The organism is Streptomyces sp. NPDC057010, assembly GCF_042673805.1.
Lineage (GTDB): Bacteria > Actinomycetota > Actinomycetes > Streptomycetales > Streptomycetaceae > Streptomyces.
Genome location: NZ_JBHUSC010000023.1, coordinates 1 through 53,945, shown reverse-complemented (window position 1 = coordinate 53,945; position 53,945 = coordinate 1). Strand labels below are relative to the sequence as shown.

The 53,945-nt window shown below is 71.8% G+C and carries 59 protein-coding genes (1 of these 59 running past the window's edge); 36 read left to right on the top strand and 23 right to left on the bottom strand.

Going from position 1 to position 53,945, the window contains the following annotated elements:
* Positions 1 to 402 carry the 3' portion of a polysaccharide deacetylase family protein gene (locus tag ACFTXQ_RS20355; RefSeq protein WP_382642618.1) on the top strand. The gene continues 258 nt to the left of window position 1, outside the view, so 402 of the gene's 660 nt are visible here — the last part of the coding sequence; the start codon falls outside the window, past its left edge; the stop codon is at positions 400 to 402.
* Positions 403 to 417: 15 nt separating this feature from the next.
* Here ACFTXQ_RS20355 and ACFTXQ_RS20350 read toward each other — a convergent pair whose 3' ends face one another.
* Positions 418 to 1,182 (bottom strand): SDR family NAD(P)-dependent oxidoreductase, encoded by a 765-nt coding sequence (locus ACFTXQ_RS20350; RefSeq protein WP_382642616.1) that lies wholly within the window; start codon positions 1,180 to 1,182, stop codon positions 418 to 420.
* 165 nt (positions 1,183 to 1,347) lie between these two features.
* Between ACFTXQ_RS20350 and ACFTXQ_RS20345 the strand changes: the two genes are divergently transcribed.
* On the top strand, positions 1,348 to 1,845 hold the full coding sequence (locus ACFTXQ_RS20345; RefSeq protein WP_382642614.1) for a hypothetical protein: 498 nt from the start codon (positions 1,348 to 1,350) through the stop codon (positions 1,843 to 1,845).
* Positions 1,846 to 2,274: 429 nt separating this feature from the next.
* Here the strand turns inward: ACFTXQ_RS20345 and ACFTXQ_RS20340 are convergent, their stop codons facing one another.
* Both ACFTXQ_RS20340 and ACFTXQ_RS20335 read right to left on the bottom strand, forming a co-directional pair.
* Complete coding sequence (locus ACFTXQ_RS20340; protein WP_382642613.1) at positions 2,275 to 3,009, bottom strand: Mut7-C RNAse domain-containing protein; 735 nt, start codon at positions 3,007 to 3,009, stop codon at positions 2,275 to 2,277.
* A 41-nt stretch (positions 3,010 to 3,050) separates the two neighbouring features.
* The gene (locus ACFTXQ_RS20335) at positions 3,051 to 3,467 is read right to left on the bottom strand and encodes a winged helix-turn-helix transcriptional regulator (RefSeq protein WP_382642611.1); all 417 of its coding nucleotides are present in this window, start codon (positions 3,465 to 3,467) and stop codon (positions 3,051 to 3,053) included.
* 149 nt (positions 3,468 to 3,616) lie between these two features.
* Between ACFTXQ_RS20335 and ACFTXQ_RS20330 the strand changes: the two genes are divergently transcribed.
* The gene (locus ACFTXQ_RS20330; protein WP_382642700.1) at positions 3,617 to 4,513 is read left to right on the top strand and encodes an NADP-dependent oxidoreductase; all 897 of its coding nucleotides are present in this window, start codon (positions 3,617 to 3,619) and stop codon (positions 4,511 to 4,513) included.
* A gap of 504 nt (positions 4,514 to 5,017) precedes the next feature.
* Here ACFTXQ_RS20330 and ACFTXQ_RS20325 read toward each other — a convergent pair.
* From ACFTXQ_RS20325 to ACFTXQ_RS20315, 3 genes are all read right to left on the bottom strand, one after another.
* A complete protein-coding gene (locus ACFTXQ_RS20325; RefSeq protein ID WP_382642609.1) occupies positions 5,018 to 6,445 on the bottom strand; it encodes a chloride channel protein in 1,428 nt (475 codons plus the stop codon).
* The gene (locus ACFTXQ_RS20320) at positions 6,442 to 6,984 is read right to left on the bottom strand and encodes a potassium channel family protein (RefSeq protein ID WP_382642607.1); all 543 of its coding nucleotides are present in this window, start codon (positions 6,982 to 6,984) and stop codon (positions 6,442 to 6,444) included. The genes ACFTXQ_RS20325 and ACFTXQ_RS20320 overlap by 4 nt, the downstream gene beginning before the upstream one ends.
* Positions 6,985 to 7,095: 111 nt before the next feature.
* Positions 7,096 to 7,533: a hypothetical protein gene (locus tag ACFTXQ_RS20315; protein ID WP_382642698.1), complete on the bottom strand. Its 438-nt coding sequence runs from the start codon at positions 7,531 to 7,533 to the stop codon at positions 7,096 to 7,098.
* A 316-nt stretch (positions 7,534 to 7,849) separates the two neighbouring features.
* Here ACFTXQ_RS20315 and hemL point away from each other — a divergent pair, with 316 nt between their 5' ends.
* From hemL to ACFTXQ_RS20275, 8 genes are all read left to right on the top strand, one after another.
* Positions 7,850 to 9,172 carry a glutamate-1-semialdehyde 2,1-aminomutase gene (gene hemL / locus ACFTXQ_RS20310; RefSeq protein WP_382642605.1) on the top strand — a complete coding sequence of 441 codons (1,323 nt, stop codon included), beginning with the start codon at positions 7,850 to 7,852 and terminating at the stop codon, positions 9,170 to 9,172.
* Positions 9,169 to 9,858 carry a histidine phosphatase family protein gene (locus ACFTXQ_RS20305; RefSeq protein WP_382642603.1) on the top strand — a complete coding sequence of 230 codons (690 nt, stop codon included), beginning with the start codon at positions 9,169 to 9,171 and terminating at the stop codon, positions 9,856 to 9,858. Before hemL ends, ACFTXQ_RS20305 begins: the two co-directional genes overlap by 4 nt.
* Positions 9,859 to 10,000: 142 nt before the next feature.
* Complete coding sequence (locus ACFTXQ_RS20300; RefSeq protein WP_382642602.1) at positions 10,001 to 11,227, top strand: hypothetical protein; 1,227 nt, start codon at positions 10,001 to 10,003, stop codon at positions 11,225 to 11,227.
* A 66-nt stretch (positions 11,228 to 11,293) separates the two neighbouring features.
* Entirely contained in the window at positions 11,294 to 11,938 is a 645-nt protein-coding gene (locus ACFTXQ_RS20295) for a TlpA family protein disulfide reductase (protein ID WP_382642600.1), read from the top strand.
* Between the two features lie 4 nt (positions 11,939 to 11,942).
* Entirely contained in the window at positions 11,943 to 12,728 is a 786-nt protein-coding gene (locus ACFTXQ_RS20290) for a cytochrome c biogenesis CcdA family protein (protein WP_382642598.1), read from the top strand.
* Between the two features lie 13 nt (positions 12,729 to 12,741).
* Complete coding sequence (locus ACFTXQ_RS20285) at positions 12,742 to 14,466, top strand: cytochrome c biogenesis protein ResB (protein WP_382642596.1); 1,725 nt, start codon at positions 12,742 to 12,744, stop codon at positions 14,464 to 14,466.
* A complete protein-coding gene (ccsB, locus tag ACFTXQ_RS20280) occupies positions 14,463 to 15,545 on the top strand; it encodes a c-type cytochrome biogenesis protein CcsB (RefSeq protein WP_382642594.1) in 1,083 nt (360 codons plus the stop codon). The genes ACFTXQ_RS20285 and ccsB overlap by 4 nt, the downstream gene beginning before the upstream one ends.
* A 25-nt stretch (positions 15,546 to 15,570) precedes the next feature.
* Positions 15,571 to 16,083: an SRPBCC domain-containing protein gene (locus tag ACFTXQ_RS20275; protein WP_382642593.1), complete on the top strand. Its 513-nt coding sequence runs from the start codon at positions 15,571 to 15,573 to the stop codon at positions 16,081 to 16,083.
* Here ACFTXQ_RS20275 and ACFTXQ_RS20270 read toward each other — a convergent pair.
* A complete protein-coding gene (locus ACFTXQ_RS20270) occupies positions 16,059 to 16,583 on the bottom strand; it encodes a hypothetical protein (RefSeq protein WP_382642591.1) in 525 nt (174 codons plus the stop codon). The two genes, ACFTXQ_RS20275 and ACFTXQ_RS20270, sit on opposite strands and share 25 nt — an antisense overlap.
* Before the next feature lie 73 nt (positions 16,584 to 16,656).
* Positions 16,657 to 16,968 (bottom strand): PLD nuclease N-terminal domain-containing protein, encoded by a 312-nt coding sequence (locus ACFTXQ_RS20265; RefSeq protein WP_382642589.1) that lies wholly within the window; start codon positions 16,966 to 16,968, stop codon positions 16,657 to 16,659.
* 90 nt (positions 16,969 to 17,058) lie between these two features.
* Here ACFTXQ_RS20265 and ACFTXQ_RS20260 point away from each other — a divergent pair, with 90 nt between their 5' ends.
* Genes ACFTXQ_RS20260 through ACFTXQ_RS20245 form a run of 4 tightly spaced genes read left to right on the top strand, consistent with a single transcriptional unit; the run spans position 17,059 to position 20,484 of the window.
* Positions 17,059 to 18,516: a menaquinone biosynthesis decarboxylase gene (locus ACFTXQ_RS20260; protein WP_382642587.1), complete on the top strand. Its 1,458-nt coding sequence runs from the start codon at positions 17,059 to 17,061 to the stop codon at positions 18,514 to 18,516.
* Positions 18,513 to 18,983, top strand: a complete 471-nt coding sequence (locus tag ACFTXQ_RS20255; RefSeq protein WP_382642585.1) for a hypothetical protein — start codon at positions 18,513 to 18,515, stop codon at positions 18,981 to 18,983. Before ACFTXQ_RS20260 ends, ACFTXQ_RS20255 begins: the two co-directional genes overlap by 4 nt.
* Positions 18,980 to 19,903, top strand: coding sequence for a menaquinone biosynthesis prenyltransferase MqnP (mqnP, locus tag ACFTXQ_RS20250; protein ID WP_382642583.1), 924 nt, complete (start codon positions 18,980 to 18,982; stop codon positions 19,901 to 19,903). Before ACFTXQ_RS20255 ends, mqnP begins: the two co-directional genes overlap by 4 nt.
* 14 nt (positions 19,904 to 19,917) lie before the next feature.
* Positions 19,918 to 20,484 (top strand): Uma2 family endonuclease, encoded by a 567-nt coding sequence (locus ACFTXQ_RS20245; protein WP_382642581.1) that lies wholly within the window; start codon positions 19,918 to 19,920, stop codon positions 20,482 to 20,484.
* A 1-nt stretch (position 20,485) separates the two neighbouring features.
* Here ACFTXQ_RS20245 and ACFTXQ_RS20240 read toward each other — a convergent pair whose 3' ends face one another.
* Complete coding sequence (locus ACFTXQ_RS20240; RefSeq protein ID WP_382642579.1) at positions 20,486 to 21,079, bottom strand: rhomboid family intramembrane serine protease; 594 nt, start codon at positions 21,077 to 21,079, stop codon at positions 20,486 to 20,488.
* 86 nt (positions 21,080 to 21,165) lie between these two features.
* Between ACFTXQ_RS20240 and ACFTXQ_RS20235 the strand changes: the two genes are divergently transcribed.
* A complete protein-coding gene (locus ACFTXQ_RS20235) occupies positions 21,166 to 21,837 on the top strand; it encodes a UbiX family flavin prenyltransferase (protein WP_382642577.1) in 672 nt (223 codons plus the stop codon).
* Positions 21,838 to 21,839: 2 nt separating this feature from the next.
* Here the strand turns inward: ACFTXQ_RS20235 and ACFTXQ_RS20230 are convergent, their stop codons facing one another.
* On the bottom strand, positions 21,840 to 21,968 hold the full coding sequence (locus tag ACFTXQ_RS20230) for a hypothetical protein (protein ID WP_382642703.1): 129 nt from the start codon (positions 21,966 to 21,968) through the stop codon (positions 21,840 to 21,842).
* Positions 21,969 to 22,089: 121 nt separating this feature from the next.
* Between ACFTXQ_RS20230 and ACFTXQ_RS20225 the strand changes: the two genes are divergently transcribed.
* The 5 genes from ACFTXQ_RS20225 to ACFTXQ_RS20205 all read left to right on the top strand — a co-directional run bounded on the left by ACFTXQ_RS20225 (position 22,090) and on the right by ACFTXQ_RS20205 (position 26,510).
* Complete coding sequence (locus ACFTXQ_RS20225; RefSeq protein WP_382642575.1) at positions 22,090 to 22,545, top strand: Lrp/AsnC family transcriptional regulator; 456 nt, start codon at positions 22,090 to 22,092, stop codon at positions 22,543 to 22,545.
* 60 nt (positions 22,546 to 22,605) lie between these two features.
* A complete protein-coding gene (mqnE, locus tag ACFTXQ_RS20220; protein WP_382642574.1) occupies positions 22,606 to 23,769 on the top strand; it encodes an aminofutalosine synthase MqnE in 1,164 nt (387 codons plus the stop codon).
* A gap of 96 nt (positions 23,770 to 23,865) precedes the next feature.
* Positions 23,866 to 24,390, top strand: coding sequence for a GNAT family N-acetyltransferase (locus tag ACFTXQ_RS20215; protein WP_382642572.1), 525 nt, complete (start codon positions 23,866 to 23,868; stop codon positions 24,388 to 24,390).
* Between the two features lie 146 nt (positions 24,391 to 24,536).
* Positions 24,537 to 24,809 (top strand): DUF4229 domain-containing protein, encoded by a 273-nt coding sequence (locus tag ACFTXQ_RS20210; protein ID WP_382642696.1) that lies wholly within the window; start codon positions 24,537 to 24,539, stop codon positions 24,807 to 24,809.
* A gap of 381 nt (positions 24,810 to 25,190) precedes the next feature.
* Positions 25,191 to 26,510 carry a dicarboxylate/amino acid:cation symporter gene (locus tag ACFTXQ_RS20205; RefSeq protein WP_382642570.1) on the top strand — a complete coding sequence of 440 codons (1,320 nt, stop codon included), beginning with the start codon at positions 25,191 to 25,193 and terminating at the stop codon, positions 26,508 to 26,510.
* Between the two features lie 66 nt (positions 26,511 to 26,576).
* On the opposite strand, the gene ACFTXQ_RS20200 is transcribed toward ACFTXQ_RS20205, so the two are convergent.
* From ACFTXQ_RS20200 to ACFTXQ_RS20185, 4 genes are read right to left on the bottom strand one after another with little or no spacing between them, the layout of a single operon-like run.
* Complete coding sequence (locus tag ACFTXQ_RS20200) at positions 26,577 to 26,897, bottom strand: hypothetical protein (protein ID WP_382642566.1); 321 nt, start codon at positions 26,895 to 26,897, stop codon at positions 26,577 to 26,579.
* Complete coding sequence (locus tag ACFTXQ_RS20195) at positions 26,894 to 27,214, bottom strand: hypothetical protein (protein ID WP_382642564.1); 321 nt, start codon at positions 27,212 to 27,214, stop codon at positions 26,894 to 26,896. Before ACFTXQ_RS20195 ends, ACFTXQ_RS20200 begins: the two co-directional genes overlap by 4 nt.
* Entirely contained in the window at positions 27,211 to 28,611 is a 1,401-nt protein-coding gene (locus ACFTXQ_RS20190) for a hypothetical protein (protein ID WP_382642563.1), read from the bottom strand. The genes ACFTXQ_RS20195 and ACFTXQ_RS20190 overlap by 4 nt, the downstream gene beginning before the upstream one ends.
* Positions 28,608 to 29,036: a hypothetical protein gene (locus tag ACFTXQ_RS20185; RefSeq protein WP_382642562.1), complete on the bottom strand. Its 429-nt coding sequence runs from the start codon at positions 29,034 to 29,036 to the stop codon at positions 28,608 to 28,610. Before ACFTXQ_RS20185 ends, ACFTXQ_RS20190 begins: the two co-directional genes overlap by 4 nt.
* A gap of 225 nt (positions 29,037 to 29,261) precedes the next feature.
* On the opposite strand from ACFTXQ_RS20185, the gene ACFTXQ_RS20180 reads away from it, so the two are divergent.
* The 5 genes from ACFTXQ_RS20180 to ACFTXQ_RS20160 all read left to right on the top strand — a co-directional run bounded on the left by ACFTXQ_RS20180 (position 29,262) and on the right by ACFTXQ_RS20160 (position 32,926).
* On the top strand, positions 29,262 to 29,768 hold the full coding sequence (locus ACFTXQ_RS20180) for a hypothetical protein (protein WP_382642560.1): 507 nt from the start codon (positions 29,262 to 29,264) through the stop codon (positions 29,766 to 29,768).
* A 34-nt stretch (positions 29,769 to 29,802) separates the two neighbouring features.
* On the top strand, positions 29,803 to 30,513 hold the full coding sequence (locus tag ACFTXQ_RS20175) for an ABC transporter ATP-binding protein (protein ID WP_382642558.1): 711 nt from the start codon (positions 29,803 to 29,805) through the stop codon (positions 30,511 to 30,513).
* On the top strand, positions 30,510 to 31,463 hold the full coding sequence (locus ACFTXQ_RS20170; RefSeq protein ID WP_382642556.1) for a hypothetical protein: 954 nt from the start codon (positions 30,510 to 30,512) through the stop codon (positions 31,461 to 31,463). Before ACFTXQ_RS20175 ends, ACFTXQ_RS20170 begins: the two co-directional genes overlap by 4 nt.
* Positions 31,464 to 31,546: 83 nt before the next feature.
* Positions 31,547 to 32,356, top strand: coding sequence for a hypothetical protein (locus tag ACFTXQ_RS20165; RefSeq protein WP_382642554.1), 810 nt, complete (start codon positions 31,547 to 31,549; stop codon positions 32,354 to 32,356).
* 111 nt (positions 32,357 to 32,467) lie between these two features.
* The gene (locus ACFTXQ_RS20160; RefSeq protein WP_382642552.1) at positions 32,468 to 32,926 is read left to right on the top strand and encodes a hypothetical protein; all 459 of its coding nucleotides are present in this window, start codon (positions 32,468 to 32,470) and stop codon (positions 32,924 to 32,926) included.
* A 3-nt stretch (positions 32,927 to 32,929) separates the two neighbouring features.
* On the opposite strand, the gene ACFTXQ_RS20155 is transcribed toward ACFTXQ_RS20160, so the two are convergent.
* The gene (locus ACFTXQ_RS20155) at positions 32,930 to 33,502 is read right to left on the bottom strand and encodes a TetR/AcrR family transcriptional regulator (protein ID WP_382642550.1); all 573 of its coding nucleotides are present in this window, start codon (positions 33,500 to 33,502) and stop codon (positions 32,930 to 32,932) included.
* Between the two features lie 127 nt (positions 33,503 to 33,629).
* Here ACFTXQ_RS20155 and ACFTXQ_RS20150 point away from each other — a divergent pair, with 127 nt between their 5' ends.
* On the top strand, positions 33,630 to 34,070 hold the full coding sequence (locus ACFTXQ_RS20150) for a nuclear transport factor 2 family protein (protein WP_382642548.1): 441 nt from the start codon (positions 33,630 to 33,632) through the stop codon (positions 34,068 to 34,070).
* Between the two features lie 6 nt (positions 34,071 to 34,076).
* Here ACFTXQ_RS20150 and ACFTXQ_RS20145 read toward each other — a convergent pair whose 3' ends face one another.
* On the bottom strand, positions 34,077 to 34,538 hold the full coding sequence (locus ACFTXQ_RS20145) for a hypothetical protein (protein ID WP_382642546.1): 462 nt from the start codon (positions 34,536 to 34,538) through the stop codon (positions 34,077 to 34,079).
* Positions 34,531 to 36,060 (bottom strand): hypothetical protein, encoded by a 1,530-nt coding sequence (locus ACFTXQ_RS20140; protein WP_382642544.1) that lies wholly within the window; start codon positions 36,058 to 36,060, stop codon positions 34,531 to 34,533. The genes ACFTXQ_RS20145 and ACFTXQ_RS20140 overlap by 8 nt, the downstream gene beginning before the upstream one ends.
* A 212-nt stretch (positions 36,061 to 36,272) precedes the next feature.
* Here ACFTXQ_RS20140 and ACFTXQ_RS20135 point away from each other — a divergent pair, with 212 nt between their 5' ends.
* A complete protein-coding gene (locus ACFTXQ_RS20135; protein ID WP_382642542.1) occupies positions 36,273 to 38,171 on the top strand; it encodes an AMP-dependent synthetase/ligase in 1,899 nt (632 codons plus the stop codon).
* Between the two features lie 441 nt (positions 38,172 to 38,612).
* Complete coding sequence (locus ACFTXQ_RS20130; protein WP_382642541.1) at positions 38,613 to 39,989, top strand: alpha/beta hydrolase; 1,377 nt, start codon at positions 38,613 to 38,615, stop codon at positions 39,987 to 39,989.
* A gap of 16 nt (positions 39,990 to 40,005) precedes the next feature.
* Here the strand turns inward: ACFTXQ_RS20130 and ACFTXQ_RS20125 are convergent, their stop codons facing one another.
* Both ACFTXQ_RS20125 and ACFTXQ_RS20120 read right to left on the bottom strand, forming a co-directional pair.
* On the bottom strand, positions 40,006 to 41,145 hold the full coding sequence (locus ACFTXQ_RS20125) for a lipase family protein (RefSeq protein ID WP_382642539.1): 1,140 nt from the start codon (positions 41,143 to 41,145) through the stop codon (positions 40,006 to 40,008).
* A 244-nt stretch (positions 41,146 to 41,389) separates the two neighbouring features.
* A complete protein-coding gene (locus ACFTXQ_RS20120; protein ID WP_382642537.1) occupies positions 41,390 to 42,400 on the bottom strand; it encodes an AraC family transcriptional regulator in 1,011 nt (336 codons plus the stop codon).
* 141 nt (positions 42,401 to 42,541) lie between these two features.
* Between ACFTXQ_RS20120 and ACFTXQ_RS20115 the strand changes: the two genes are divergently transcribed.
* Positions 42,542 to 44,284 (top strand): AMP-dependent synthetase/ligase, encoded by a 1,743-nt coding sequence (locus tag ACFTXQ_RS20115; protein WP_382642535.1) that lies wholly within the window; start codon positions 42,542 to 42,544, stop codon positions 44,282 to 44,284.
* Here ACFTXQ_RS20115 and ACFTXQ_RS20110 read toward each other — a convergent pair.
* Positions 44,274 to 44,510 carry a DUF397 domain-containing protein gene (locus ACFTXQ_RS20110; RefSeq protein ID WP_382642533.1) on the bottom strand — a complete coding sequence of 79 codons (237 nt, stop codon included), beginning with the start codon at positions 44,508 to 44,510 and terminating at the stop codon, positions 44,274 to 44,276. The genes ACFTXQ_RS20115 and ACFTXQ_RS20110 overlap by 11 nt on opposite strands.
* A complete protein-coding gene (locus ACFTXQ_RS20105; protein ID WP_382642531.1) occupies positions 44,507 to 45,379 on the bottom strand; it encodes a Scr1 family TA system antitoxin-like transcriptional regulator in 873 nt (290 codons plus the stop codon). The genes ACFTXQ_RS20110 and ACFTXQ_RS20105 overlap by 4 nt, the downstream gene beginning before the upstream one ends.
* 118 nt (positions 45,380 to 45,497) lie before the next feature.
* Here ACFTXQ_RS20105 and ACFTXQ_RS20100 point away from each other — a divergent pair, with 118 nt between their 5' ends.
* The 5 genes from ACFTXQ_RS20100 to ACFTXQ_RS20080 all read left to right on the top strand — a co-directional run bounded on the left by ACFTXQ_RS20100 (position 45,498) and on the right by ACFTXQ_RS20080 (position 49,472).
* Complete coding sequence (locus tag ACFTXQ_RS20100) at positions 45,498 to 45,965, top strand: ATP-binding protein (protein ID WP_382642529.1); 468 nt, start codon at positions 45,498 to 45,500, stop codon at positions 45,963 to 45,965.
* 92 nt (positions 45,966 to 46,057) lie between these two features.
* Entirely contained in the window at positions 46,058 to 46,717 is a 660-nt protein-coding gene (locus ACFTXQ_RS20095; RefSeq protein WP_382642527.1) for a hypothetical protein, read from the top strand.
* Positions 46,718 to 46,865: 148 nt separating this feature from the next.
* Positions 46,866 to 47,525 (top strand): hypothetical protein, encoded by a 660-nt coding sequence (locus ACFTXQ_RS20090; protein ID WP_382642525.1) that lies wholly within the window; start codon positions 46,866 to 46,868, stop codon positions 47,523 to 47,525.
* Positions 47,526 to 47,762: 237 nt separating this feature from the next.
* Positions 47,763 to 48,419, top strand: a complete 657-nt coding sequence (locus tag ACFTXQ_RS20085; RefSeq protein ID WP_382642523.1) for a hypothetical protein — start codon at positions 47,763 to 47,765, stop codon at positions 48,417 to 48,419.
* 75 nt (positions 48,420 to 48,494) lie between these two features.
* The gene (locus ACFTXQ_RS20080) at positions 48,495 to 49,472 is read left to right on the top strand and encodes a transaldolase family protein (protein WP_382642521.1); all 978 of its coding nucleotides are present in this window, start codon (positions 48,495 to 48,497) and stop codon (positions 49,470 to 49,472) included.
* 16 nt (positions 49,473 to 49,488) lie between these two features.
* Here ACFTXQ_RS20080 and ACFTXQ_RS20075 read toward each other — a convergent pair whose 3' ends face one another.
* Positions 49,489 to 50,577 (bottom strand): Kelch repeat-containing protein, encoded by a 1,089-nt coding sequence (locus ACFTXQ_RS20075; protein WP_382642519.1) that lies wholly within the window; start codon positions 50,575 to 50,577, stop codon positions 49,489 to 49,491.
* A complete protein-coding gene (locus ACFTXQ_RS20070) occupies positions 50,574 to 51,854 on the bottom strand; it encodes a Kelch repeat-containing protein (RefSeq protein ID WP_382642517.1) in 1,281 nt (426 codons plus the stop codon). Before ACFTXQ_RS20070 ends, ACFTXQ_RS20075 begins: the two co-directional genes overlap by 4 nt.
* 341 nt (positions 51,855 to 52,195) lie before the next feature.
* Here ACFTXQ_RS20070 and ACFTXQ_RS20065 point away from each other — a divergent pair, with 341 nt between their 5' ends.
* Positions 52,196 to 53,884, top strand: coding sequence for a lytic transglycosylase domain-containing protein (locus ACFTXQ_RS20065; RefSeq protein ID WP_382642515.1), 1,689 nt, complete (start codon positions 52,196 to 52,198; stop codon positions 53,882 to 53,884).
* Positions 53,885 to 53,945 lie beyond the last annotated feature (61 nt).

Below are 53,945 nucleotides of genomic sequence, written 5' to 3'. Positions count from 1 at the left end.
GGGCGGGCCACCGTGGAGAACCACACGGTGAACCACCCGGACCTGACCACGCTCGACGCCGCCGGCAAGGACGCCGAGGTGTGCGGCGCCGGGGAGCAGCTCCAGGCCACCTTCGGGCGGGCGCCGAAGCTGCTGCGGCCGCCCTACGGGGCCGTGAACGACGACGTGCGGCTCGCGGCCAAGGCGTGCGGGGTGAAGGCCCTGGTGACGTGGACGTACGACTTCACCACCTGGAGCGCGACCCCGCCGACGCCGGAGCTGAAGGCCGGGGACATCGTGCTGCTGCACTTCACGCCAACGCTGGCCGCGGACCTGGAGCGGGCGCTGGGCGCGGCGAAGGCGGCCGGGCTCAAGCCGGCCGCCCTGATGCCGCACCTGAAGACGGCAGGGCTGGTGCCGTAGGGGTCACGGCCGGGGTTACGGCTCGCGGTGGACCTTCGTGTTCGAGGCCTGGGCGCGGGGGCGGACCACCAGCAGGTCGATGTTGACGTGGCTGGGGCGGGTCACGGCCCAGGTGATGGTGTCGGCGACGTCGTCGGCCGAGAGGGGTTCGGCGACGCCCGCGTAGACCTTCTCGGCCTTCTCGGCGTCGCCGCGGAAGCGGGTCTTCGCGAACTCCTCGGTCTTGACCATGCCGGGGGCGATCTCGATGACGCGGACCGGCTGGCCGACGATCTCCAGGCGGAGGGTCTCGGCGAGGACGCGGGCGCCGTTCTTGGCGGCGACGTAGCCGGCGCCGCCCTCGTAGGTGGAGTGGCCGGCGGTGGAGGACAGGACCACGACCGTGCCGTCGCCGGAGGCGGTGATCGCCGGGAGGAGGGCCTGGGTCAGGTTGAGGGTGCCGATGACGTTGACCTCGTACATCGTGCGCCAGTCGGCGGGGTCACCGGTGGCGACGGGCTCGGCTCCGATGGCGCCGCCCGCGTTGTTGACCAGGACGTCGCAGCGGCCGAGCGAGGCCGCGAAGGCGTCGACGGCGGCGCGGTCGGTGACGTCGAGGGCGTGGGACGTGGCGGAGTGGCCCGCCTCGGAGAGCTCGGCGGCGAGGGCCTCGATGCGGTCCTTGCGGCGCGCGGTGAGCACGACGTGGAAGCCGGCTGCGGCGAGCTGCCGCGCGGTGGCCGCGCCGATGCCGCTGCTCGCGCCGGTGATGACGGCGGTCCGGGTGGCGGCCGTGCTCATGTGCTGACTCCTCGGTCGTTCGTACGGGCGATTCCCCGCCAGCATAGGCGCGGCTCGGCGGACGCGTGGGGTCGGCGAATGGGGGATCGGCGCGCCCTCATTCGTGTGATGGTCCGACCGGGCGGGGGTGCTGCTGGTTACCGTCCGCGCGTGGAGGTGGTGGCGATGCGCCGTGTTGCCGTACGGAGTGTGGTGCTGGCCGGGCTGCTGGTGCTCACCGGGGCGTTGCCCGCGGGAGCCGTGGGGGCCGTGGGGCCCCGTGACGGGGAGGGTCCGGTGGTGGAGGCCGACGTGGCCTACCACGGGCGGGTGTCCCTGAGCGGGGCGCGGCTGCGGATCTGGCTGGTCCCGGAGAACGAGGGGCCGACGGCGCTGCCGAACGCGACGGTGCGGGTGCGGTTGTCGGCGGACCTCGCCGACCGGCAGGAGCTGTCGGAGGGCTGCGCGCGGGCGGGGCAGCGGGAGGTGGTGTGCGAGACGGGGGCGCTGCCGTTGCACGGGCGGGGCCGGCACATCGGGCTGCTGCTGGGGCTGCGGGAGGCGGGGCCGGAGGTGGTGGTGCGGGTGGACACGTGGTGGAACGGGGGAGCGATGGATCGGAACCGGGCGAACAACGAGCACGTGGTGCTGGCGCTGGACACGGGCGACACGTACGCCTTCTAGCCGGCCGGCCCCCCGCCTCCGGGGCTCCGCCCCCGCTCCCCCGCGCCTCAATCGCCGGCGAGGCTGGATGTGCCGCGTGCGGCGCCGTTCCGGGGGCTCCGCCCCCGCGCCCCCGTGCCTCAATCGCCGGCGGGCTGGGGTGGTGTCCCCGGGCGGGGCCTTGTTCGCTGGGGCGGTCCGTGGGGTCCCTCCGGGACGTCTCCTCGGCTCGCGCACCAAGGCGTGCTGCGTGACATCAGCGTGGTTGCGCGCTCGTCCTGCGGGGACGCCCCTGCGCGCCCCCACTCCCCCCACAGGCCAAAACCCCGGCCCGGGTACGGGAGAGTTGATTTCACCCCCCCAGCCCCGCCGGCGATTGAGGCGAGCGGGGTCCGGGGCGGAGCCCCGGCAGTGGCGCCGCACCCGAGACCGCCCGGCCCGCCGGCGCGGTTACGTGGCGGCGGGGCCGAATTCGACTACGGCCTCGTCCACGATGCGCTCCAGGCGGGCATGGTGGGCGCCGCGCCAGTACACCCGCTCGCAGTCGGCGCACTGCGCGAAGACGTCGTAGGAGCGGTGCGTGCCCCCCTCCAGGCGGTCCCCGACGCTGTCCTTGTCGGCCTCGTGCAGCGGCCCGTTGCAGGCCGTGCACCGCGTCCACGGCGCGAGGTCCGGCGCGAACCGGCCGAGGACGTCGCGGAGTTGCTCGTCGGGGTTGTCGCTGTAGACGTACGCGCCGGCGAACAGCTCGCGGCGCCGCAGCAGTCCGCGGTCGCGGGAGAGCAGGACGCGCTGCTCGGCGGCGGAGCGGGTGGCGAGGGCCGGGTCGCCGATGTCCTCGTTCTCGTACGCGGCGTCGACGCCGAGCAGCCGCAGCCGGCGGGCGAGGGTGCCGAGGTGGACGTCGAGAAGGAAGCGGAGCGGCGCGCCGGCGACGCGTTGGGGCCGCTCCACGCCGAACACCTCCACGCACTGCCCGTCTTGGGGCACGTACGAGACCGGCACCTCGCGCCCGTCGACGAGGAGGCGTCCGACCTCGGTGAGCGGGACCCCCGCCGATTCGACGACGTGGCCGAGGCTGGAGGCGCCGTCGGTCGCGGTCGGTACGCGTTCGGCGCGCCGGCTGGGGGCGGCGAACAGGCGCAGTTCGGGGGCGAGGGTGAGCTGAATGCCGGGTCCGTTCACCCTGTCAGCATGCCACTGCCGGAGGGCCGGGCGCGGCTCAATTACGAGGTCGCGGCTGCCTCGTCGTAGGTCTCGCGGTGGGTGCTGACCTCGTCGAAGTGGTTCTCGGCCCACCGCTTCACGGAGGAGAGCAGGCAGCCGAGGCTGCTGCCGAGGTCGGTGAGCCGGTAGTCGACGCGGACCGGGACGGTGGGGGTGACCGTGCGGGAGACGAGGCCGTCACGTTCGAGGGAGCGGAGGGTCTGGGTCAGCATCTTCTGGCTGACGCCGGGGATCTTGCGGCCGAGGTCGCTGTAGCGCATGGAGCGGTCCTCGGCTTCGCCGAGCGCGCTGACGATGAGGCTGACCCACTTGTCGCTGATCCGCGAGAGGAGCTGGCTGGTGGGGCACTCGGCGAGGAAGGCGTCGTAGGCGAAACGGGCCTCTTCGCGGGCGGCTGCGGCGGTACGGGTGGCCATGGGTGCCCTACTTCCGGGTCGGGTACGCACCTTGAAGTGCGTACTTACGAAAAGAGAGTACCTCTCCCTAAGTTAGTGCTCACCGCGAACGAGCGAACGAAATCGACTGAGTTACTGAACGGGAGACGGCGATGAGCGAGCAGACGACGATGCTGGCGGCAGTGGTGAACGAGTTCGGCGGCCCCGAGCTGGTCGAGGTGGCCGAGGTGCCCGTGCCGCGGGCCGGGGCCGGCCAGGTCCGGATCCGGGTCCGCGCGGCCGGGGTCAACCCGGTCGACGGTGCGGTCCGCGCCGGGGTCTTCGGCGGCGCCGGGCAGCGGCTCGGGCTCGGCTGGGACGTGGCCGGGGAGATCGACGAGATCGGCGCCGACGTGACCGGGTGGAGCCGGGGCGACCGGGTCGTGGGGCTGCACTACGGGACGGTGAAGCCGCTGGGCACGCACGCGGAGTACGCCGTCCTCGACGCCTCCGCGGTGGCGGCCGCGCCGGCCGGCGTGGACACGGTCGCCGCGGCGGCGCTCCCGCTGAGCGGGCTGACCGCCGCCCGGGCGCTGGACCTGCTGGGGCTCGCCCCCGGGGCGTCGGTCCTGATCACGGGGGCCGCGGGAGTGGTCGGCGGCCTCGCGGTGGAGCTGGCGGCGCGGGCCGGGCTGGTGGTGACCGCCCTGGCGGGCGCGGAGGACGAGGAGCTCGTACGGTCGCTGGGCGCGGCCGCCTTCGTTCCGCGCGGGGAGGCTCCGGCCGAGCCGGTGGACGGGGTCCTGGACGCGGCCGTGCTGGGGGAGGACGCGCTGGCCTTCGTCCGCGACGGCGGGGTCTACGTCGGCCTCATCCCCCACCACGCGCCGGCGGCGGAGCGGGGGATCCGGGTGGAGGAGCAGGAGGTCGCGGCGGACGGGGAGCTGCTGGGGCGGCTGGTGGCGCTGGTCGACGAGGGGGCGCTCACGCTCCGGGTTTCGGAGACCTTCGCCCTGGCGGACGCCGGAAAGGCCCACGAACGGCTGGCGGCGGCGGGCGTCCGGGGCCGCATCGTCCTGACGGCGTGACACCCCCCTACCGGGGACTCGGCCGGCCTTGCGCGGGGGCTTGCCCGGAGCGGGCCCCTGCCGGGCCTCGGACGGCCCCGCGAGGCTTGGCCGGAGCGGGGGCCCTGCCGGGACTCGGCCGGTCTTGTGCGGGGGCTTGGCCGGAGCGGGTCCCCTGCCGGGCCTCGGACGGCCCCGCGAGGCTTGGCCGGAGCGGGTCCCCTCCCGGGAGTCGGACGGCCCCGCGAGGCTTCGCCGGAGCGGGGGCCCTGCCGGGACTCGGCCGGTCTTGCGCGGGGGCTTGGCCGGAGCGGGTCCCCTGCCGGGACTCGGCCGAGCTGGCGGGGCTTTGCCGGAGCGGGCCCCCTGCCGGGGCTCGGCCGGGGCCGCGGGGCTTTGGCGGAGCGGGCCCCCTGACGGACGGGGCTTCGGGGGCAGATCCAGCCTCGCCGGCGTTTGCGGCGCGGGGTGCGGGGCGGAGCCCCGGTCCTTGACCCGCACCCGGCCCGGCCACGGCGGGCACGATCAGCCCCTCCGGCGTTTGAGGAGCGGGGCTCGGTCCGCGGCGGCCGGCCTCCCGCGGAGCAGGGGCAGCAGTTCTCCGGTGATGAACGCGACCACCGCCGCCAGGATCACCACCGGGGTCATGGCGGTGTCCCCGACGAGGAGCACCACCAGGACGACGCAGCTCACCGGCAGCCGCAGCAGCGTCGTGGACGCGGCCGCCATGCCCGCGGCGACCGCCGGCGCGAAGCCGAGTCCGGGCAGCGGCGCGATGAGGGCGCCCACCGCGGCCCCGAGGAAGAGCGCGGGGAAGACCGGGCCACCGCGCAGGCTCCCCAGGCACAGGGCGTACGCGATCCCCTTGAGCAGCAGCAGGCCGATCAGCGCGCCGACGCCCCAGGCGTGCGGGTGCGCGACGAGCTCCGGCAGCAGGGCCTGCCCGGAGGAGGCGACCTCGGTGGGGGAGTGGTCGGTGAGCAGCGCGTAGAGCGAGGCGCACAGGCCCGCCGCCAGGGCGCACAGGAGGGTGCGCACGACCACGTCCCGCGGCCCGCGCGCCGCGGGCGACACGTAGGCGGCGGTGCGCCGGCCCACGGCGATCACCCCGTGCACCGCGGCCGCGACGAGCACGGCGATGAGCAGCGTCCAGGCGATGTCCCCGGCGTGGAGCGGCGGTACCGGGCCGGGCAGTTTCATGGACAGCCCGCCGGTCTTGAGCCCGGTCCAGCTGCCGAATCCGGTGAACACGAGGGCGCCCAGGCCGCTGGAGAGCAGCGCGGGCAGCATGACGGCGAACAGCCGGGGCCCGCCGAGCCCCACGACCTCGATCAGCAGCACGGCGGCGATCAGCGGGCTGCCGAAGATGGCCGCCATGCCCGCAGCCGATCCGGCGACGGTCACCAGTGCGGTGGCCTGCGGGGTGGTCGGGCCGCGGGTGAGGTCGCGCAGGAGCAGCGCCAGCCCGCCGCCCATCGCGATCAGCGGCCCCTCGGGGCCCAGGACGGCGCCGAACGGCAGGCTCGCGGTCGCCGCGATCAGCACACCGGGGAGCGCGGCGGTGGTGGCTCCGCCGGGCTGGAGTCCGTCGGCCGGGACGTGCCCGCCGGCTCCGGGCAGCCGGGCGACGACGAGGCCGACGACGGCCCCCGCGATCGCGAGCAGGGGCAGCGGCCACCACCAGGGCGGGGTGTCCCGGCCGAGGAGGGCGTGGGGCAGGTCGTCCCAGAGGGCGCGTTCCAGCGCGTGCAGGCCGGCGAGGAACCAGAACGCGGCGAGCGAGACGGGGATGCCGATCAGCGCGCACAGGAGGAGGACCCGCATGTAGCCGGGGGACAGGAGGATCTCCCGCAGCACCTGCGGCTCCCCCTGGACGGGGGGCGGCGGTGGCGGCTGGGGCTCCGGCCGGGGCTCCGGCTGCGGGGCCGGCTGCGGTGGGGGTTGGCCGGTCATCGGGGCTCCTCCCGGGTCGGCGCCTGCTTGCGGCGCAGGCCGATCCGTACGGCTTCCACCAGGACCTTGACGATCAGGCCCACGGCGATCAGGTCCGCGACCATCTGCACGGTGGTCAGCGCGCGGGCCGCCGCCGAGACGGGCGCGATGTCCCCGAACCCCACGGTCGCGAAGACGGCGACGGTGAAGTAGAGGGCGTCCGTGCGGTCCAGGATCTCGGTGAAGGCCCGCGGGTGCTCGCGGGAGAGCACGAAGTACGCGGCGGAGAACAGCAGCAGGAACAGCGGTACGGCGGTGGCCAGCGCCTCCATGGCCCGCAGCCGCGGATAGGCCGCACGGGTGATCCGCGAGAACTGCCAGGCGATCAGCGGAGCGCCCAGGAGCAGCGCGCCGAGCAGTACCCCGATGGCGGCCGCGGCGGTCCACTGATCCAGCGGCGCCAGGAAGTACAGCGTGGCCGGCACGGCAGTGCACGCGGTCGCCCGCAGCAGGTGCCAGGCCAGCAGGAGCCCTGGCCTCCGGGGGATCGGGGGGCTCATGGGCCCATCGTCACGACGGGTCGCGAGGGCCCGCAACGGGAGCCCGCCGGCGACCCCGCCCGCGAGCCCGCTGGCCCCCGGCCCGCGAGCCCCGCCGCGCGGGCGCCCCGTTTACGGCCAGACCAGGCAGTAGGCCTGATGCCCGTTCTCGTGGAGGCGGTGGGAGAAGTCCTGCCATTCGTGGAGCAGCTGGTAGACGTTGAACGCGTCGCTCGGGCCGCCGCGGTCCGGGACGGTGGACCAGATGAAGGCGGCCGCGCCCACCGACTCCTCGCCGATGCCGCGCAGCGGGTCGACCACCGTCATCGGCAGCTTGACCACCGCGTAGTCGGGGTGGAGGACGACCAGCTCCAGCGGCGGCACCTTGTGGAGGGGTATGCCCTCGATGCCGGTGAGGACCATCGCGGCCATCGTCTCCGGCTTGATCTTGGTGAAGAGGCCGCCCATGCCGAGCTCGTCGCCGCCGAGCTCCTCGGGCCGCATGGTCACCGGGACCCGGGCCGCCGTCGCGCCGTCGGGGGCGCCGAAGTACTTGTACGTCACTCCCATGCCCCGGCCCTGGCCCTGACCCGCGGGCAGCTCGTCGGACGGCAGCGTCGGCCCCGGGACGGCGTCGGCCGCCTCCGTGGAGCGGCGTCGGTGCTTGCCCCGGCGGCGGGCCTCGCGGGCTTCGCGGGCGCGCTGCGGATCGAGGCCGTCCGTACCCTCGCCCGGTCCACCACCGCGTTGCATATCTCCACCCGACTGGTCTTGCTTGCCCCGGCCCCGCGGCCCCCGCCACGCAGCCTGATCATCATGGCAGTGACCTCCCCCGCGGCGGCGCGGTGAAACGCCCGTCCGCAAGTCTGTCGCGGCCTCTGAGACCATGGCTGCTGTGAGCTACCCGTACCCGTATGAAGCCCCAGTTTCGCAGACGCTCTTCGAGCGCGCGTCCCTCGTGACCCCCGGCGGCGTGAACTCTCCCGTCCGCGCCTTCCGTGCCGTGGGCGGTACGCCCCGGTTCATGGTGTCCGGCACCGGTCCGTACCTGACGGACGCCGACGGCCGTGAGTACGTCGACCTCGTGTGCTCGTGGGGTCCGATGATCCTCGGCCACTCCCACCCCGAGGTGATCGAGGCCGTCCAGGCCGCCGTCGCCCGCGGCACGTCCTTCGGCACGCCCGGCGAGGGCGAGGTCGCGCTCGCCGAGGAGATCGTCGCGCGCATCGAGCCCGTCGAGCAGGTGAGGCTCGTCTCCTCCGGTACGGAGGCCACGATGTCGGCGATCCGGCTGGCGCGCGGGTTCACCGGACGGGCCAAGGTCGTGAAGTTCGCCGGCTGCTACCACGGCCACGTGGACGCGCTGCTGGCCGCCGCCGGTTCCGGGCTCGCGACCTTCGCGCTGCCCGACACCCCCGGCGTCACGGGCGCGCAGGCCGGCGACACGATCGTCCTGCCCTACAACGACCTCGACGCGGTCCGGGCGGCCTTCGCCGCGCACCCCGGCGAGATCGCCTGCGTGATCACCGAGGCCGCGCCCGGCAACATGGGCGTCGTCACCCCGCTCGACGGTTTCAACCAGGGGCTGGCCGACCTCTGCCGCGAGAACGGCGCGCTGTACATCTCCGACGAGGTCATGACGGGCTTCCGTACGAGCCGCGCCGGCTGGTACGGCGTGGACGGCGTCAAGCCCGACCTGATGACCTTCGGCAAGGTCATGGGCGGCGGCTTCCCGGCGGCGGCCTTCGGCGGCCGCGCCGACGTGATGGGCCACCTCGCCCCGGCCGGCCCGGTCTACCAGGCCGGCACGCTCTCCGGTAACCCGATCGCCACCGCCGCCGGTCTCGCGCAGCTGCGGCTGCTGGACGGGGCCGCGTACGAGAAGGTGAACGCGGTCTCGAAGGAGATCCAGGGGCTGGTGACGGCGGCGCTGAGCAAGGAGGGCGTGGCGCACCGGCTGCAGACCGCCTCCAACATGTTCTCCGTCTTCTTCACCGAGGACGAGGTCCGCAACTACGACGACGCCAAGAAGCAGGAGGGCTTCCGCTTCAACGGCTTCTTCCACTCGATGCTGGCGCAGGGCGTCTACCTGCCGCCGTCGGCCTTCGAGTCCTGGTTCGTGTCCACCGCCCACGACGAGCAGGCGATCGAGCGGATCGCGGCCGCCCTGCCGGCCGCCGCCCGGGCCGCCGCGGAGGCCACCGCATGAGTGACGCAGACCGTCCCGACATCACCGTCGTGCACCTGGTGCGCCACGGCGAGGTGCACAACCCGGACGGGGTCCTGTACGGGCGCCGCTCCGGCTACCACCTCTCCGAGCTGGGCCGGCAGATGGCCGACCGGGTCGCCGAGCACCTGAAGGGCCGGGACGTCACCTACGTGGTGGCCTCCCCGCTGGAGCGGGCGCAGGAGACGGCGGAGCCGATCGCCAAGACGCATGGCCTGGACCTGGCGACGGACGCGCGGCTGCTGGAGGCGGAGAACGTCTTCGAGGGCAAGACCTTCGGCGTCGGCGACGGCGCGCTGCGCAAGCCCGGCAACTGGAAGCACCTGACGAACCCGTTCAAGCCCTCGTGGGGCGAGCCGTACGTCGACCAGGTGGTCCGGATGATGAGCGCGATCGAGTCGGCGCGCGACTCGGCCCGCGGCCACGAGGCGGTGGCGGTCAGCCACCAGCTGCCGATCTGGATCGTGCGCAGCTTCGCGGAGAAGCGCCGGCTGTGGCACGACCCGCGCCGCCGGCAGTGCACGCTCGCCTCGCTGACGTCCTTCACGTACCAGGGCGACAAGCTGGTCTCGGTGGGCTACAGCGAGCCGGCCCGGGACCTGGTCCCGGCGCACCTGCTGGCCGGGGCGAAGCCGGTGAAGGGCAAGTCCAAGGCCTTCGGGGCCTAGGTCTGTTACGAACCGTTACAGCTTTACCTAAATAAATATAAGTTGCGCCGGGAATCACCGTTCCAGTGCCGCAAGTTCTGGCGAATTGTCCGTTTATATGGGCAATGGCATCAGCTGTGCGAGTGACGACGGGGACGGTGACATGCGCGACTTCAGCCGAAGGGGAGTGCTGGGACTGGGACTTGGGGCTGCCGCCGCGATGGGTATCGCCGGCTGCGGCTCACCGGACGGGTCCGATCCCGGCGCCCCCGGGCCGATCAAGAACCCCAAACCCGGCGAGAAGCCGGCGGCCAAGGCCATCGGCGACGGCTCCACCGCCGACACCGGCCCGCAGCCCAACCAGCCGGACCGGCCGGTGCCCCTCCAGCCGGGCGAGACCCCGCCGCAGTTCGTCGTCTTCAGCTGGGACGGGGCGGGGGAGATCGGGAACGGCCTCTTCCCGCGCTTCCTCAAGCTCGCCAAGGACCACGGCGCCGGCATGACCTTCTTCCTCTCCGGCCTCTACCTGCTGCCCGAGTCGAAGAAGGGCCTCTACCAGCCGCCGAACAACCCCGCCGGGGCCTCGGACATCGGCTACCTCAAGGACGAGAACGTCCGCTCCACCCTCAAGTACGTCCGCGAGGCCTGGCTCGACGGCCACGAGATAGGCACGCACTTCAACGGCCACTTCTGCGGGGGCTCCGGCTCCGTCGCCCGGTGGACCCCGGAAGACTGGCAGAGCGAGATCGACCAGGCCGTGTCCTTCGTCACCAACTGGCGCACGAACACCGGCTTCACCGACCTCGAACCCCTGCCCTTCGACTACCGCAAGGAGTTGACCGGCGCCCGCACCCCCTGCCTCCTCGGCCAGGACAACCTGCTGCCCACCGCGCAGAGGCTGGGCTGGCGCTACGACTCCAGCTCGCCCGGCGGCCTGCAGGTGTGGCCGGTGAAGAAGGCGGGGGTCTGGGACCTGCCGCTGCAGTCCCTGCCCTTCCCCGGGCACTCCTTCGAGGTGCTGTCCATGGACTACAACATCCTCGCCAACCAGTCCAAGAACACCACCAGGGGCGTCCCGGCCAACTACCCGGGCTGGCGCACCCAGGCCACCGCCACCTACCTCGGCGGCTTCCGGCGGGCCTACGAGACCAACCGCGCGCCGCTCTTCATCGGCAACCACTTCGAGGAGTGGAACGGCGGCATCTACATGGACGCCGTCGAGGAAGCCCTCAAGGGCATGGCGGACAAAAGGGATGTACGGCTCGTATCCTTCCGTCAGTTCACCGACTGGCTGGACGTCCAGGACCCCAAGGTGCTCGCCAGGCTCCGCGAGCTCGGCCCCGGCCAGGCGCCCGCGGGCGGCTGGGCGGCCTACACGACCAGCGCCTGACCAGCGCATTGACAGCCCCGCGGGGGGTGCGGTAGATCCACAAATTGCTCATGCGAAACTTTTCACATGAGCCTTAGCCGCGCGCTTTGTCGTAGAAGAAGCCACCGCTCGATCAGCGGCCGCGCCATCCTGCTGACCGCGGTGACCCTCGCGGGCGTCATGACCCTGACGTCCTGCGATGGTTCGGACGGCGGCAGCAAGTCCACCCGCAGCTCCGGCGGCGGCTACGTCACGGGCGAGGGCGGCATCTCCACCGTCGCCACGGCGGAGCGCACCGAGGCCCCCAAGCTCGACGGTCCGACCGTCGACGGCAAGACCCTCGACACGACCGCCCTCAAGGGCAAGGTCGTCGTCCTCAACGTGTGGGGCTCCTGGTGCCCGCCGTGCCGAGCCGAGGCCCCGTACTTCGCGAAGGTCTCCAAGGAGCTGGAGGGCGCCGGCGCGGAGGTGGCCTTCGTCGGCATCAACGTCCGCGACAACAGCGCGCAGAACGCGGTGTCCTTCGAGGAGAACTTCGGGATCACCTACCCGAGCCTCTACGACCCCGACGGCAAGCTGATGCTCCGCTTCCCCAAGGGCACCCTCAACCCGTCGTCGATCCCCTCCACGATCGTCCTCGACAAGGAGGGCAGGATCGCCGCCCGCACCCTGGCCGCGGTCAACGAGCAGCAGCTGCGCTCCATGATCGACCCGCTGCTCGCGGAGAAGTGACCTCGTGGTCCACGTGGTCCCCGAGCTCCTCCTCGCCGCCGAGACGACCGGTGTGAACACCACCGTCCTGAGCGGGGCCCTGCTGCTGGCCCTGCCCATCTCCGTCCTGGCCGGGCTGGTCTCCTTCTTCTCGCCCTGCGTGCTCCCGCTGGTCCCCGGCTACCTCTCCTACGTGACCGGCGTCAGCGGCGCCGACCTCGCCGAGGCCAGGCGCGGCCGGATGATGGCCGGAGCGAGCCTGTTCATCGCCGGTTTCACCGCCGTCTTCGTCTCCACGGGCGCGCTCTTCGGCTACTTCGGCGCCACCCTCCAGGACAACAAGGAGATCATCTCCCGGGTCCTCGGCGGCCTGGTGATCGTCCTGGGCCTCTTCTTCATGGGGGCGATCCCGGGTCTGACGATGCGGGAGTTCCGCTTCCACAAGAAGCCGACGGCGGGCCTCCTCGGGGCGCCCCTGCTCGGCGTGCTCTTCGGCGTCGGCTGGACCCCCTGCATGGGCCCGACCCTCGCCGCCGTCAACACCCTCTCGATCGACCAGGCCAGCGCGGGCCGGGGGGCGCTGCTGACCGTCGCCTACTGCCTGGGCCTCGGTCTGCCCTTCATCCTCGCCGCGATCGCCTTCCGCAAGGCGCTCGGCGCGTTCGGCTGGGTGAAGAAGCACTATGCATGGGTGATGCGCATCGGTGGAGGCATGCTGATCCTCACCGGTCTGCTGCTCGTCACAGGAATGTGGGACAGCATCGTCAGCGACATGCAGAGCTGGACCCAAGGCTTCACGGTGGGGATCTGAGGACGTAACGCACATGAGTACGACAGACAACGCGTCGACCGAGGCGCCGCTCGACTCCGCCGAGCCCGAACTCGGCGCGGCCGGAGCCCAGCTCTCCACCGCCCCCCTGGAGGACGGCCCCGGCACGGCGGCCGTCGGCATCGGCCTGCTCGGCTGGGCCCGCTGGTTCTGGCGGCAGCTCACCTCCATGCGGGTGGCGCTGATCCTCCTCTTCCTGCTGTCCCTCGGCGCCATCCCCGGCTCCCTCATCCCGCAGACCTCGGTCGACGCGATGAAGGTCGCCGTCTGGAAGCGGGACAACCCCTCCTGGGTGGGCGTCGCCGAGAAGCTCCAGCTCTTCGACGTCTACTCGTCGTTCTGGTTCTCCGCGATCTACCTGCTGCTGTTCATCTCGCTGATCGGCTGCATCCTGCCGCGCTCCTGGCAGTTCGTCGGCCAGCTGCGCGGCCGCCCGCCGGCCGCCCCCAAGCGGCTCGACCGGCTGCCCGTGCACACCACCTGGCGCACGGACAAGACCCCGGACGAGGTCCTCTCGTACGCGAAGACCCTGCTCGGCGGGAACCGCTTCCGCACCGAACGCGCCGCGAACCACGTCGCCGCGGAGAAGGGCTACCTCCGCGAGGCCGGGAACCTGATCTTCCACGTCGCGCTGATCGTGATGCTCGTGGCCTTCGCCTGGGGCCAGTACTTCAAGTCCGAGGGCGGCAAGCTCGTCCTGCGCGGCAAGGGCTTCTCGAACACGCTCACCCAGTACGACGACTTCAAGTACGGCACCCTCTTCGACCCGCAGGACCTGCCGCCCTTCTCGTTCACCCTGGACAGGTTCGACGCCACGTACGAGAAGACCGGCCCGCAGAAGGGCACCCCGCGCGACTTCAAGGCGTACGTCACCTTCAGCGAGGGCGCGCACGGCAAGCCGCAGCAGCGCGAGATCCAGGTCAACAAGCCCCTGGAGGTCGACGGCTCCAAGGTCTACCTGCTCGGGCACGGCTACGCGCCGGTCATCTCGGTCACCGACCCCACCGGGAAGGTGATCTTCAAGGACGCCGTCCCGATGCTCCCGCAGGACGCCAACCTCACCTCCACCGGAGCCGTGAAGGTCACCGACGGCTACAAGGACAAGGACGGCAAGAAGGAGCAGCTCGGCTTCAACGCCGTGTTCGTGCCGACCTTCGCGGGCCAGGGCAAGGGCATGATGTTCTCCCAGTTCCCCGACCTGGGCTTCCCGGCGCTCATGCTCAGCGCCTGGCACGGCAGCCTCGGCGTGGACTCGGGCCTGCCGCAGAACGTCTACCAGCTCGACACGACCAAGATGGAGTCCTACAAGGACGAGTCGGGCCAGCTGTTCAAGAAGAGCCTGCTGCCGGGCGAGGAGATGGTCCTGCCGAACGGCGCGGGCACCGTGAAGTTCGAGGGCATCGAACGCTGGGCGACCTTCTCCATCACCCACCAGCCCGGCAGCGGCCTCGCCCTGGCCGGCGCGATCGCCGCCATCGCGGGTCTGGCCGGCTCCCTGTTCATCCAGCGCCGCCGGATCTGGGTGCGGGCGGTGGCCGGCGAGGACGGCGTCACCGTCGTCGAGATGGCGGGCCTGGGCCGCAGCGAGTCCGCCAAGCTCCCGGAGGAGCTGGCGGAGCTCGCCGCCACGCTGCACCAGCAGGCGCCGGGCGCGGCCCCCGCGCCCCCCGCAGTACCTGCCGAACCTGTCGAAGAAACCCTTGAAGGAGAGCGCGGATGACGCCGCTCGCAGCCGCAGCCAACGAGAACCTGGCGCAGATCAGCAACTACCTGATCTATTCGTCGATGGCGGTCTACACGCTCGCCTTCCTCGCCCACATCGCCGAGTGGATCTTCGGCAGCCGCAGCAAGGTGGGCCGTACGGCCGCCGCGCTGACCGGGGCGCCGAGCGCCGCCGCCCCCGCCGTGCAGGTGCGCGGCAAGGGCGGGGCCACCGCCGTCCTCGACAAGCCGAAGATCGTCACCCGCTCCGCCACCGGCAGCCGCGACGTCCCGGACGGCCCCGGCGCGGCCGGCGGCACCGTGCAGGGCGACCTCTACGGGCGGATCGCCGTCTCGCTCACCGCGCTCGCCTTCCTCATCGAGGCGGCCGGTGTCGCGGCCCGCGCGCTGTCCGTGGAGCGGGCCCCCTGGGGCAACATGTACGAGTTCTCGATCACCTTCTCCACGGTGGCCGTCGGCGCGTACCTGGTCCTGCTCGCGCTGAAGAAGAACGTCCGCTGGATGGGCCTGATCCTGGTCACCACCGTCCTGCTGGACCTCGGCATCGCCGTGACCTGGCTCTACACCGACAGCGACCAGCTGGTTCCGGCCCTGCACTCGTACTGGCTGTGGATCCACGTCTCCACCGCGATCATCTGCGGCGCCGTCTTCTACATCGGTGCGACCGGCACCCTCCTCTACCTCTTCCGCGACTCCTACGAGGCCAAGCTCGCCCGCGGCGAGCAGCCGGGCCGCTTCGCGACCTCGGTCATGGAGCGGCTCCCCGCCGCGGCCACGCTCGACAAGTTCTCGTACCGGATCAACGCGGCCTTCTTCCCGCTGTGGACGTTCACGATCATCGCGGGCGCGATCTGGGCGGGCGACGCCTGGGGCCGCTACTGGGGCTGGGACCCCAAGGAGGTCTGGTCCTTCGTGACCTGGGTGGCGTACGCCTGCTACCTGCACGCCCGCGCCACCGCCGGCTGGAAGGGCCGCAAGGCCGCGTACCTCGCGCTCTTCGCCTTCGCCTGCTGGATCTGGAACTACTACGGCGTGAACATCCTGCTCAACGGCAAGCACTCGTACGCGGGCGTCTGACCGGCCCGAGTGGGACGCTGGTGTCATGCCTCCTGTGATCCATGGCACCAGCGAGAGCCGCGGCGAGGACCGCTGGCGGCTGCGGTTCGAGCTGCACCTGCCGTACGCGTACGAGGAGCTGTGGCCCGTCCTGACCACGCCGGACGGGCTGCGCGGCTGGCTGGCGGAGGCCGAGGTCCTGGAGCGCAGGCTCGGCGGGGCGGTCGCGCTGCGCTGGCCCCACACCGGGACGGTGGCCACGGGCCGGGTCACGGCGTGGGACGTGGAGCGGGTCGTGGAGTACACGGTGAGCGTGCACGGGCGGATCCGCTTCCACCTGGAGCCGGTGGGGACCGATTCGACGGTCATCCGGTTCGTGAACGAGCGGGGCGGGCCGCAGGACGAGCGCCTGGACTGCCTGGCCGGCTGGCACGAGCACTTCGAGCTCCTGGAGTCCGCACTGGCCGGGCGGCCGGCGGGGCCCGCGGACTGGGCCGCCTGGACGGACGCCCACTGGGCCGGGCTGCGGGCGGACTACGCGTCCTTCTCCAGGACGTAGGAGCTGCGCGCGGCCGGGTCCCCGAAGAAGAAGTACAGCTCCAGGGTCTGCCGCTCGTCGCGGCGCAGCTCGAAGGTCCACAGGTACCGGTCGGGGGCGGGCTGCCGGGCCTCCTGTACGCCGCCACGCGCGGCGGCGCCGGTGCGCGCGGGCAGGTCGAGGCGGACGTGCTGGCCGAGGTTCCAGCCGGCCGGCTGCTCGGCGGTCAGCCGCCAGGTGGCGGGGCCGGAGATGCGCCAGCCGCCCTCGTAGTCGTACTCCTGGCCGTCGAGGAGGGTGACGGTGGCCGTGCGGTCGGGGTGGAAGACGACCTCGGTGCCCTCGACGCACCGCCAGGTGCCGATGATCTCGGAGGCGCGGGCGTCGTAGACGGCGGGGACCGAAGCGGACAGCTGCGGGTTGCAGCCGGCCATGGTCAGCAGGGCCGCGACGCACACTCCGTACGCGAGGAGATTGCGCAGGATCGTGTCGACGATCCGCGGCCTGCTGTCCTTCGGCATGGGCACAGTCTGACAGTCGCCTTGAACACGTTCAATCGTGTCGCTCGCCCCACGGTGCCCGTCCTGCCGGGAGCTACTGCTGGTCGCCCTTGTCCGTGTCCCTCTTCCCGTCCTTCTCCTGCTCGTCGCGCAGGGACTTGAGGAACTCCGGGTTGTCGTCGGGCGCGACCCACCGGGCCCGGCCGCCGCGGCTCCCGCCGGCGGCCGCCCGCTGCTTGCCCGCGAACAGCCACACCACCGGCCCGACGATGGAGAAGAGCAGGATGATGATCACCCACACCACCTTGGGCAGGTGCTTGACCTCTTCCTCGGGCGTGTTCAGGCAGTCGATGAAGGCGTAGATGGTCAGCGCGATGATCAGCAGGAACGGCAGATAGCGCAGCACGGTGTGGGACCGACTCCCGGGCAGTGGCGGCGGGGCCGCACAGGGCCCCGGTGACCCTTCCAGGGTAGTAGGTGACGGATACTTGCCCCTATGGCTTACGACGATCTCCGTTCGCTGCTCCGGGCTCTGGAGCGAGAGGGCGACCTCAAGCGCATCAAGGCCGAAGTCGACCCGTACCTGGAGGTCGGGGAGATCGTCGACAGAGTGAACAAGGCGGGCGGCCCGGCCCTCCTCTTCGAGAACGTCAAGGGCTCGGCGATGCCGCTGGCCATGAACGTCTTCGGGACCGACCGGCGCCTGCTCAAGGCCCTCGGCCTGAAGTCGTACGGCGAGATCAGCGAGAAGATCGGCGGCCTGCTGAAGCCGGAGCTGCCGCAGGGCTTCATCGGGGTCCGCGAGGCCTTCGGGAAGCTCGGCTCGATGGTGCACGTGCCGCCGAAGAAGGTGAAGGGCGACGCCGCGCCCGTCCAGGAGGTCGTCCTCACCGGCGACGACGTGGACCTGGACCGGCTGCCGGCCCTCTTCACCTGGCCCAAGGACGGCGGCTCCTTCTTCAACCTCGGCCTCACCCACACCAAGCACCCCGAGACCGGGGTCCGCAACCTCGGGCTCTACCGCCTCCAGCGCCACGACAAGCGCACCATCGGCATGCACTGGCAGATCCACAAGGACAGCCGCAACCACTACGCCGTCGCCGCCAAGCGCGGCGAGCGGCTGCCGGTCGCGATCGCCTTCGGCTGCCCGCCGGCCGTCACCTACGCGTCCACGGCCCCGCTCCCCGGCGACATCGACGAGTACATGTTCGCCGGTTTCGTCGCGGGCAAGCGGATCGAGATGGTCGACTGCAAGACGGTCCCGCTGCAGGTCCCGGCCAACGCGGAGGTCGTGATCGAGGGCTGGCTGGAGCCGGGGGAGATGCTCCCGGAGGGCCCGTTCGGCGACCACACCGGCTTCTACACGCCGCAGGAGCCGTTCCCCGCGCTGAAGATCGACTGCGTGACGATGCGCAAGCGTCCGCTGCTCCAGTCGATCGTCGTCGGCCGGCCGCCGACGGAGGACGGCCCGCTGGGCCGGGCGACGGAGCGTTTCTTCCTCCCGCTGCTCAAGATCATCGTCCCGGACATCGTGGACTACCACCTCCCCGAGTCGGGCGGCTTCCACAACTGCGCGATCGTCTCGATCGACAAGAAGTACCCGAAGCACGCGCAGAAGGTCATGCACGCCATCTGGGGCGCGCACATGATGTCGCTGACCAAGCTGATCATCGTGGTCGACGCGGACTGCGACGTCCACGACCTGCACGAGGTGTCCTGGCGGGCGCTCGGCAACACGGACTACTCCCGCGACCTGACGGTGGTGGAGGGCCCGGTGGACCACCTGGACCACGCCTCGTACCAGCAGTTCTGGGGCGGCAAGGCGGGCATCGACGCGACGAAGAAGCTCCCCGAGGAGGGTTACACCCGCGACGGCGGCTGGCCCGACATGGTCGAGCCCGACCCGGCGACGGCGGCCCTGGTGGACCGCCGCTGGAAGGAGTACGGACTGTGAGCACCGCGATGGGCGGCCCCGCCCTCTTCATCGGCACCGACACCACGTACGTGGCCCTCGCGCGCCCGCGACTGGACCCGGCCGACCCGGAGGTCCGGGCGGCGGCCGAGCAGGCGGGCGTCAGCGCGGAGGAGTTCGCCGGGCCCGGGAACGTCTGGGCGCTGATGTGGGACCGGGAAGAGGGCGAGGGCGGCGGCTTCGAGCTGCCGGGCCTCAGGGACGCGGAGGCCGAGGACTTCGCCGACCGGCTGCTGGCCGAGCTGTCCTTCGAGACCGGGCCGTTCATCGTCGGGGCGGGCGAGGTGCTTCGCCTGCAGGCCCGCCCGGCCGGTGAGGCCTGCGGCTTCCTGGCCGCCGTCACCCCGCCGGAGGGCGAGGAACCGGCCCCGCTCACCCTGGAGATCCCCCAGGTGGACGTTGCCGCCCTGCGCGCCGACCTCGAAGAGTTCCGCAGGAGCCTCGCATGATGACGACCGCCGACGGAGTGGTCGGGCCGGGACCTTCGCCCGAGGCCACCAACAAGGTCAAGGCGTTCCTGCGGCTTGTGATGATCGAGCATTCGGTCTTCGCGCTGCCCTTCGCCTACATCGCCGCGCTCACCGCCATGTTCCAGCTCGACCGGAACGTGCACTGGGGCAAGCTGCTGCTCGTCACCGTGTGCATGGTGGGGCTGCGGACCTTCGCGATGGCCGCCAACCGGATCATCGACCGCGAGATCGACGCCCGCAACCCGCGCACCGCCGGCCGGGAGCTGGTCACCGGTGCGGTGTCGGTGCGGTCCGCGTGGACCGGGGCCGGGATCGCGCTCGTCGTCTTCCTCGGGGCGGCGGCGCTGCTGAACCCGCTGTGCCTGGCGCTGGCGCCCGTCGCGGTGATCCCGATGGTGGTGTACCCGTACGGCAAGCGGTTCACGAACTTCCCGCACGCCATCCTGGGCCTGGCCCAGGCGATGGGCCCGGTCGGCGCCTGGCTGGCCGTCACCGGCGAGTGGTCGGCGGACGCGGTGATCCTGGGCCTGGCGGTGGGCGTGTGGATCGGCGGCTTCGACCTGATCTTCGGCAGCCAGGACGTGGCCGCCGACCGCGCGGAGGGCGTCAAGTCCGTCCCGGCCCGCTTCGGCGTCGCGGCCGCGCTCTGGGGCGCGCGCGGCGCGCACGTGGTGACCACGGCCCTGCTGGCCTGGTACGCCCTCGCCACCGACGCGGGCATGTTCTTCTGGGCGGGCCTGCTGATCGTCGTCTGCGCGTTCTTCTACGAGCACACCATCGTCACCCCGCACGACCTGTCCCGCCTGAACCGCGCCTTCTTCACGGTCAACGGCTTCATCGGGATCGCCCTGTTCGTGTGCGCTCTCCTGGATCTGGCGGTTCGGGGTCTGACCCTTTAGCTAGCGTGCCGGTTGTGACCACCTCCGGAAGCGACCGCCTGCACTCGCAGCTCAGCCGGTTCGAGGACATGTTCCCGGGCTACCACTCGGAGATCGTCGAGGGCAGCATCGTGCTGAGTCCGGTCAAGCCGTACGACAAGGCCACCCTCTGGCCGCTGTGGAACGCACTCAGCGCGCAGCTGACGGAGGAGTGGGACTGCCTCAGCGACGTGGCCGTCCCGTTCGACGGTGACAACGAGTTCTGCCCCGACCTGGCGGTGATCCCCGCGACGGAGGCGGCCAGGAACCTCGCTGCCTACTCGCCGGACCTGATCAAGCTGGTCATCGAGGTCGTCTCACCGAGCAGCGTGCGCAACGACTACGAGGTCAAGGACCGGGCCTACGCCCGGCGCGGCATCCCGCACTACCTGATCTTCGACCCGTACAAGTCGCAGTGCACGACCCTCTGGAACCCCGGTCCGGACGGCTACCGGGGCCGTGACGAGATCCCGTACGGCGAGACGGTCGTCGTGGACACCGGGATCGGGAAGGTCGCGATCGACACCTCCGCCCTGCCCGTCGACCCGGGGGCCACGGCCTGAGTCACGGCCTGCGGAAGTACAGAGCCGTCAGGACGCCCGCGACGAGGCCGATGAGGTGGGCGTACCAGCCGACTCCGGAGTCCGTGGGCAGGATGCCGAGGAAGGCCGTGCTGCCCCAGAGCACGCCGATGACCAGGGCCACCGCCGCGTTGAGCGGCTTGCGTTCGACGAAGCCGCGGACCACCACGTAGCCGAAGAGGCCGAAGACCAGCCCCGAGGCGCCGGCTCCGACGGTGTTCGGCGGGGCGAGCAGCCAGGACCCGATCCCGACCGCGGCGATGTTCAGGGCGCTGACGGCCAGGAAGCGGCGTATGCCGCTGAGGGCGGCGATGAAGCCGAGGACCAGCAGCGGGAGGCTGTTGGCCGCCACGTGGCCGAAGCCGAAGTGCAGGAACGGGTGGGCGGCGATGCCGATCAGCCGGTCGGGGTCGCGGGGGAAGATCCCGTACGCGTCCAGCGCGTGGCCGGTGGCGAGATCGATCGCCTCGATCACCCACAGCAGTGCCACCCAGCCGAGCATCAGCTTGGCCGCGGCCTTCGCGCGGTCGCCCTGCGTCCAGGCCGGTTCGGCCGTCGTGCCCATGGTCGTGCTCATCTTCGCCCCCCGTGCCGTCCCACCCTCTGGAACGTCCGGCCACCTTAGCGAGTGCCCGCGGGCGGTGGCCGGATAGTCTCGGAGGTATGACTGAGCGCAATCGCACCCCGTGGGTCGTCGGGGTTTCCGGGGCGTCCGGGACGCCGTACGCGGCGGCGGTGCTCCGCGGGCTGCTCGCGGCGGGGGAGGGCGTCGATCTGGTGGTCAGCCGGGCTTCGCGGCTCACCCTGCTGGACGAAACCGGGATCGCCTTCCGCGACGCGCACTGGCGGGAGGACCTGGGGGAGTGGCTGGAGCGGGGGGCCGACGGGAAGCCCGGCACGTTCGCGCGCCCGGACCTGGACGGTGTCCGCTACTGGGGCGCCGGGGACCTGGCCGCCGGCCCGAGCTCGGGCTCGTACCCCGTGAAGGGGATGCTCATCGTCCCCGCCTCCACCGCCTGCGTGGCCGGGGTGGCGCTCGGGCTGTCGAAGGACCTGCTCCAGCGGGTGGCGAGCGTGACGCTCAAGGAGCGGCGCCGGCTGGTGGTCGCGGTACGGGAGACCCCGCTGAACGGGCAGACGCTGAAGCATCTGGTGGCGCTGGACGAGGCGGGCGCGATCGTGCTGCCCGCCTCTCCGGCGTTCTACGCGGGCGCGACGCACATCCAGGATCTGGTGGATTTCGTCGCGGGGCGGGTGCTGGACGCGGCAGGGGTGCCGCACCGGCTGTACCGCCGTTGGGAGGGGGAGATCGGTGGATCCCGCCCCCGGGGGTAGCGCTACTTCGCGATGCGCGGCTTGCGGGTCTTGTCGACGCGCTTGGCGGCGGCGGGCTGGTGGGCACGGGATCGGCTGGCCAGCTCCTGGAGCTGTCGCATGTGCGCGTAGGCCATCTCGATCGTGTACACGGTGAACCACTCCTGAAGATCGTCATTGATCTGTTGAAAGATTCACAGGGTGTTGACCCTGTGTGCCTTAGATTCTATACCTAGACTTGCAGGATCGCCGAATAATGGAAGGCTCCACGTAATGGACACGGTGGACAGGCAGCTCATCCAGGCACTTCGCGAGAACGGTCGTGCCTCGTACGCGGAGCTGGGCCGTCTCGTGGGCCTCTCCGGCCCCAGCGTCACCGACCGCATCAACCGGCTGGAGACGGCCGGAGTCATCACCGGCTACCGCGCCACCGTGGACGCGGCCTCGCTCGGCATGGGCGTCACCGCGCTGATCGGCATCTCCCTCTCCGACGCCGCGGACCACGAGGACGTGGCCCGGCGGCTGCGCGACCTCGCGGAGATCGAGGACTGCTGGTTCATCGCGGGCGACGACTCGTACATGCTCAAGGTGCGGGCCGGTGACGTGGACGGCCTGGAGAAGATCATCCGCAAGCTCTCCAGCACCAAGGGCGTCTCGCGCACCCGCACCACCATCGTGCTGTCGACGAAGTGGGAGAACCGGGTCGGGGAACTGCCCGAGGAGGGCTGAGAGTACGGTGGGTGGCGGTTGGCAGGACAGGTAGCAGGATCTAGAGGAGGCGACCGGCTGATGGACGCTGGGCTCAAGCGCGAGCTGGAGGAGAAGGTTCGCTCCGGCGAGCGGCTGACCCGGGAGGACGGCATCGCCCTCTACGAGTCCGACGACCTGGCCTGGCTCGGCGGCCTCGCCCACGAGGTGCGCACGCGCAAGAACGGCGACGTCGTGCACTTCAACGTCAACCGCCACCTCAACATGACGAACGTGTGCACCGCGTCGTGCGCGTACTGCTCGTTCCAGCGCAAGCCGGGCGAGAAGGACGCGTACACGATGCGCATCGAAGAGGCCGTGCGCCTGGCCAAGGCCATGGAGAACGAGAACCTCACCGAGCTGCACATCGTCAACGGCCTGCACCCGAACCTGCCGTGGCGCTACTACCCGCGCTCGCTCTCCGAGCTGAAGAAGGCGCTGCCGAACGTCTCGCTGAAGGCGTTCACGGCGACGGAGATCCACCACTTCGAGACGATCTCGGGGATGTCGGCCTCCGACATCCTCGACGAGCTGATCGAGGCCGGCCTGGAGTCCCTCACCGGCGGCGGCGCGGAGATCTTCGACTGGGAGGTCCGCCAGCACATCGTCGACCACCGCACCCACTGGGAAGACTGGTCGCGCATCCACCGCCTGGCGCACGAGAAGGGCCTCAAGACCCCGAGCACGATGCTCTACGGGCACATCGAGGAGCCGCGCCACCGCGTGGACCACGTGCTGCGGCTGCGCGAGCTCCAGGACGAGACCGGCGGCTTCCAGGTCTTCATCCCGCTGCGCTACCAGCACGACTTCGTCGACATGAAGGACGGCAAGGTCCGCAACAAGCTCCAGGCGCGGACGACGATGGCCACGGGCGCGGAGGCCCTGAAGACCTTCGCGGTCTCGCGCCTCCTCTTCGACAACGTGCCGCACGTCAAGGTGTTCTGGGTGATGCACGGCGTGCAGACCGCCCAGCTGGCGCTCCAGCACGGCGCGGACGACATGGACGGCTCGGTCGTCGAGTACAAGATCACGCATGACGCGGACAACTACGGCACCCCGAACAAGCTGGGCCGCGAGGACCTCCTGGACCTGATCCGCGAGGCGGGCTTCCGCCCGGTCGAGCGCAACACGCGCTACGAGATCATCCGCGAGTACCCCGGCCCGGACGCGGGGCTGCGCGAGACGCCGCAGGCGATGCGGGTCTGACGCCGTCGGACCGTAGAAATCGTAAGCCCTGGCTGGGATGGCCGGGGCTTACTTTTTCGCTGGACCGAGCGCCCGGGTAATGGATAGACTCCCGCAATGACCCTTACGTTCACTCTGGATCCGGTCGTCGACCCCGCCCTCCACGAGGGGATCCTGCGGCTGTGGGCCGACGTCACCAACGCGGGCGGCGCGGTCGGTTTCGTGCCCCCGGTCAGCGCCGACGACATCCGGCCGGCGCTCATCAAGCAGCTCGCGGCGGTCGCCGACGGCGGCATGCGGCTCCTCGTCGGACACGACGGGGAGGGCGAGGTGGCCGCGACGGCGTTCCTCGCCCACAACACGCACCGGCTCCAGCTCCACTGGGTGTGGGCGTACACGGTGATGGTCCACCCCCGCCACCAGGGCAAGGGCTACGGCCGCGACCTGATGGCCGCCACGGAGGCGGCCGCCCGCTCCATCGGGGGCGTCGACGCGATCCGCCTCGGCTGCCGCGGCGGCCACGGCCTGGAGCACTTCTACGCGGCCTGCGGCTACAAGGAGGTCGGCCGCGTCCCCGGCGCCATCCGCGTGGCCCCCGGCGACGACCGCGACGACATCACGATGCTGCTGCCGCTGCACTGACCCCGGGGCGGGGGCCCGGGGGACCGGGGTCGCGGCCCGGCGTGCTTCACTGGACGGGCACGTGACGACGTACCGACCGACGTACCGACGAGAGAGAAGGGGTCACCGTGTCCCTCAAGCCGAGCGCAACGATCCGCTACACCGCGATGCGCCTGGGCATCTTCGTCGGATGCCTCGTCCTGGTCGCCGTACTGGTCAACCTGGGCTGGGTGCCCGCCGGCCTCGGCGACGCCAACTTCGCCTGGGTCGTGCTGCTCGCCCTCGTCCTCTCCGCCCCGCTGTCCTTCGTACTGCTGCGCAAGCAGCGCGACGAGATGTCCGAGCAGATCTCCGGCCGCGTCGCGGGTGCGAAGCAGAAGCTCGCCGCGAACCGCAGCCAGGAGGACCTGGCGGACGACGCGGCGCGCGTGCAGCCGTAGGGGTCCAGTTAGCTTCATCACACACCGAACCGCCTCAGCGCCGGGGATACCGCCCGTAACGCTGGGGCGTTCGCGTTTTCCGGGCCGGCGCAAGGGGGCCTCGTACGCCCCTGTCTCAAAGAACGTCTTTGAGATTCCCAAAGCGTAAGTGTTAGCGTGTTCAACATGTTGACCACAGCTGCGCACCCGATGACCACGAGCGTCCCGCTCGTGGCGCGCCTGCACGTCGACCTCTGCCGCCGCGTGTCCGCGGCCTGTTGCTGTTGTCGTTGAGCTGAATCGATACAGCAGCGGTCCCGGCCGCCGGCGCTTTCCGGCTGTCGCACCGCCAATCGCAGAACCATCCGCCAGTTCTTTGTGCGTCACCCCCGGAGAGTGTCCGTGTCCGCGTCCGCGACCCCGCAGGCCCCCGCCAAGGCCTCGTTCAAATTCCCCTTCTGGGCCCAGATCATCGCCGGTCTGGTGCTCGGTGTCCTGTTCGGCTGGCTCGCCCGCAGCCAGGACATCAGCTGGCTCGGCACCACCCTGGAGAAGGTCGGCGACATCTTCATCCAGCTGCTGAAGCTGGCCATCGCCCCGCTCGTCTTCTTCGCGATCCTGGTGTCGATCACCAACCTGCGGAAGGTGAACAACGCGGCGCGCCTCGCCTCCCGCACCCTCCTCTGGTTCATGATCACCTCGCTGATCGCGGTCGGCATCGGCATCGCCATCGGCCTGCTGACCGACCCGGGCTCCGGCACCGGCCTCACCGCGGCCGACGGCAAGGACCCGAAGAGGACCGGCTCCTGGATCGACTTCCTGACCGGCATCGTGCCGACGGACGTCGTCACGCCGTTCACCGAGCTGAAGGTCCTCCAGATCGTCTTCCTCGCCGTGGTCGCCGGCATCGCCGCCCTCCAGCTGGGCGCGAAGGCCAAGCCGGTCCTGGACCTCGCCGAATCCGCCCTGGAGCTCCTGCAGAAGGCCCTGTGGTGGGTCATCCGCCTCGCCCCGATCGGCACCGTCGGCCTGATCGGCACCGCGATCGCCACGTACGGCTGGGACCTCATCGGCAAGTACGCCACCTTCACCGCCGACATCTACATCGGCTGCGCGCTGGTGCTGTTCGTCGTCTACCCGCTCCTGCTCGCCACGGTCGCGAAGGTCAGCCCGCTCCAGTTCTTCAAGGGCGCCTGGCCCGCCATCCAGCTGGCCTTCGTCTCCCGCTCGTCGGTCGGCACCATGCCGGTCACCCAGAAGGTCACCGAGCGCCTCGGCGTCCCGAAGGAGTACGCCTCCTTCGCCGTACCGTTCGGCGCCACCACCAAGATGGACGGCTGCGCCGCGATCTACCCGGCCCTCGCCGCCATCTTCATCGCGCAGATCTTCGACGTGCAGCTGGGCATCAAGGAGTACCTGCTCATCGTCTTCGTCTCGGTCATCGGCTCCGCGGCCACGGCCGGCCTGACGGGCGCCACGGTCATGCTGACGCTGACCCTCTCCACGCTGGGCCTCCCGCTGGCGGGCGTCGGCCTGCTGATGGCGATCGACCCGATCCTGGACATGATGCGCACCGCCACGAACGTGGCCGGTCAGGCGCTGGTCCCGGTCATCGTCTCGGCCCGCGAAGGCATCCTCGACAAGGAGGCCTACGCCTCCGCCTCGGCCTCCCCGCTCGACGACCCGGCCCCCACCCCGGCCCCGGTCCCCGCAGCGGCCTGACCCCACCCGCGCCACGCACTCGCCGCAGCCCCCGCCCCCGTCCGGGCGGGGGCTGTGGCGTGTCGTCTACTCCAGCGTCGCCATACGGATCCAGGCGATCGCCCCGAGCACGAGGGGCGGGGCGAACCACCACATGCCGAGGGTGCGGCGGAACGTCGGAATGAGGGTGATCAGCAGACCGAGCACGCTCAGGGCGAGGGCGAGGAGACAGACCGCGGTGGTCCCGGCGTACCCCTGGTCGTCCCATTCGGCCTGTGGACCGTAGCGAAGGGCGCTGTACACGAGGAAGGCATTGACCGCGTGGACGACTCCGAGGGGAAGCCCAAGCACCCACCGCAGGCACCCCTGGTCCTCGGGCAGGTCGATGTTCTCGCGGCGTGACCTCAACCCAAGGTCTCCCCGCGGATGAAGGCGATGAGCCCGAGGATTACGGGCGGGGCGAGCCACCACAGGCCCATGGCCCGGCGCACGCTGGGGATGAGGGTGAGGGCCAGGCCCAGCACGCTCAGGCACAGGGAGATCAGGCACATCGCGCTGACGCCCTCGTAGCCCTGGTGGTCCCACTCGCCCTGGGGGCCGGCGAAGACGGCCAACGCCACGGCGCCGGCGTTGAGCGCGTGGATGAGGGTGAGCGGAACACCGAGCACCCACCGCAGACATCCCCGGTCCTCGGGCAGGTCGATGCTCTCGCGCCCGTACGTCATCGCATTGCTTCCTTCGCCTGCCCGAGGTTCCCGACGAACCGGTCGCCGTAGCCCTGGGCCTTGGGGAGATCCCAGTAGGGCCCTCCGTTGTACCTGGCGGCGATCTCCCGCATCTGGGCCTCCGTCATCTGATCGGCCGGGACGTCGGCGAGACCGCTCTCCGCCTTGATCTGGGCCAGGAAGCCGGCGGCTATGAACGCATTCTGCTTGGGATCCTGGAGCGCCTCCTCCACCAGGGTCCGCTGGTGGTCGGTGAGGTGCGCCGGATCGTAGCCGAGCACTTCGGCACCGCGCCGGAGCTGGATGGCGATCGGCCCGTAGGAGGTCTCGTCGAGTTTGCCGCCGAGCCGCCACGGAAGATTCTCCGGGGAGACCGGGCTCAGGCCCCATGGTGCTGCCGCCTGCTCGCGCAGCGTTCCGGTGACGTCGTCCACGAACCCGGGCTGCCAGCCCCCGATCTCCTGCCAGGCCACGCCGGCGACGAGTTCCTCCGGCAGTCCCGCGTGCTTGGCCGCCGCGCGCAGGACCTCCTTGTTCTGGGAGATCCAATCCGCGTGCATGCCGTCCGTGACCAGCGGGATCCAGTAGTTGTCCGCAGCCTCCGGCAGGCCCGCCACCCGCATCCGGATGTCGCGGAGCTCCGGGGAGACCGGGGTGTCCGGGCCGACCGGGCCCGTCATCTCGTGCTTCGGGCCGCTGCCCGGGAGGTGGGTCAGGGGGCTGGTGCGGGCCTCCTCCGCCTCCCGGCGGATGTCCGCCATCGCCGCGTACAGGTCGGGGCGGCTGCCGCCGCCCTTCACCGTGAACTCCGGCAGCAGCTCGTACGCCTGCTTCAGCGCGTGCACGCACGTGTCCCGCGCCTCCTGCTCGGCGGTCTTCGCCAGCTGGAAGTTGCCGCCCGCCTCGTCGTGGAGCCGGTTGGCCTCGTCGCGGATGTCGTCCACGTCCATCGTGAGCTCGGCGAGCCCGTCGAGGAACCCGGTCGTCGCCCGCATGTCCTCCCACTGGCGCATCGGCTCCGCCTCCTGCGCCGTGCGGGTGATCGCCGTGCCCTTGGTGCCGATGAGCGCGGCGAGCGCCCGCTCGGCGCGCTTGCCGTTGCCGTAGTGCGTCTTGGCCGTGGTGAGGGCGGAGGCGTAGGCGTGCAGGGCGCTCGCGGCCTTGTCGTAACCCTCGGCCATGTGGGTCACCAGCCGGCGGGCCTCGGCGAGGCGCGAGGTGTACGTGTGACTGCCGTCGCTCTCCCACTTGGTACGGGTCTCCGCGCGCCGGGCGGGTTCCTCGACCTGGACGAGGAGGTCGCGCAGCCGGCGGAACTCGGCGGCGTTGCGCTCGACCAGTGCCGGGTTGCACTCCTCCAGGAACTCGACGTCCTTGCGGTGGGCGCGGCCGCTCACTTGGCCTCCGGGTTCACGTACCGGCCCGAATCGAGGAGGTTGTCGAGGAAGGACCGGGCGGTGCCGTCGTCCACGTGGGCGAAGTCGGTTCCGGTGGTCTTCAGGCGGGTGGCCAGGCCGGCGAACAGGGCGATCGTGTCCTTGAACTGGTCGTCGGCGAAGCGGGCGAAGCGGAGGGCCTGGGCGGCGACGTCCGAGTGCGCGCGGGGCGCGCGGGCCATCGTGCTCGCGTCGCCGTCCGGGCGGCCCTCGTGGAGGAGCGCGGCGATCTCGATGAGGAGGTTGGCGTTGCCGTTGATGGACCCGACCCCGGCCAGCAGGCTCCCGGCGGAGCCGCCGCCGCCCGCCTCCGGGGCGATGTGGTTGAGCCGCATGCCGGTTTGCGCATCGGCCTTGTGCTGCGCCCACTCCGCGTCGAACGACATGCGGAATCCCCCCTTCTGACGATCATGCACATGCTAACGTAGCGTCATGTTGGGGGTAGAGTTGCCGCACGCCGCGGGTATGCGGATCGTTTAGGCCGTGGCAACAAGGGGGAGTTGGGGTCCGTCGACGCCGCCACCCTGTGCCGGACCGCCGAAGCGGGAAGGCGCCCACTGCAATCTTATTCCTCGTCGCCGCAGTGAAGGCCAGGCGGCTTTCAGTGCTGGGTGAATTTGCTGACAGGAATTCCTGTGCCGCGCTCCGGGTGTGAGGAGGCGTGGCCAGTCGCAACTTTTGGCCAAGCCTGCCGGCTTGACCGATTAACGATCTTCGCAGGAAGATTGCCTTTTCTGCGGAACGTATCGTTCCGTTTACCCGAGGGGGCGCCGGCCGCCAATGCGGCGTACAGCTACAACAAGAACTTCCTGTTCAACAACGAGGGCGTAGGCGCCGAAACGGGCCGCTGGTCGGCCGCGTCGGGCTCGCAGGCGGCCACGCAGGACCACTGCGCCACGAGCGCTGGTAATGCTTCCAATGGCGTTCGCGTCGGATATGACTTCAACCGCGACATCTCATTCCTGCCTGATGCGTGGGTGGCCAACCTGAACTGGTCTTGCGACAACTCCATCTTCTGGAAGTCGTTCAGCAGCTCCAATTCGGGAGACTTCTACATGGCCATCGCGTCCACGCCGGGCTGGGTGTGGTCCGACGGGCGCGTCAACTACAACAAGTAAAGCGCACACAATGACTGTCCTTTCCTGTCGCGAAGTGACCAAGGGATTCCGGCGGCACTCCGTGCTGGACGGGATCAGTCTGAGCCTGGAGGCCGGCGAGATCGTCGGCCTCCTCGGCCTCAACGGGGCCGGCAAGACCACGCTCATGCGTTTGATAACCGGGCTCGCGCTGCCGAGCTCCGGTGACATACGCCTGTTCGGCGAGTCGCTGCCGATGCGCCCCACGCAACTCGCCCGCATCGGCGCGGCACTTGACGCGCCGTCGTTCCCCCGCTGGCTCACCGGCCGGGCGGTCCTGCGCATGCTGCTCGAGAGCGCGGGGCGCCCCGACGGCGGCCGTACGGGATCGGTGCTCGACCGAGTCGGTCTCGCCCATGCCGCCGACAAGCGCGTCGGCACGTACTCCCAGGGCATGAGGCAGCGACTGGCCATCGCTGCCGCCCTGTTGAAGAAGCCGGACCTGCTCATCCTCGACGAACCCGCGAACGGCCTCGACCCCGAGGGTGTGCGGATGGTCCGTCGCGTCATCGCCGAGGAGTCGGCCCGTGGAGCCACCGTGCTGGTCTCCAGCCATCAACTCGACGAGATCCAGCGCATCTGCCACCGCGTGATCATGGTGGCTGACGGTCGCGTGGCGGCCGCCGGTACGTTGGAGCAACTCGGCTACGACCCCGCCGGCGGGCCCGACGCCTTCGAGAACTGGTTCTTCGGACTGGTCGGGCAGCCCGGCGGAGGCTCTCGATGAGGTCATTGGTCTTCGGCGAGTACCGCCGGCTGTGCCGCCACCCCTTGGGGATGACGCTCGCCGTTCTCTTCGCGCTCGGATCCCTCTACTGCGCGCTCGGCAGTCAGAGCTCCGCGTCGGAGAGTCTCGGGAACGTCCGGAACAACATCGCGACGGTTGAGCAGGGGTGCGATACGGCGCTGAACTCCCCTGAACAGAAGGCCCTTTGCCTGCAGAGCGTCCCCCTCGAGCTGAAGACCCTGCAGCAGTACGAGGTGGCCTTCACCGAGTACGGCCGCCGCGCGGCCAACGGGCAGCACCCCGTCGCCTCTTTGGCCTGGACGATGAAGCTCGCGACCTCCATCCCGGGACTGGCCCTGGTCGTACTCGTGGCGGCGTTCTTCGTCGCGGGCGAGTGGAGCCGCGGGAGCATCGTGCCGCGCCTGCTCTATGAGGCCCGTCTCAGCCGCCTGCTGTCCGCCAAAGCGGCCGCGGTCTGGATGTGGATGCTCACCCTGGTGGTCGTCTCGTCTGCCGTGACGGCGACCGTCGGCATGCTCTACGCCCGCTCGGCGTTCCCGCTGCCGAGTCCCGGTGCGCTCGGTCACGTCCTGGCCGAGACGGCCACGGTCCTTGTTGCGGGCGCCGCGGTTCTGGCGGCTGCAGCCGCCACAGCCGTGGTCCTCGCGGCACTCGTCCGCCTGCCCCTGCGGAGTTCTCTCGTGGGCTTTCTGCTCCTGGTGCTCGTGGTGCAGAGCGCCGGTGCGCCGGTCGTGGGTGCCTGGTTGCCCGGCGGGGTGCTCCCCGAAATCATCGGGTTCGGCGGAATCGACAGGGTTTGGGACCATTTCTGGGCGTCCACCGCCCCCTCGACGGTGCCCGCCGTCCTGCGGGCCGTACCGACGCTCCTGGGCATCGCCCTGCTCTGGACCCTCCTCCAGCGCCGTTTCCGGACAAGGGACCTGGTGTGAGCCGGAGCGCGACGGGAGAGCGTGCGCGGTATCGGCGCAGCGTCGCCTGGAGGGGCGAGCTCCGAGCCCTCTGGGTTCCCCCGGTGTACGCGATCGGCGCCCTGCTGGTCGTGGCCACGGCGGCCGCCGGTGCCCAGAAGTGGTGGGGTGGTGCGGCGTTCGGCCACCAGCACCCGACGGTGGCGGCCCTGGTCGAACCCGCGTCCGCGCTGCGGGCCGCGGCGTGGCAGTCGGCCACCATGGGCGGCCTCCTCCTCGCCACGGTGATCGTGACGACCGGAGTGGCGCAGTTCATCGAGAGCGGCACGTGGGGTGCGCTCCGCCTGTACGAACATCGCACGCACGTCCTGTACGGCCGCAGGCTCTGTGCCGCACTCGGGTTCCTTGCCGTGGTACAGGTGGTGAACGGTCTGACCCTCTGGATCGTCATGCGGGGCATGGCCGTACTCCGGCCGACTCCGTCACTGCCGTCGAACTCCTTCGACCCGGGGTCCCCGACCGGGGTGCTCGACGCCGGATCGGCCGGGTGGGGCGAGGCGCTCACCGCGATGGGCGGCGCCCTGCTGGTGCAGGCGCTGTACCTCTCGGTCGGGTGGTGCGCTGCGGCGCTCCTGCGCAACTCCATCGGCACCTTGGCGCTGGGTGCCGGTCCGTGGCTCGTGACGGCCCCCTTGCTGCTCCTCCCGATCGGCCCCTTCTTCCCACACGCGTGGATCGCCGACCTGATGGCCCTCCCGGGGGAGACCCAGTACCGCCTCTACTTTTGGGTCCAGGCCTCACCACAGCCCTCGCACCCGGTCAGTGCGGCCCTCGTCGCCGGCTGCACCGCGGCCTTCGCCGTGCTGGCCCAACTCCTGCTCCGCTCGGAGCGTGTGCTCCGCCCCATCGACTAGGTCCGCGCCGCGGACCCGGCGGCCCGGCCGGGGCCCGTTCGGCGCTGCGGCCGTCGGTCCTGAGTACGCGTACTCAGGACCCGGGGGCGGTGGGATGCGAGCCTCTGGGGCATGAACAAGATCTACGGGGTGGTGGGGAGCGCGGTCGCCGGGGCCGGCACGGGGTGGGTGGCCATGGCCCTCTGGCATTGGGGCATGGTCGAGGACGCGCGGAGCTGCGCCGACAGCGTGACGATCTGTTTCACGCTCTACCCGCTCGCCGCCCTGGCCCTCTGGGCCGTGCTGGCCGTGCCGGTGCTGTGGCTCGTCCTGCGCGTGCTGAACGTGAGGCCGTTGAAGGCGACCGTCCCGGCCGCCTTCCTCCTCCAGGCCTGGACCCTCCAGATCCTGCCGCTCGCCGGGCGCGACATACCCCAGCCCTCGGCCTTGACCCTCGGGGCCACGGCGCTGGGCCCGGCCCTGGTCGCGGTCTGTGCCGTTCCGGCGTGGCGGCGGGCCGGGCTGATCACCACCGGGCTGCTGCTGGCCGGGACGCTGGTGCTCATGGGCAATCCGGAAACGTTCCTCTAGCCTTCAGCGCGGCCGCAGTCCGTCGAAGACGACCTCGAAGATCCGCTCCCGGGGCTCCGGATCCGCCCCGAGCTCCTCCACCGCCCTGCCGACGCCGGCCAGGAGGGCGATGAACTCCGCCAGGCCCAGCTCCGGGCGGACCGCCCCCGCCTGCTGAGCCCCCGTCAGCAGCTCGGCCAGCCGGTCCTTGATCTCCATGGACGGCCCGTGCAGGGACGCGTGCACGTTCACCCCGGCGGCCGCGAGGGCCTGGGTCAACTCGCCTTTGCCCGTGGACTGTTCCACCACCACGCGGAAGCAGGCGAAGAAGGCGTCGGCGGGAGCGGCCTCGGCGGCGAGCTGCGCCGTCCGGGCCGCGATCGACTCCAGCCTGCGCACCATCACCGCCTCCAGCAGGGCCTCCTTGGTCGGGAAGTGCCGGAAGAGCGTGCCGACTCCGACCCCGGCGGTCCGGGCGATCTCCTCGGTCGGCACGCTGACGCCGCGGGTGGTGAACACCTCCGTGGCGACGTCCAGCAGCCTGGCGCGGTTGCGGGCCGCGTCCGCCCGCAGCGGGCGCTCCTGAGCGCCACCCATTCCTCTTCCACCCTTCACCGTCGACGGCAAAACCACTCTGGACAACCGGAGTTGTCAGTCCGTATCGTAAAAACGGAGTCGCTGGTCCGATTCTATCCGTGCATCCGGATCTCACTGGGGGTTACCCATGCCTGAAACGCTGTCGCCGCGCGAGGTCTTCCGGAAGCTGATCGACGGCATCGGCGCCGGACGCTACACGGAGCTGGCCGAGCTCTACGCCGAGGACGCCGTCGTGGAGACCGTCTTCGAGCCGGTCGGCCCGCGCCGGATCGAGGGGCGGGCCGCGCTCGCGGAGCGGTTCGCCCAGGTCGCCGCGCATTCGCCGCTGGAGCTGACCCCGGCGAACGTGGTCGTACGGGAAACCGACGACCCGGAGGTGGTCGTCGCCGAGTTCGACTACCGGGTGCTCCACCGGGCGACCGGACGGACCTTCGAGGCCGCGAACCTCCAGGTGCTGCGGGTCCGGGACGGCCTGATCGTCGGCAGCCGGGACTACCACGACCACCTCGCCCTCGTCGTGGCCGGCGGCAACCTCCCCCAGCTGGTGGCCGCGATGGAGGGGAAGTAGCACCGTCTAGGGCGGCGGGGGAGGCGGGGGCGGCAGGTTGGCCGCCGCCCGGGCCGCGGCCGCCACGCGTTTCGTGTCGTCGGCGTCGCTGCGGTGCAGGGTGAAGATCTTCACCAGCGCGAGGAGGGTCGGCCCGAAGAAGGTGATGGCGAGCCACGGCTGCTCGTGCGTACCGAAGTAGACGGACGCGCCGAGCGTGGCCAGCGCCACCGCCAGCCCGGCGTACACGCCCAGGACGTGCCGGCCGTGCACCCGCTGCTGTTCGGCGGCCTCGGCCTGGAGCCGCGCCAACTCGGCCTGCCCCCGGGCCCGTTCGATCTCCAGCCGCAGCCTGTGCTCGCGGGCCAGCTGCGGCTCCAGCGCGCCCAGGGCCACGGCCAGGTGCTCGGCGGGCAGCTGCGCCCACTGCGCGGCGATGTCGAGGGCGCTCGGCTGCCGGTCGGGCTGGGTGCCGATCTCCTCAGTCATCGCTGGTGCCTCCGTCTCCCTGGGGTGGGCCCGTTCGGGCGGTGCGGACTGATTCGGGGGGCGGGCCGAGGGCGCGGAACAGGGCGTCCAGCCCGGTGGCCATCGCCTCGGCCGCGGCGGGCGTGTCCGGCTCGCCGGCGATGGTGAACAGGTCGGCGGGGGGAGGCGGGTCCGGCTCGGCCGCCTCCTCCTCCATCAGGTCGTCCTGCTCGTACAGGTCCGGACCGCGCGCCGCCGACAGGATCCGTACGGTCACCTTCGGACGTACGCGCCGCACGCGCAGGGAGGCGGTCAGCAGCGTGCGGAGGTTCGGCAGCCAGCCGGCGACCACCGTGGCGGCGAGCCCCCAGGCCCCCGGGGCCCACCCGCCCGGCGGCCCCGGCGGCCCCGGCGGCCCCGGCGGCCCCGGGGGCTCGCCATGGGAACGCAGCCACAGCGCGGCACGTACGTTCGCCAGGATCGATACGCAGACGACCCAGAACGGCAGGGCGAACCGGTACGGGGGCAGGGAGGGGAACGCGAAGGGGAGCAGGAGGGCCGACCAGAGCGCGAGCGTGGCGGCCAGGCCCCCGAACGCCGGGAAGAGGAAGGTGCGGTACGCGAACAGCCAGCCGTGGATCCGCGGGTGCCCGTGGCGCCGCGCGGCCGTCCGCGAGAGCGCGAGGAGGTGGAGGCTCCGGCCGGTGCGCAACTGCTCCAGGGCGGCCCAATACCGCCGGACGGCCGCCCCGCGGCGCGGCGAGTCGGCCCATGTGGAGTGCCGGGTGGGCACGCCGTACAGCACGGCGCCCTTGGCGTTGTGCCGGGACAGCCGCAGCCCCGCCATCAACTCCCGTTCCTCGACGCCGAAGTCGCCGCGCCAGCCGTTGTGCGCCCGCAGCAGGCCGGTCCGTACGAAATAGGCGGCGCTCGGCCCGAGGTGGAAGCTGTCGGTGACGCGGACCTGGCGGGTGCCCCGGACGCACACCAGATCCTCCAGTACGGCGTACAGATCCGGGGCGTTGAAGCGGCCGCTCGGCAGCCCGGGGGCCACCCTGACGACGTCCGCCTCCGAGACGCGGAAGGCGCCGTCGACCCGGTCCAGCAGGCTCGCGCGGATCGCGTCCCCGGTGGGGAGGACGCCCGTCAGTTCGCCCCGGCCGCTGTAGAGGGCGCTGTTCAGGGCGTCCGCCGTGGAATCGTCGCCGTACCGGGCGCCGTCCACCACACGCACCCGGCCCGGGTGCCGCTCGGCCAGCTGCCAGGCGGACGTGAGGCTCGGGACATCGCCCGGGTGGGCGAGCAGCAGCACCTCGAAGTCCTGCCGGGGGGAGCCGAGGAGGTCCACGAGGGTTCCCTCGATGTCCGGTTCGTTCCCCATCGGTACGAGCAGGGAGAAGCGCAGCGGGCCGTACGGATCGGGGGGCGTGGCGGTTATCGGGAGGTCGTACTCGGTCTGCGCGGAGACGAACCTCGGGCGCGGCAGGAAGCGGGGCAGGAGCAGCGCCACGGCGATGAACGCGATCGCGGACGGAATGTCCATGGAGCCCCCCTCGGCCCTCGACCGCGTCCACTATCCCGCACGGGCGGACCGGCGGAAAGCGGTTCGCGCGATACGGCCCGGGCCGGGCCCCCGGCGGAGTGAGGGGGCGGCGTGGAGCGTGCGTGAAGAAGGGCTCCGGGGGGTGTTCAGGAGCGGCCACCGGTCCGTAGATTACCAGCGGTAACACTGCGTCCAAGCGAGGAGAGTGCGCCGTGGCAGCCGAATCGAGCCTGGTCAAGGCCACGAAGCCCGGGAAGCCCGCCGCGGTCGAGCCCGTCAAGACCGTGATCGACGGGCGCGTGCGCGAGGTACGGACACCCGCGCTGGCGGCGCTGCCGGGCAGGGGCTCCCTCGGGGACATCCCCTTCGACAACGCCCGCCAGGCCCCCGGCGAGCCCGTACTCGCCCGCAAGGAGCGCGACGGGTCCTGGCGCGACGTCACGGCCGCCGAGTTCGCGGCGGAGGTGCTCGCCGTCGCCAAGGGGCTCATCGCCGAGGGGCTGCGCGAGGGGGACCGGCTGGCGATCATGGCGCGGACCACCTACGAGTGGACCCTGCTGGACTTCGCCGGATGGGCCGCAGGCCTCGTCACCGTGCCCATCTACCCGACCTCCTCCGCGCTCCAGGCACGCTGGATCATCCACGACTCCGGCGCCGTCGCCTGCGCCGTCGAGGACACCGTGCAGGCCCGCCTCATCAGCGCGGAGCGGGTCAACCTGCCCTGGCTGGCACACCTGTGGGAGTTCGACACGGGCGCGGTGGCCCGGCTGGCCAAGGCCGGGGAGCACCTGCCCGACGCGGTGGTCCACCAGCGGCTCGCCGCCCGTACGCCGGAAACCGTCGCGACCCTGATCTACACCTCGGGCACCACCGGACAGCCCAAGGGGTGCGTGATCACCCACGCCAACTTCTTCGCCGAGGTCGACAACGCGGTGGAGCTGCTGCACCCCGTCTTCAAGTCGGTGAGCAAGGACCCGGCGTCCACGCTGCTCTTCCTGCCGCTGTCGCACGTGTTCGGGCGGATGGTGGCCGTCGGCTGCATGCGGGCCCGCGTCAAGCTCGGACACGCGCCGAGCATCCGTACCGAGGACCTCCTCGCCGACCTCGCAGGCTTCCGGCCGACGTTCCTCCTCGCCATCCCCTACGTCCTGGAGAAGGTCTACAACACCGGCCGCGCCACCGCCGAGACGATGGGCCGGGCCTCCTCCTTCGACCGGGCCGCCCGCATCGCCCGGCGCATCGGCGAGTGCGCCCCGGGCAAGCGGCCGGGGCTCGGGCTGCGGGCCGCGCGGGCGCTGTACGAACCGCTCGTCTACCGCCGGATCCGGGCCGCGCTCGGCGGCCGCGTCCGGTACATCCTCAGCGGCGGATCCCCGCTGGGGCGGCGGCTCGCCGCGTTCTACACCGGCGCTGGCATCGAGGTCTTCGAGGGCTACGGGCTCACGGAGACGACCGGCGCCAGCACCGTGACCCCGCCGCAGCGGCCCCGCCTCGGCACGGTGGGCTGGCCGCTCCCGGGCACGGCCGTACGGATCGCCGACGACGGGGAGGTGCTGCTGGGCGGGCGGCACGTCTTCGCGGGCTACTGGAACACGGCGCAGGCCGTCCCGCCGGGCGGCTGGCTGGCCACCGGCGACATCGGGGAGCTCGACGCCGACGGCTACCTCACCATCACCGGCCGCAAGAAGGACCTGATCATCACCTCCGGCGGCAAGAACGTGGCTCCGGCCCCGCTGGAGGACTGGCTGCGGGCCCACCCGCTGGTCGGGCAGTGCATGGTGGTCGGCGACAACCGGCCGTACATCACGGCGCTGATCACCCTGGAACCGGACGGGCTGGCGCACTGGCGGGCGATGCACAGGAAGACCGGGGTGCCGATGAGGGAGCTGGTGGGGGACGAGTCGCTGCGCGCCGAGTTGCAGCGGGCCGTGGACGAGGCGAACCGGCTGGTGTCACGGGCGGAGTCGATCCGGCGGTTCGTCGTCCTCCCGGGCGACTTCACGGAGGCCCGGGGTCACCTGACCCCGTCCCTGAAACTGAAGCGGGCCGCCATCCTGCGCGACTACGCCCCCGAAATAGACACCCTCTACCGCGGCCCCCGCGAACCCTGACCGGCCCGGGCCGCTGCGCGGAGCCGGTCCCCCACCCCGCCCCTTCCCGAAACCGGGGCTTGCGACCCCGGCCGCCGCTTCCGGGGCTCCGCCCCCGGACCCCCGCGCCTCAAACGCCGGCGGGGCTATCTATAGCCCCTCCGGCGTTTGAGGAGCGGGGTCTGGGGCGGAGCCCCAGGGAACGGTGGAAGGGCGGGTAGGGGACAAGCCCCGCAGGGCTCGGCAGCGGCCGGACGGGCGGGGGCCGCGGGGCGCGCTTATGGTGGGTGGACGGTTCGGGGGTCGCCCGAGGAGCGTGTCGTGGCCCGTACCCATCGATTCGGGGGGATCGGGGCCGCCTGCCTCGTGGCTCTGACGGCGCTCGGCGCCGCACCCGCCCCCGCACCCCCACCCGCACCCCGCCCCGCAGGGATCCACTGGGGCCCCTGCCCAGAGGCGCCGGTGCCCGCGGCAATGCGCTGCGGCACCCTCCCCGTGCCCCTCGACCACGCCGCCCCCGCCAAGGGAACCGTCACCCTCGCCCTCGCCCGCATCCCCGCCACCGACCCCCACCGGCGCCTCGGCTCCCTCCTCCTGAACTTCGGCGGCCCCGGCGCCCCCGGCATAGCGGGCCTCGCCGCCGACCCCACCCTCTTCGCCGACCTCGGCGAGCGCTACGACCTCGTCGCCTTCGACCCCCGCGGGGTCGGCCACAGCGATCCGATCTCCTGCGCCGGCCCCTCGGAGGGCGGCGCCGGCCAGGGCGACGGCGCCGCCGCCCAGCTCGCCGCCCTCCGCGCCGCCGTCAAGCGCTGCGAACGCGCCTCCGGGCCCGTCCTCCCGTACGTCGGCACCGTGAACGTCTCCCGCGACATGGACCTGCTGCGCCAGGCCCTGGGCGACCGCAAGCTCAACTACCTCGGCTTCTCCTACGGGACCCGGCTCGGCGCCGTGTACGCCGCCCAGTTCCCCGACACGACGGGCCGCATGGTCCTCGACGGCGTCGACACCCTCACCGAGCCGCTCGCCGAGCAGGCCCTCGTATCGGCGCGCGGGCAGCAGCGGGCGCTGGACAACTTCCTGGCCTGGTGCACCCACCGGCCGACGGGCTGCGTCTACGGGACGAACACCCGCAGCGCCCGGGAGAAGGTCGACGCCCTGGTGGCGCGGCTCGACGAGGAGCCCCTGATCGGCGACGACGGCTCGTACGTGACGGGGCAGGACGCCGTCGCGGCCATCGGCAGCGCCCTGTACGCGAAGAGCACGTGGCCCGATCTCGCGGAGGCGCTGAAGATGGCCGAAGAGCGGCACGACCCGGTGGGGCTGCTCCAGCTCGGCGGCCCGACCGGAGACGGCACCGGCCCCGCCGGCACCGGCCCCGGCCGTGTGCCCGCCGACAACGGGGCCGCCGCCCTCGCCGCCGTGAACTGCGCGGACGATCCGGACCGGTCCATCGAGAAGGCCTCCCCGGCGGCGATCAAGGAGGAACTGGCCGGTTTGCGGGACGAGTTCCTCAAGGCCTCGCCGATCTTCGGGCCGCGCCAGCTGATGACGGTCCTCGCCTGCTACGGGCGCCCCGCCGGCAGCGACTTCATCCGCAGGATCGACCACCCGGGCGCCCCGCGGATGATGCTGGTCGGTACCCGCGGCGACCCGGCGACCCCGTACGAGTGGACGGAGGAGACCGCCGAGCGGCTCGGCTCGGCGGTCATCGTGGACTACAAGGGCGACGGGCACACCGGCTACGCCGCCTCGCCCTGCGTGCGCGCGTACGTGGACGGCTTCCTCATCGACGGGCGGCTGCCCGGCGGGACTCGGGCCTGTCCCGCCGGGGAGTGAGGGAGCGGGCGGCTGGCTAGCAGTTGGGGTGCGTGGGGCGGCCGGCGAAGCGGTCCGCGAGCCAGTTCCCGGCCGCCAGGGAGTGGGTGATCACGCCGCTGACGTGTTCGCCGACCCAGATGGTGTCGAACTCGACGTCCGCGCCCTTCCCGCACCACTCGGAGCGCAGTTGCCGTCCGACCCCGTACGGGATCAACTCGTCGCCGAGCGCGTGGTACTGGTGCACCGGCGCGGCCGGGGCGGTCCGGCCGAGCCGGCTCTGGTTCAGCCGGGCCTGCCAGTCGGGCTGGGCGAGCGGGTCGCGGGTGGTGAGGTCGGAGATCCGCTTGAAGGAGCCGCCGATGGCGTCGATGGCGACGCAGTTCTCCTTCATCCCGGCAACCAGGGCCTTGCCGGCCGGGTTGAGGTAGGAGTCCAGCTTCAGCTCGGGAAAGGCCGCGTCCTGGCCGGCGGCCGCCATGAAGATGAGGCCGGAGCCGTAGGAGCCGTTGTTGAACTCGGCCACCTTCATCAGGTCGGCGGGCACGCCGCCGGTCGCGGTGCCCTTGACCTTCAGCTCGGGGGCGTACGAGCCCTGCAGCTCGGCGGCCCAGCTCGCCGCCTGGCCGCCCTGGGAGTAGCCCATGATGCCGACGGGCGTGTCCGCCGCGAGCCCGGCCTCCGGCAGGCGGGTGGCGGCGCGGGCGGCGTCGAGCATGGCGTGACCGGCGGAGGGGCCGACGGTGTAGGTGTGCACGCCCGGGGTGCCGAGGCCCTCGTAGTCGGTGACGACCACGGCCCAGCCGCGCAGGGTGAGCTGCTGGATGAGGTTGGCCTCCATGGCGGTGCCGTACGGGAGGTTGTTGCTCGGCGCGCAGGAGTCGCCCATGCCGACGGTGCCGACGGCGTAGGTGACGAGGGGGCGGGGGCCGGTGCGGCCGTCCTGGGGGACGATGACGGTGCCGGAGACGGTGTTGGGGGCGCCGTCGGCGGTGGTGGAGCGGTAGTGGATCTTCCAGGCCTTGGTGTTGGTGGGCTGGCCGGGGAGGGGGTGGAAGGCGGAGGGGGCACTGCTGACGATGTCGCCGGGCCCGGCCTCGTCCGCCCGCGCGGCGGAGACGGGGACCCAGGCGGCGAAGACCAGGGCGGCGGCGAGGGCGGTGCTGCGGATGCGCATGGGCGGCTCTCCCAAGAACGGTCCGTGTGGGGGTGGGTGACCCGAAGGTAGTGACCGACCGGTAGGGAGGTCGCTGACCGCGCAGCTCACCTTTCCTGGCCGGGCGCGGCAGGGTCCCGTGCCGCACCCGGGGCCGGCTCCGGTCTCGTAGCCGCGCCCGCGTGCCCGGGCGGGCACATCCAGCCTCGCCGGCGTTTGAGGCGCGGGGTCTGGGGCGGAGCCCCAGGGGCCCCGCCGGGGTGGGCTAACCCGCCGACGCGCCGCGGTACGCGCCCGGGGTGGTGCCCGTCCAGCGGCGGAAGGCGCGGTGGAAGGCCGTGTCCTCCGAGAAGCCGAGGCGGGTTGCCAGGTCCGCGATCGGTTCGGCGCTCTCCGCGAGGCCCGCGATGGCCGCGTCGCGGCGGACGTGGTCCTTCAGTTGCTGGAAGGAGGTGCCCTCCTGCTGGAGCCTGCGGCGGAGGGTCGCGGGGGACACCGCCAGCAGGCCCGCCACCTCCCCGAGCGCCGGCAGGCGCGGTGTGGTGCGCAGGCGCTGGGTCAGGGTGCGGCGGACCTGTTCCGCGACCGTGGTCCCGTACTCCGGCCGGGACAGCAGGTCGAAGGGGGCGCGGCGCAGCATCGCGTCGAGCGCGGCCTCGTCCCGTACGAGCGGAGCCGTCAGCCACCGCGCGTCGAAGGCCGCGCCGGTCACCGCCTCACCGAAGCGGACCGGGCAGTCGAAGAGCGGGGCGTACTCGTCCTCGTGCGGCGGCGGAGGGTAGGAGAAGGCGGCGTGGGTGAGGGGGATGCGGCGGCCGATCAGCCAGCTGCTCAGGCGGTGCCAGATCGCCAGCACGCATTCCGTGAGGAAACGTTCCTCGTCGCGGGCGAAGTCATTGCGGACCGTGAAGCGGGCCTCGGAGCCGGACACCTCCAGCCCCAGCTCCGGGCCGCCCGGGAACAGGCCGTAGAAGGCGGCCGCCCGCCGCGTCGCCGCGCCCAGGTCGCGGCAGCCGAGCGAGGCGTGGCACATCATCGCGAAGGTCCCGGGGCGGCTCGGGACCGCGCCCAGGCCGAGGAACTCGTCCTGCGTGACCCGGTACAGCGCCCGGAAGAGCCGCGCGAACTGCGCCGGTGTGACCCGGGCCCGGTCGTCGCCCAGCAGCAGCGGCGGGATCTGCGCCTCCTGGAGCAGCGGCACGGTGTCGATCCCGCTCCCGCGGGCCCCCGCGAGCACGGCACGCACGTGGTGCACGGTGACCGTCCGCCTCCCCATGGGTCAAGACGGTAGCCCTCCGCGCCGCCGCGCGATACGGGTATGAGCGCTGCGGCCAGCCCGGCTGACGCTTCCGGTCATGCCGCCCGGCCGCGCGGCCTGCCTAGCGTCGGGAGTCACCAACTCCCGGGAGGGCATGCGATGGACATCGACGCTCGGCCGAGCACGCTGGCGCGGTTCACCCAGTGGACCGAGGAGCGGTACGGGACGGAAACGGCCCTCCGCTTCCGGGAGCCCGGCGGCAGCGACCGCTGGGAGACCCGGACGTACGCCGAGCTCGCCGCGGAGGTACGGGCCGTCGGGCGGGCGCTGCTCGGGCTGGGGGTCGCCGCCGGGGAGCGGGTGGCGGTACTGGCCGAGACCCGGCCGCAGTGGACGTACACGCACTTCGGGGTGCTGGCGGCCGGCGCGGTCCTCGTGCCCGTCTACCCGACGGCGGGCGACGAGGAGGTCGCCTGGGTGCTGTCCGACTCGGAGGCGGTGGCCGTGGTGTGCGACGACGCGGCGCAGGCGGCCCGGGTCGAGGCGCTGCGGGCGAAGCTGCCCGCGCTGCGGGCGGTGGTCCTGATGGACGGGCTGCCGGCCCTGCCCGACCCGGCCCCGGAGGCCGAACTCCTCGCCCGGGCGGCGGCCGTCACCCCGGCCGAGGACGCGTCGATCGTCTACACCTCGGGGACCACGGGCCTGCCGAAGGGCTGCCGCCTCACCCACGGCAACCTGGGCGCCATCCAGGACGCGACCCTCCCGCTGATCAGCGGCGGCCCGGGCGACTCCACGTACCTCTACCTCCCGCTCGCGCACCTGCTGGCGCAGCTGATCCAGTTCACGACCCTGCTGGAGGGCGGGGAGCTCTGCTATTTCGGGGGCCGGATCGAGGACGTGCTCGCGGAACTGGGCACCGTACGACCCACCCATCTGCCCTCGGTGCCGCGCCTGTTCGAGAAGCTGCACTCGGTGGTGCTCACGCTGGCCGAGGCGGGGGAGGGCGGCCGCGAGCGCTTCGAGGAGGCCGTACGGCTGGGCGTGCTGGCAGCGGAGGGACGGCTGCCGGAATCCCGGCGGGAGGAGTACGAGACCGCGGACAAGGCCCTCTACTCCCTGGTCAGGGGAGCGTTCGGGGGCCGGCTGAAGTGGGCGCTGACCGGCGGCGCCCCCATCGCCCCGGCGACCCTGGACTTCCTGCGGGCCTGCGGGATCTCGGTGTTCGAGGGCTACGGGATGACCGAGTCGGGCGGGGTCATCTCCCTCAACCACCCCGGGGCGGTCCGCTACGGCACGGTCGGCCGCCCCATCGACGGCTGCGAGGTGCGGATCGCGGAGGACGGGGAGGTGCTGGCCCGCGGCCCGATGGTCTTCCCCGGCTACCACGCGAACCCGTCCGCGACGGCCGAAGCCCTCGACCCCGAGGGCTGGCTGCACACGGGCGACCTGGGCGAGCTGGACGCCGACGGCTACCTCACCATCACCGGCCGCAAGAAGGAGCTGATCATCACCTCGGCCGGGAAGAACATCACCCCGACCGAGGTCGAGTTCGCCGTCCAGCGCTCCCGCTACGTCTCCCGCGCGGTCCTCATCGGCGACCGCCGCCCGCACCCGGTGGCCCTGATCACCCTGGACGCGGAGGAGATCACGGCCTGGGCGGCGCGCGAGGGCCTCGACCCGGGGCCGATCCCCGCCGACCACCCGGCGGTCCGCGCCCTGGTCGAGACGGCGGTGACGGAGGCCAACGAGTCGGTCTCCCGCCCGGCCCGGATCCGTGCGTTCCGGATCCTGGCCGAGGACTTCACCATCGACGCGGGCACGCTGACCCCGACCCTGAAGCTGCGCCGCCGAGCGGTCGCGGAGCGGTACGCGGCCGAGATCGAGGCCCTGTTCAGCCGGTGATTCCGCCGAGGAACGCACTCCAGGTGGCGGGGGCCACCGCCAGCTCGGGACCGGCCGTCACCTTGGAGTCGCGGACGTGGATGGTGGTGGGGCAGGTGGCTACCTCGACGCAGTTGCCGCCCTCCCCGTCGCTGTAGGTCGACTTCCGCCAGGCGTAGGCCACTTCGATACAGTTGCCGCCCTCACCGGTGCTGTAGCTGCTCTTGAACCAGGCCAGGGTGTTCATCGTGTTTCTCCCAGCGTCTTCTCGATCAGGGCGAGGGACTCGTCTGGCGCGAGCGCCTGTGCCCGGATGATCCCACAGCGATCGGCCATGATGCGGACCTGATCAGGGTCGGTGATCAGATGCGGACGGCCGTACATCTCGTAGTACGCGATCTGCTGGCGGCCCTTGGGGTGGAGAAGGGTGAAGGCTCCGTCCATCGCCGCATGAGCACCGCGCGCGTATGGCATCACTTGGAGTTCCACCGTGCGCAACCGGCCAATGTGCAGGAAGCGTTGGAGCTGCTCTTGGTGAATGTCGGGTCCGCCGACCTGCCGTTCCAGCAGGTTCTGGTCGAGGATAAAGCTGAAGGTGGGTGACGGCCAGCGTTCGAAGATCTGCTGGCGGGAGAGCCGGTCCTGGACCCGCTTCTCGATCGTGGCCTCGTCTAGCAGTGGGCGGCGCTGGGCGAAGATTTCCCGCGCATGGCGTTCCGTCTGCAACAGGCCCGGGACTGCCTGGTACCCATACTCATGCAAGGCCTGGGACGCAGCCTCCGCCGTGGCGTAATCCCGGAACCAGTCCGGATGTCGGGTCCGTACCTTCTTCAGGGCCTCCTTGACGTCCGGGATCGCCACCAGCAGGAGCCCCCGCGCTCCGAGCACCTTGTCCGCCCGCTCCAGCAGGTCCGGCTGCGGAATCCGTACGCCCCGCTCAATGGCGCCGATCAGGTCCTCGCTGACGTTGAGGCGGGCCGCCAGTTCCTTCTGGGACATCCCCGCGGCCTCGCGCAGGAGCTTGATCTGTTTGCGCAGGGTGTGGAAGAGGTGAGCCGTCCCGTCCGCCTCCACCGGGCGCTCGGGTCGTTCTTCGCGGTCTGACAGGTCGTTCATACGGTGAACCGCCCTCGTCCGTACAAGCCGTACACGCACACGTCGGCATCCCTACAGCGGATCCGCGTCACGCCGGGACTACTGGAAAGCGTACGGCGGGCCGACCACGCTCGGTGAGGTGACGACCGAATTGAGTGACATGGCACTGGACTTCAGTCAGCGCTTCAGCTCGACGCCCCGGGGCGCCCGCCTCGCCCGCCGGCTGGCGCAGGCGCAGCTGGACCTGTGGGGGGTGCCGTACGGCTGCGAGCTGTCCGACGACGTCGTGCTCGTCGTCGCCGAACTGGCCGCCAATGCCGTGCTGCACGGGCGGGTGGCCGGGCGGGACTTCGAGCTGCGGATGGCGTACGACGGGCGGCGGACGGTGCGGGTGATGGTGAGCGACACCTGCGGGGACAAGGCGCCGATGGACGCGCCCGCCCCGGCCCTCGCGGAGGGCGGGCGCGGGCTGACGGTCGTACGGGAGCTGGTGCGCGAGTGGGGGGTGGCGCCGAGGGTGCCGGGCAAGACGGTGTGGGCCGAGGTGACGGCCCGGGCGGCGACCAGCGGGGTGAACGCGTCCGCTGATGCCGGGGCGAACGGGTGAAGTGGCCACGGCATGGCGGAGGAACGGTGCGCGCAGTGTGTTGCGGTACTGGCAGGAGTCCCTCTCGAACCACCCGACAGGAGAAGCCGACCATGTTCAGGCACACGCTGAGGCGCCGGATGTCCGCCCTCGGGGCCGTCCTCGGACTGACCATTGCCCTGCCGCTGACCACCGGGGCCACCCCGGCATACGCCGCGGCCGAGCTGCACGTGACGAAGTCCCACACGGGGAGCTTCGTCCGGGGCGGGCAGGTGGTCTACCACATCGTGGTCAGCAACACCGGCTCGCCGACCACCGGGACGGTGACCATCACAGACAACTATCCGCAGGGACTCACGTTCGCCGACGGCGCGGTCAACCCGAACCCGACCGACGGCGTCAGCGGTCCGTGCCCGGTCCCGGTTACCTCGGAGACAGGGTTCGTCTGCGAGCTGAACTTCGTCGCCAACTCGTCCTGGACGTTCGATGTCACCCTGGACATCGCCTCTGACGCGCCCTGCGGCGCCGTCACCAACACAGTCACCGTCAGTGCACCTGCCGACGACATCCAGACCTCGGCGAGCGACAACGCGACCATCACCGGCGCCGGCTGCGGTGACGGCAACGGCAATGGAGGCGGCGGCACCTCGATCCTCCCCGTCAACCTGAGCGGGGTCGTCACGCTGTTCAACAACATCAGCACGAACAACAACCTGCTCAGCCCCGGCGCGACGAACACCACCCACCAGAGCCTCGGGATCAACGCGCCCTGACGGCCTTCCCTGGGGCGACCAGCGGGGTGAACGCATCCCTTGATGCCGGGGCGAACGGGTGAAGCGGGCACGGCATGCCGTGATGACGCCGTGAGCGGGGCGTTGCGGTACTGCCAGGAATCCCTGGCGAACCACCACCCGACAGGAGATGCCGACCATGTTCATGCACACGCTGAGGCGACGGATGTCCGCCCTCACGGCTGTCCTCGGACTGAGCATTGCCCTGCCGCTCACCAGCGGTGCCACCCCGGCATACGCCGTGGCCAACCTGCACGTGACGAAGTCCCACACGGGGAACTTCGTCCGGGGCGGGCAGGGGACCTACCACATCACGATCAGCAACACCGGCGATCCGACCGCCGACGAGGTGATCGTCAGGGATGACTTTCCACAGGGGCTCACTTTGAACGGAGGAGTCATTGTTCAGGGCTTCCCGACCACTGGCGTCGCCTTCAGCTGCCCGGTGCAGGAGGAGACAGGAATCGTCTGCTCGGTCCTCTTCGACGCCAACACGGCCGTGACCATCGACCTCACCTTGGATGTTGCTGCTGACGCTCCCTGCGGCGTCGTCCCCAACACCGTCACCGCCAGTGAGCAGGCAGAAGGCATCCTGGTCTCGGCGAGTGACCCCACGACCGTCACTGGCACCGGCTGCTCCGACGGCGACGGAGACGGCGGCACGTCGATCCTTCCCGTCACCCTCAACGGGGTCGTCACGCCGTTCAACAACATCAGCACGAACAACAACCTGCTCAGCCCCGGGGCGACGAACACCACCCGCCAGAACCTCGGGATCAACGCACCCTGACGGTTGGCCCCATGTCCAAGCCGGGCTCCAGGGATTGGGGGGGCCATCGCCGCCACGGCGACGGGGCCGGCGCCACTGCCGGTCCCGGGGGTGACTGACCGTCGGGGTGAATGCCCGTCCAGGTGTCGGGGCGAACGGGTGAAGCGGGCACCGCACGCCGTGCTGACGCAGCGCGCGGGGCGTTGCGGTAGTGCCAGGAGTCTCTGGCGAACCACCACCCGACAGGAGAAGCCGACTATGTTCCTGCACACGCTGAGGCGACGGTTGTCCGCCCTCGGAGCCGTCCTCGGGCTGAGCATTGCCCTGCCGCTCGCCACCGGCGCCACCCCCGCGCATGCCGTGGCGAACCTGCACGTGACGAAGTCCCACACGGGGAACTTCGTCCGGGGCGGGCAGGGGGTCTACCACATCGTGATGAGCAACACCGGCACGGCGACCACAGGTCCGGTGACCATCTCGGACAACTATCCGCAGGGACTCACGCTCAATTCGATCGTCGACCACGTCTTTCCGACCGGCGGCAGCTCTGCTGTGTGTGACCCCCCGTTGTTCGGGGAGACAGGGTTCGTCTGCGTGGCCACCTTCGCCGCCAACTCGGCCGTGACGCTCGACATCACCCTGGACGTCGCCCCCGACGCTCCCTGCGGCGTCGTCACCAACACCATCACCGTCAGCGAGCCCGCCGAAAGCATCCTGACCTCGGCGAGTGACCCCACCACCATCACCGGCAACGGCTGCGGCAACGGTGATGGAGGCGACGGCGACACCTCGATCCTCCCCGTCAACGTCGACGGTGTCGTCACAGCCTTCAACAACACCAGCACGAACAACAACCTGCTCAGCCCCGGCGGGACGAACACCACCAACCAGAACCTCGGGATCAACGCGCCCTGACGGCCGGGCCGCCGACCTGACATTGACGCGTATCGGTCCTGTGACCCGGCGGTGGCGCGACCTACGCTCGGCCCCATGTTGAGCCGACTGGCCCTGGGGCTGCTGAAACAGTTGGCGTCGGAGGGTGTGTCGCCCTGGCTGGCCGACGTCAGCGGGGTGGCGCTCCTCGCCGGGCCGCAGGCCGATCCCATGGCCGTGGACGCGGCGTACCTCCAGGGTGTCGTGGCCCCCGTCGCCTCGTCGGCGGCCGTTCGCCGGTCCTGCGACGCGCTGCGGGACGTCTTTCACGCCAGCGAGGGCGTCCACGGGCGGGTGTCGGTGCCCGTGGACCCGCGCTACGCCGATGATGCGCAGGCCCTGATCGAGGCGGCCCGTTCGGGACGGAGCGAGGTGGGCCGGGCGAACGTGCTGATGCGCATTCCCGCGACGGCGGCCGGTCTCGTCGCCCTGGAGGAGTGCCTGTCGATCGGCATCTGCGTGGACGCGGACCTGATCTTCTCGGTCGAGCGGTACCAGGAGGTGCTGGACGCCGTACTCCGCGGTCTGGAGCGGGCGTTCATGGCCGGACTGCCCCTCGTCGGGATCGTGGCCACGGCCTCGGTGCCGGTGGGACTGCTCGACGCGGAGGTGAACGCGCGCCTCGCGGCACTGCCCGTACGGGGCATGCAGGCGGCCGCGGCCCACGGTACGGCGGCCCTGGCGGTGGCCCGGCAGATCTACCGGGTCCGCGAGCAGCGGCTCGGGGGCAGCTGGTGGCGGGTCCTGCGCGCGGCGGGGGCCATGCCCCCGGGGCTGTTGTGGACGGCGGCGGGGCCCCGGCACGTGGGCGCGCTCATCGGATGGAACACGGCGCAGGCCGCCGCGCCCGAGGTGTTCGAGACGGCGGCAAGGCAGGTGTCGCTGAGGGGCGACACGCTGCTGAACGCGCACGCGGAGGGGCGGGGGGCGCTGGACGCCCTGGAAGCGCTCGGAGTCAGCATGGCGGACGTGGCCGCGGTGCTGGAGGCGGGCGCACTGGCCCGCCTCCAGCGTGACTGGGTGCTCGGCACCTGAGCCGCACGCGGCCCGGTCAGCCGCGGGGCGCCTCCTCGGGCCGGGCGGGCGGGTGCTCGATCGCGAAGGCCTCGGTGATCCCCGTGGTCGGGCCGGTGCTGCCGCCGACGGCGTACACGCAGGTGCTGTGCCTGTTCTTGGGGCAGTGCGCCGCGGCCGAGCCCAGGCCCAGGCGCGGCGCGGGGAGCGCCGGCAGGGTCACCCAGACGTCCGACACCGGGATGTAGGCCTCGTACGTGCCCATGAACGCGGTGGCGACGGAGGTGCCGCCCACGGTGTGGACGCAGCCGTCGCCGATGCCCTCGGGGCAGGGGGCGGTCGCCGTGCCGAAGGCCGCGCGGGGCGTCGGGATGTCGGCGACGTACTGCCATTGGTCGCGGGCGGGGTCGTACGCCTCCACCGAGGCGGGGTTGCCGTTGACGTTGCCGCTGATGGCGTACACGCACGTGCGGCGGTGGCCCTCCCCGGGGCAGGGTGCGGCCGCGCCGCCGTGGCCCGCGCGGGCGGACTGCAGGGGGGCGAGCGTGGCCCAGGTGCCGGTGGCGGGGCTGAAGGCCTCCACCGTGGGGAGGGTGGCGCCGGCGCCGCCTCCGAAGACGTACACGCAGGATCCCTTGAGGCCCGCCCGGTCGGGGCAGGGCGCCGTCGCTGCCGCCGCCTGGCCGCGTTTGGTCGGCAGGGCCTTCACGGTGAGCCAGGTGCCGGTCTCGGTGCTGTACGCCTCGACATCGTTCAGGGCCGGCGCGCCGCCGGGCCCGAAGCCGCCGAGGGCGTAGACGCAGTCGCCCGCCACCCCGCCGGGGCACGGCGCCGTCGTGGCGGCGACGTGGGAGCGGCGCACCTTCGGGGGTTTGAGGGTGACCCAGACACCGGAGGCGGGGCTGTACGCCTCCAGCTTGTTGAAGGCGGGATCCCCGCCGTCGACGGCGTACACGCAGGTGCCGCGCAGCCCTTGCGGGCACGTGGCGGCCGCGGTCCCCAGCAGGGTCCGCGCCGTCGGCATGGTCGGGGCCGTCACCCACACCCCCTGCGCGGCCGCCGACGTGGCGGTCGCCAGGACCAGCAGGGGGATCAGGGGCAGGGCGCCGAGCCGGCGCCAGTTCACCGGACGCCTCCGGGCACGCCGGCCGGGAGGACCTCGGCCGGTTCCGCCGGGGACACGGGTGCGGCGGCGGGCTCGGCGGCGGGCTCCGCGGCCGCGGCGGGCTCCGCGGCGGGCTTCGGCTTTGGCTTTGGCTTCTGCTCGTCGCGCCTGCCTTCGATCGAGAAGGCCTCGGCGGTCGCGGAGGGCGCGCCGTCGTTGCCGCCCGCGGCGTACACGCAGTCGTTGTGCTTGTTCCTGGGGCAGCGAGCCGTGGCCGCGGCCAGGGTCCGGCGTGCCGTGGGGAGCGTGGGGAGCGTCACCCACGCGTCGGTGACGGGGGTGTAGGCCTCGAAGGTGTTCAAGAGGCTGCTGGTGCCGTTCTCACCGCCCACGGCGTAGACGCAGCCGTCGGTGATGCCCTCGGGGCAGTGGGCCGCCGCCGCGCCGAAGTTGGCGCGATTGGTCGGAATGTCGGCCGCGAACGACCATGCGTCGAGGTCGGGGTGGTACGCCTCCACCGAGCGGATGTTGCCGCGGACCGCACCGCTGATGGCGTACACGCACGTGCGGCGGTGGCCCTCCCCGGGGCAGGGCGCCGCCGCGCCGCCGTGGGCGTAGCGGGCCAGCTGGAGGCTGTGCACGGTGGCCCAGGTGTTGGTGGCCGGGCTGTACGCCTCCACCGTGCCGAGGGTGCTGCCGTTGAAGCCTCCGAAGACGTACACGCAGGTCCCCCGGAGCCCGAGCCCGTCGGGGCAGGGTGCCGTGGCCGCCGCTGCCTGCCCGCGCCTGGTCAGCAGGGGCTTCAGGGTCAGCCAGGCGTTGGTCTTCGTGCTGTACGCCTCCACGGAGTCCAGGGCCGCACCGGAAGTGCCGTAGCCGCCGAGGGCGTACACGCAGTCGCCCTCCACCCCGCCCGGGCAGGGGGCGGTCGTGGCCGCGGCCTGGTAGCGGGCGACCCTCAGGGGCGGCAGCGTGGACCAGGTGCCCGCGGCGGGGCTGTAGGCCTCGAACGTGGTGCGGCCCTCGACGGACTCCGGTTCCGTGTTCTCGCCGCCGATGACGTACACGCAGGTTCCGCGCAGCCCCTCCGGACACTTCGCGGCCGCACCCGCCACCTTGTCGCGCGCGGTCGGCATGTCCGGCGCCGTCACCCACACCCCCTGGGCGGCCGCCGACGTGGCGGTCGACAGGGCGAGCAGGCCGGCCAGGGCCATGACCGCGAGCCGGCGCCGGCCGCCCGGGCGCCTGGTCCGACCCGGCGGGGGCTCCCACGACCCGATACGCGGAATGCGCCTCATGGGCACCTCTCTTCAGGCATGCCGGGACGAGGGCCGCCGCGGCTGGAATGGGGCATTCCGAAGCTACATACGGTCATGTGAGGGCCGCTCATCGTGGCGGCTGAATGTACGAATGCCGTACTCGGGGCGCGCGGGTGTCTTTTCGGGCAAGAGGGACGGGCCGGGACGGGCCGGGACGGGCCGTGTCCGTTCGGCCGGAGACCCGGGTGAAGTCGAGACGAATGGTGCGTCACATCTGTCGGGCGGACGGCAAGTCGCATCCGAATACCTGATAGACAGTGGATATTCACGGCCCGACCGGCCGCATGCCTTTGAACGGCTCCTGGGGGGATCGCCGCACTGTGAAGCCGCTTCACCGTCACCTCGTCAGCACCTCGCGCAAGGTCCTGTGCACGGCCGCCCTCGCGGCCAGCCTGACCACCGCCGCGGTCGTGACCAATCCGTCGACCGCCGGCGCGGGGGAGTCCGAACCGACCCCGGACAGCCCGCAGGCCACCGACCGCGGTGACGCCCGGCTGGACCTGCCCGGCGAGGTCGCCGACCCGCCGGCCACCGGGGCCACCGTCCCGGAGGGCGCCAGCGGCATACCCGGGACCGCCCTCGACGCCTACAAGCGAGCCGAGTTGTCGGTGGCCGCCGCGCTCCCCAACTGCAGACTGCCCTGGCAGCTGCTCGCGGGCATAGGCCGGGTCGAGTCCGTCCACGCCTCGGGCTACGGGCTCAAGGCCGACGGCTCCACCGAGAAGCCGATCCGCGGCCCCCGCCTCGACGGGAACGGCTTCGCCGAGATCCGCGACACCGACAAGGGCGAGTGGGACGCGGACACCGAGTACGACCGGGCCATCGGCCCGCTCCAGTTCATCCCCTCCACCTGGCGGACCTGGGGCGCCGACGGCAACGGTGACGGCAAGCGGGACCCGAACAACATCTACGACGCGGCGCTGGGCGCGGGCCTCTACCTGTGCGCGGGCGACCGGGACCTGTCGGTCGGGGCCAAGCTCGACGCGGCGATCCTCAGCTACAACAACTCGCGCGAGTACGTGAACACCGTGCTCGGCTACATGCGGCAGTACCAGGCCGGTGTCACCGAGGTGCCGAACCCGCCGGCGGGCAACTACCCGACCCAGCCGCCGGGGAACCTGCCGACCCCGCAGCCCCAGCCGCAGACCCAGCGGCCCACCCCCACGCCCACCCCGACGCCGACTCCCAAGCCGACGCCGACCCCCACCCCGACGCCCACCCCGACGCCGACCCCGACCCCGACGCCGGCCCCGCGCCTGTCCGACCTGACGCTGCTCGGCGGCGCCGGGCTCACGGCCGAGACCGGAGCGGACTTCGCCGAGACCCCGAAGGTCAAGGCGGTCCTGAGCGACGGCAAGCCCGCCGTCGGGCAGGAGGTCGTCTTCACGGTCGAGGAGGACACCACCGGCGGGACCGGCTTCGGGAAGCCCTCGGCGCAGTCCGTGGAGAAGTCCGTGGCGGTCAAGACGGGCGCCGACGGCACCGCGGCCGCGCCCGGGCTCAAGGCGGGCCCCCAGGGCGGCACCTTCACCCTGCGCATCTCGGCGTACGACAAGACCGGCGGCTTCACGCTCAACGTCAGCGGCAAGGTCACCGCCAAGCCGGTCGCGGACAAGCTGGCCCGCCCGGACGGCGCGCAGCCGCTGTCGGCGGCCGCCGGTACGAGCATCAAGGGCGTCGAGGTCCTCGCCACGGCCGGCGGCAAGGCCGTCGAGGGCACGGAGACCGTCGCCGAGCTCGTCGTCCAGGACAAGGACGGCAAGTGGGTCCCGGTGGACCCGGCGACCGCGAAGGCCCCGTACTTCAAGGACGCGGACGGCAAGAAGGTCTTCACCCTCCCGCTGCCCAAGACGGCCGCCGACGGGAAGATCGTCCTGCCGGAGCTCTTCACCGACGCGGACCTCCCGCCGGGCACGTACTCGCTCCGCCTGACCACCCCCCAGAAGGTCACCCTGACCCTGGAAATCAAGATCACCGCCACCCTGGAAACCACCCCGGCGAAGCCGTAGGGCTCCCGCCGGGCGGGAGCCCGCCCACGCAACGCAGGCCGCCCCGGCACCGTGTCAACGG

Bases quoted from the DNA above. Each gene is read 5' to 3' on its own strand.
- hemL (WP_382642605.1), top strand. From the start codon at position 7,850: ATGGCTGCTGTGAGCTACCCGTACCCGTATGAAGCCCCAGTTTCGCAG.
- ACFTXQ_RS20330 (WP_382642700.1), top strand. From the start codon at position 3,617: ATGCTGGCGGCAGTGGTGAACGAGTTCGGCGGCCCCGAGCTGGTCGAG.
- ACFTXQ_RS20085 (WP_382642523.1), top strand. From the start codon at position 47,763: ATGTTCCTGCACACGCTGAGGCGACGGTTGTCCGCCCTCGGAGCCGTC.
- ACFTXQ_RS20305 (WP_382642603.1), top strand. From the start codon at position 9,169: ATGAGTGACGCAGACCGTCCCGACATCACCGTCGTGCACCTGGTGCGC.
- ACFTXQ_RS20195 (WP_382642564.1), bottom strand. From the start codon at position 27,214: ATGACGTACGGGCGCGAGAGCATCGACCTGCCCGAGGACCGGGGATGT.
- ACFTXQ_RS20215 (WP_382642572.1), top strand. From the start codon at position 23,866: ATGACCCTTACGTTCACTCTGGATCCGGTCGTCGACCCCGCCCTCCAC.
- ACFTXQ_RS20275 (WP_382642593.1), top strand. From the start codon at position 15,571: ATGCCTCCTGTGATCCATGGCACCAGCGAGAGCCGCGGCGAGGACCGC.
- ACFTXQ_RS20315 (WP_382642698.1), bottom strand. From the start codon at position 7,533: ATGGGAGTGACGTACAAGTACTTCGGCGCCCCCGACGGCGCGACGGCG.
- ACFTXQ_RS20350 (WP_382642616.1), bottom strand. From the start codon at position 1,182: ATGAGCACGGCCGCCACCCGGACCGCCGTCATCACCGGCGCGAGCAGC.
- ACFTXQ_RS20320 (WP_382642607.1), bottom strand. From the start codon at position 6,984: ATGAGCCCCCCGATCCCCCGGAGGCCAGGGCTCCTGCTGGCCTGGCAC.
- ACFTXQ_RS20240 (WP_382642579.1), bottom strand. From the start codon at position 21,079: ATGAGCACGACCATGGGCACGACGGCCGAACCGGCCTGGACGCAGGGC.
- ACFTXQ_RS20095 (WP_382642527.1), top strand. From the start codon at position 46,058: ATGTTCAGGCACACGCTGAGGCGCCGGATGTCCGCCCTCGGGGCCGTC.
- ACFTXQ_RS20145 (WP_382642546.1), bottom strand. From the start codon at position 34,538: ATGACTGAGGAGATCGGCACCCAGCCCGACCGGCAGCCGAGCGCCCTC.
- ACFTXQ_RS20170 (WP_382642556.1), top strand. From the start codon at position 30,510: ATGAGGTCATTGGTCTTCGGCGAGTACCGCCGGCTGTGCCGCCACCCC.
- mqnP (WP_382642583.1), top strand. From the start codon at position 18,980: ATGATGACGACCGCCGACGGAGTGGTCGGGCCGGGACCTTCGCCCGAG.
- ACFTXQ_RS20105 (WP_382642531.1), bottom strand. From the start codon at position 45,379: ATGAACGACCTGTCAGACCGCGAAGAACGACCCGAGCGCCCGGTGGAG.
- ACFTXQ_RS20150 (WP_382642548.1), top strand. From the start codon at position 33,630: ATGCCTGAAACGCTGTCGCCGCGCGAGGTCTTCCGGAAGCTGATCGAC.
- ACFTXQ_RS20260 (WP_382642587.1), top strand. From the start codon at position 17,059: ATGGCTTACGACGATCTCCGTTCGCTGCTCCGGGCTCTGGAGCGAGAG.
- ACFTXQ_RS20090 (WP_382642525.1), top strand. From the start codon at position 46,866: ATGCCGACCATGTTCATGCACACGCTGAGGCGACGGATGTCCGCCCTC.
- ACFTXQ_RS20125 (WP_382642539.1), bottom strand. From the start codon at position 41,145: ATGCGCATCCGCAGCACCGCCCTCGCCGCCGCCCTGGTCTTCGCCGCC.
- ACFTXQ_RS20335 (WP_382642611.1), bottom strand. From the start codon at position 3,467: ATGGCCACCCGTACCGCCGCAGCCGCCCGCGAAGAGGCCCGTTTCGCC.
- ACFTXQ_RS20300 (WP_382642602.1), top strand. From the start codon at position 10,001: ATGCGCGACTTCAGCCGAAGGGGAGTGCTGGGACTGGGACTTGGGGCT.
- ACFTXQ_RS20115 (WP_382642535.1), top strand. From the start codon at position 42,542: ATGGACATCGACGCTCGGCCGAGCACGCTGGCGCGGTTCACCCAGTGG.
- ACFTXQ_RS20225 (WP_382642575.1), top strand. From the start codon at position 22,090: ATGGACACGGTGGACAGGCAGCTCATCCAGGCACTTCGCGAGAACGGT.
- ACFTXQ_RS20185 (WP_382642562.1), bottom strand. From the start codon at position 29,036: ATGTCGTTCGACGCGGAGTGGGCGCAGCACAAGGCCGATGCGCAAACC.
- ACFTXQ_RS20155 (WP_382642550.1), bottom strand. From the start codon at position 33,502: ATGGGTGGCGCTCAGGAGCGCCCGCTGCGGGCGGACGCGGCCCGCAAC.
- ACFTXQ_RS20295 (WP_382642600.1), top strand. From the start codon at position 11,294: ATGAGCCTTAGCCGCGCGCTTTGTCGTAGAAGAAGCCACCGCTCGATC.
- ACFTXQ_RS20070 (WP_382642517.1), bottom strand. From the start codon at position 51,854: ATGAGGCGCATTCCGCGTATCGGGTCGTGGGAGCCCCCGCCGGGTCGG.
- ACFTXQ_RS20210 (WP_382642696.1), top strand. From the start codon at position 24,537: ATGCGCCTGGGCATCTTCGTCGGATGCCTCGTCCTGGTCGCCGTACTG.
- ccsB (WP_382642594.1), top strand. From the start codon at position 14,463: ATGACGCCGCTCGCAGCCGCAGCCAACGAGAACCTGGCGCAGATCAGC.
- ACFTXQ_RS20345 (WP_382642614.1), top strand. From the start codon at position 1,348: ATGCGCCGTGTTGCCGTACGGAGTGTGGTGCTGGCCGGGCTGCTGGTG.
- ACFTXQ_RS20080 (WP_382642521.1), top strand. From the start codon at position 48,495: ATGTTGAGCCGACTGGCCCTGGGGCTGCTGAAACAGTTGGCGTCGGAG.
- ACFTXQ_RS20285 (WP_382642596.1), top strand. From the start codon at position 12,742: ATGAGTACGACAGACAACGCGTCGACCGAGGCGCCGCTCGACTCCGCC.
- mqnE (WP_382642574.1), top strand. From the start codon at position 22,606: ATGGACGCTGGGCTCAAGCGCGAGCTGGAGGAGAAGGTTCGCTCCGGC.
- ACFTXQ_RS20270 (WP_382642591.1), bottom strand. From the start codon at position 16,583: ATGCCGAAGGACAGCAGGCCGCGGATCGTCGACACGATCCTGCGCAAT.
- ACFTXQ_RS20235 (WP_382642577.1), top strand. From the start codon at position 21,166: ATGACTGAGCGCAATCGCACCCCGTGGGTCGTCGGGGTTTCCGGGGCG.
- ACFTXQ_RS20110 (WP_382642533.1), bottom strand. From the start codon at position 44,510: ATGAACACCCTGGCCTGGTTCAAGAGCAGCTACAGCACCGGTGAGGGC.
- ACFTXQ_RS20120 (WP_382642537.1), bottom strand. From the start codon at position 42,400: ATGGGGAGGCGGACGGTCACCGTGCACCACGTGCGTGCCGTGCTCGCG.
- ACFTXQ_RS20160 (WP_382642552.1), top strand. From the start codon at position 32,468: ATGAACAAGATCTACGGGGTGGTGGGGAGCGCGGTCGCCGGGGCCGGC.
- ACFTXQ_RS20140 (WP_382642544.1), bottom strand. From the start codon at position 36,060: ATGGACATTCCGTCCGCGATCGCGTTCATCGCCGTGGCGCTGCTCCTG.
- ACFTXQ_RS20325 (WP_382642609.1), bottom strand. From the start codon at position 6,445: ATGACCGGCCAACCCCCACCGCAGCCGGCCCCGCAGCCGGAGCCCCGG.